This window comes from Protofrankia sp. Cas4 (genome assembly GCF_963555915.1).
Classification (GTDB): Bacteria; Actinomycetota; Actinomycetes; order Frankiales; family Frankiaceae; genus Protofrankia.
Window position 1 is genome coordinate 1,509 of sequence record NZ_CAUVXL010000006.1, and the last position, 42,787, is coordinate 44,295.

The 42,787-nt window shown below is 68.3% G+C and carries 34 protein-coding genes, 1 tRNA gene and 1 pseudogene; 22 read left to right on the forward strand and 14 right to left on the reverse strand.

What is annotated here, in order from left to right; translation table 11 throughout:
- The first annotated feature begins 148 nt into the window (after positions 1-148).
- Positions 149-625 carry an ATP-binding protein gene (locus U9979_RS00320; protein WP_322748923.1) on the forward strand — a complete coding sequence of 159 codons (477 nt, stop codon included), beginning with the start codon at positions 149-151 and terminating at the stop codon, positions 623-625.
- Between the two features lie 53 nt (positions 626-678).
- On the forward strand, positions 679-1,398 hold the full coding sequence (gene purQ, locus U9979_RS00325) for a phosphoribosylformylglycinamidine synthase subunit PurQ (protein ID WP_322748922.1): 720 nt from the start codon (positions 679-681) through the stop codon (positions 1,396-1,398).
- Between the two features lie 64 nt (positions 1,399-1,462).
- On the opposite strand, the gene U9979_RS00330 is transcribed toward purQ, so the two are convergent.
- Positions 1,463-2,758, reverse strand: a complete 1,296-nt coding sequence (locus U9979_RS00330; protein ID WP_322777769.1) for an ATP-binding cassette domain-containing protein — start codon at positions 2,756-2,758, stop codon at positions 1,463-1,465.
- A 133-nt stretch (positions 2,759-2,891) separates the two neighbouring features.
- Between U9979_RS00330 and U9979_RS00335 the strand changes: the two genes are divergently transcribed.
- The gene (locus U9979_RS00335; protein WP_322777770.1) at positions 2,892-3,578 is read left to right on the forward strand and encodes an ABC transporter permease; all 687 of its coding nucleotides are present in this window, start codon (positions 2,892-2,894) and stop codon (positions 3,576-3,578) included.
- Between the two features lie 230 nt (positions 3,579-3,808).
- Here U9979_RS00335 and U9979_RS00340 read toward each other — a convergent pair whose 3' ends face one another.
- From U9979_RS00340 to U9979_RS00355, 4 genes are all read right to left on the reverse strand, one after another.
- Positions 3,809-4,825, reverse strand: a complete 1,017-nt coding sequence (locus U9979_RS00340) for a hypothetical protein (protein WP_322777771.1) — start codon at positions 4,823-4,825, stop codon at positions 3,809-3,811.
- A gap of 364 nt (positions 4,826-5,189) precedes the next feature.
- Positions 5,190-7,046, reverse strand: coding sequence for a glycoside hydrolase family 15 protein (locus U9979_RS00345; RefSeq protein ID WP_322777772.1), 1,857 nt, complete (start codon positions 7,044-7,046; stop codon positions 5,190-5,192).
- Positions 7,047-7,234: 188 nt separating this feature from the next.
- Complete coding sequence (gene purL / locus U9979_RS00350) at positions 7,235-9,559, reverse strand: phosphoribosylformylglycinamidine synthase subunit PurL (protein ID WP_416219084.1); 2,325 nt, start codon at positions 9,557-9,559, stop codon at positions 7,235-7,237.
- A 103-nt stretch (positions 9,560-9,662) separates the two neighbouring features.
- Positions 9,663-10,739, reverse strand: a complete 1,077-nt coding sequence (locus U9979_RS00355; protein ID WP_322777774.1) for a DUF3027 domain-containing protein — start codon at positions 10,737-10,739, stop codon at positions 9,663-9,665.
- 93 nt (positions 10,740-10,832) lie between these two features.
- On the opposite strand from U9979_RS00355, the gene U9979_RS00360 reads away from it, so the two are divergent.
- The 4 genes from U9979_RS00360 to U9979_RS00375 all read left to right on the forward strand — a co-directional run bounded on the left by U9979_RS00360 (position 10,833) and on the right by U9979_RS00375 (position 14,769).
- Positions 10,833-12,368: an MFS transporter gene (locus U9979_RS00360; RefSeq protein WP_322777775.1), complete on the forward strand. Its 1,536-nt coding sequence runs from the start codon at positions 10,833-10,835 to the stop codon at positions 12,366-12,368.
- A 26-nt stretch (positions 12,369-12,394) separates the two neighbouring features.
- Positions 12,395-12,856 (forward strand): hypothetical protein, encoded by a 462-nt coding sequence (locus tag U9979_RS00365; RefSeq protein ID WP_322777776.1) that lies wholly within the window; start codon positions 12,395-12,397, stop codon positions 12,854-12,856.
- A 66-nt stretch (positions 12,857-12,922) separates the two neighbouring features.
- Positions 12,923-13,933, forward strand: a complete 1,011-nt coding sequence (gene mqnB, locus U9979_RS00370; RefSeq protein WP_322777777.1) for a futalosine hydrolase — start codon at positions 12,923-12,925, stop codon at positions 13,931-13,933.
- A gap of 14 nt (positions 13,934-13,947) precedes the next feature.
- Entirely contained in the window at positions 13,948-14,769 is an 822-nt protein-coding gene (locus U9979_RS00375; RefSeq protein ID WP_322754308.1) for a 1,4-dihydroxy-6-naphthoate synthase, read from the forward strand.
- Between the two features lie 62 nt (positions 14,770-14,831).
- On the opposite strand, the gene U9979_RS00380 is transcribed toward U9979_RS00375, so the two are convergent.
- Complete coding sequence (locus U9979_RS00380) at positions 14,832-15,239, reverse strand: cold-shock protein (protein ID WP_322751789.1); 408 nt, start codon at positions 15,237-15,239, stop codon at positions 14,832-14,834.
- 308 nt (positions 15,240-15,547) lie between these two features.
- Between U9979_RS00380 and U9979_RS00385 the strand changes: the two genes are divergently transcribed.
- The gene (locus U9979_RS00385; protein WP_322777778.1) at positions 15,548-15,967 is read left to right on the forward strand and encodes a hypothetical protein; all 420 of its coding nucleotides are present in this window, start codon (positions 15,548-15,550) and stop codon (positions 15,965-15,967) included.
- A 132-nt stretch (positions 15,968-16,099) separates the two neighbouring features.
- Here the strand turns inward: U9979_RS00385 and larE are convergent.
- Positions 16,100-16,918: pseudogene (gene larE / locus U9979_RS00390) on the reverse strand (ATP-dependent sacrificial sulfur transferase LarE); the annotation flags it as partial.
- Positions 16,919-17,119: 201 nt separating this feature from the next.
- On the opposite strand from larE, the gene purS reads away from it, so the two are divergent.
- From purS to U9979_RS00410, 4 genes are all read left to right on the forward strand, one after another.
- Positions 17,120-17,386, forward strand: coding sequence for a phosphoribosylformylglycinamidine synthase subunit PurS (gene purS / locus U9979_RS00395; protein WP_322751792.1), 267 nt, complete (start codon positions 17,120-17,122; stop codon positions 17,384-17,386).
- A 475-nt stretch (positions 17,387-17,861) separates the two neighbouring features.
- Positions 17,862-18,212: a rhodanese-like domain-containing protein gene (locus U9979_RS00400; protein WP_322751793.1), complete on the forward strand. Its 351-nt coding sequence runs from the start codon at positions 17,862-17,864 to the stop codon at positions 18,210-18,212.
- 121 nt (positions 18,213-18,333) lie between these two features.
- Positions 18,334-19,083, forward strand: a complete 750-nt coding sequence (locus tag U9979_RS00405; RefSeq protein ID WP_322777780.1) for an HNH endonuclease family protein — start codon at positions 18,334-18,336, stop codon at positions 19,081-19,083.
- A 192-nt stretch (positions 19,084-19,275) separates the two neighbouring features.
- The gene (locus tag U9979_RS00410) at positions 19,276-21,747 is read left to right on the forward strand and encodes an EAL and GGDEF domain-containing protein (RefSeq protein WP_322777781.1); all 2,472 of its coding nucleotides are present in this window, start codon (positions 19,276-19,278) and stop codon (positions 21,745-21,747) included.
- Between the two features lie 343 nt (positions 21,748-22,090).
- Here the strand turns inward: U9979_RS00410 and U9979_RS00415 are convergent.
- Positions 22,091-22,173, reverse strand: a tRNA-Leu gene (locus U9979_RS00415).
- A gap of 113 nt (positions 22,174-22,286) precedes the next feature.
- On the opposite strand from U9979_RS00415, the gene U9979_RS00420 reads away from it, so the two are divergent.
- From U9979_RS00420 to pknB, 7 genes are read left to right on the forward strand one after another with little or no spacing between them, the layout of a single operon-like run.
- Complete coding sequence (locus U9979_RS00420; protein ID WP_322777782.1) at positions 22,287-23,834, forward strand: FhaA domain-containing protein; 1,548 nt, start codon at positions 22,287-22,289, stop codon at positions 23,832-23,834.
- A 6-nt stretch (positions 23,835-23,840) separates the two neighbouring features.
- Complete coding sequence (locus U9979_RS00425; protein ID WP_322755489.1) at positions 23,841-24,365, forward strand: FHA domain-containing protein; 525 nt, start codon at positions 23,841-23,843, stop codon at positions 24,363-24,365.
- Positions 24,362-25,804, forward strand: a complete 1,443-nt coding sequence (locus U9979_RS00430) for a PP2C family serine/threonine-protein phosphatase (RefSeq protein ID WP_322777783.1) — start codon at positions 24,362-24,364, stop codon at positions 25,802-25,804. The genes U9979_RS00425 and U9979_RS00430 overlap by 4 nt, the downstream gene beginning before the upstream one ends.
- A 10-nt stretch (positions 25,805-25,814) precedes the next feature.
- Positions 25,815-27,296, forward strand: coding sequence for an FtsW/RodA/SpoVE family cell cycle protein (locus tag U9979_RS00435; protein ID WP_322777784.1), 1,482 nt, complete (start codon positions 25,815-25,817; stop codon positions 27,294-27,296).
- On the forward strand, positions 27,293-28,747 hold the full coding sequence (locus U9979_RS00440) for a penicillin-binding protein 2 (protein ID WP_322777785.1): 1,455 nt from the start codon (positions 27,293-27,295) through the stop codon (positions 28,745-28,747). Before U9979_RS00435 ends, U9979_RS00440 begins: the two co-directional genes overlap by 4 nt.
- On the forward strand, positions 28,744-30,426 hold the full coding sequence (locus U9979_RS00445; RefSeq protein ID WP_322777786.1) for a protein kinase domain-containing protein: 1,683 nt from the start codon (positions 28,744-28,746) through the stop codon (positions 30,424-30,426). Before U9979_RS00440 ends, U9979_RS00445 begins: the two co-directional genes overlap by 4 nt.
- Positions 30,423-32,408: a Stk1 family PASTA domain-containing Ser/Thr kinase gene (gene pknB, locus U9979_RS00450; RefSeq protein ID WP_322777787.1), complete on the forward strand. Its 1,986-nt coding sequence runs from the start codon at positions 30,423-30,425 to the stop codon at positions 32,406-32,408. Before U9979_RS00445 ends, pknB begins: the two co-directional genes overlap by 4 nt.
- Before the next feature lie 66 nt (positions 32,409-32,474).
- On the opposite strand, the gene U9979_RS00455 is transcribed toward pknB, so the two are convergent.
- Together U9979_RS00455 and U9979_RS00460 are read right to left on the reverse strand one after the other, a co-directional pair.
- Positions 32,475-33,122: an aminodeoxychorismate/anthranilate synthase component II gene (locus tag U9979_RS00455; protein WP_322749466.1), complete on the reverse strand. Its 648-nt coding sequence runs from the start codon at positions 33,120-33,122 to the stop codon at positions 32,475-32,477.
- Between the two features lie 96 nt (positions 33,123-33,218).
- Positions 33,219-34,976, reverse strand: a complete 1,758-nt coding sequence (locus U9979_RS00460; RefSeq protein WP_322767391.1) for an AMP-binding protein — start codon at positions 34,974-34,976, stop codon at positions 33,219-33,221.
- 443 nt (positions 34,977-35,419) lie between these two features.
- Here U9979_RS00460 and U9979_RS00465 point away from each other — a divergent pair, with 443 nt between their 5' ends.
- The gene (locus tag U9979_RS00465) at positions 35,420-35,680 is read left to right on the forward strand and encodes a cell division protein CrgA (protein ID WP_322777788.1); all 261 of its coding nucleotides are present in this window, start codon (positions 35,420-35,422) and stop codon (positions 35,678-35,680) included.
- A 156-nt stretch (positions 35,681-35,836) separates the two neighbouring features.
- On the opposite strand, the gene U9979_RS00470 is transcribed toward U9979_RS00465, so the two are convergent.
- Positions 35,837-37,804, reverse strand: a complete 1,968-nt coding sequence (locus U9979_RS00470; RefSeq protein WP_322777789.1) for a glycoside hydrolase family 15 protein — start codon at positions 37,802-37,804, stop codon at positions 35,837-35,839.
- Positions 37,805-37,998: 194 nt separating this feature from the next.
- Between U9979_RS00470 and U9979_RS00475 the strand changes: the two genes are divergently transcribed.
- Positions 37,999-38,529, forward strand: a complete 531-nt coding sequence (locus U9979_RS00475; RefSeq protein WP_322777790.1) for a PH domain-containing protein — start codon at positions 37,999-38,001, stop codon at positions 38,527-38,529.
- Positions 38,530-38,623: 94 nt separating this feature from the next.
- Here the strand turns inward: U9979_RS00475 and U9979_RS00480 are convergent, their stop codons facing one another.
- The 3 genes from U9979_RS00480 to U9979_RS00490 all read right to left on the reverse strand — a co-directional run bounded on the left by U9979_RS00480 (position 38,624) and on the right by U9979_RS00490 (position 42,214).
- The gene (locus tag U9979_RS00480; protein WP_322777791.1) at positions 38,624-39,664 is read right to left on the reverse strand and encodes a rhomboid family intramembrane serine protease; all 1,041 of its coding nucleotides are present in this window, start codon (positions 39,662-39,664) and stop codon (positions 38,624-38,626) included.
- 29 nt (positions 39,665-39,693) lie between these two features.
- A complete protein-coding gene (locus tag U9979_RS00485; RefSeq protein ID WP_322777792.1) occupies positions 39,694-40,218 on the reverse strand; it encodes a peptidylprolyl isomerase in 525 nt (174 codons plus the stop codon).
- 250 nt (positions 40,219-40,468) lie between these two features.
- Positions 40,469-42,214 (reverse strand): GMC family oxidoreductase, encoded by a 1,746-nt coding sequence (locus tag U9979_RS00490; RefSeq protein ID WP_322777793.1) that lies wholly within the window; start codon positions 42,212-42,214, stop codon positions 40,469-40,471.
- On the opposite strand from U9979_RS00490, the gene U9979_RS00495 reads away from it, so the two are divergent.
- Positions 42,204-42,464 (forward strand): hypothetical protein, encoded by a 261-nt coding sequence (locus tag U9979_RS00495; RefSeq protein ID WP_322777794.1) that lies wholly within the window; start codon positions 42,204-42,206, stop codon positions 42,462-42,464. The genes U9979_RS00490 and U9979_RS00495 overlap by 11 nt on opposite strands.
- Positions 42,465-42,787: the final 323 nt, after the last annotated feature.

Below are 42,787 nucleotides of genomic sequence, written 5' to 3' on the forward strand. Positions count from 1 at the left end.
GGGTGTGCGAAAAACCAAGATCGCACACCCTTTGGCCAGGCCACCCGCAAGGGGCCTCCGGGCGTGCGAAAAACCAAGATCGCACACCCTCTGGCCAGACGAGAAGCCGAAGCAGGTTAGCCGTCACTCGCCGGGGTAGGACTCGGACATGGAGATCAGATTTTCGCTGTCGCTTCCCCGGGACGAGATCTCCATTCCTATTGTCCGCCGGATGTGCACGCAGTCACTGAAGGTTCTCGGCGCGCATCAGGAGTGCGTCGACGACGTGGAACTCGCGCTTACCGAGGCATGTGCCAACGTGCTGAAGCACGCCCAGGCGTATGACTGGTACGAGGTCTCGGTCAACGTCGACAACCAGGTGGCCGCCATCGAGGTGCTGGACAACGGAGGTGGCTTCGACGTCTTCCAGATTGACGCCATGATTCTCGAGGCATCCGCCGATGACACGATCTGCGAAGACGGCCGTGGTATCTATGTCATGCACGAGCTCATGGACAGCGTCCAGTTCGATATTGTGGACGGGCCGCGTCCCGGCATCCGGGTTCATCTGGAAAAACTGCTGCAGTGGGATGAAAGCGCACCCGCCACCCGGCTCGAACGCGCCCCGGCTCACTGCGGGTCCTGACCGGCCGGGTCCTGATCGCGTGGCCGCCGCTTGATCGCCGGTAGGCTGACCACATGAGCGGTGGCCAGCACGAAACAGTCGGCGGGGCGTCATCGGTAGCACGCCGGATCGGCGTGGTGACATTTCCCGGCTCGCTGGATGACAGGGACGCCGCTCGCGCGGTCGGCCTCGGCGGCGGCGAGGCCGTTGCGCTCTGGCATGGTGACACCGAGCTGGCCGGGGTGGACGCGGTGGTGCTGCCCGGCGGGTTCTCCTACGGCGATTATCTGCGCGCCGGGGCGATAGCCCGTTTCTCCCCCATGGTCGGCGCGGTCGTGGACGCGGCCCGTGACGGGTTGCCCGTCCTCGGGATCTGCAACGGATTTCAGGTGCTGTGTGAGGCCGGACTGCTGCCCGGGGCACTCACCCGTAACGTCGGCCTCCATTTCGTCTGCCGAGACCAGCGGCTGCGGGTGGAAAACGCCTCGACCGCGTGGACCTCGGAGTACACGGCCGGCGCGGAGGTTGTTATTCCCGTGAAACATGGCGAAGGCCGCTATGTGGTGAATCCGGCGACACTGGCCCAACTCGAACATGACGACCTGGTGGTTGCCCGCTATCTCGGCGGGAACCCGAACGGATCGGTCGCCGACATAGCCGGCGTCTGCAATGCCGGACGCACGGTTGTCGGGTTGATGCCGCATCCCGAGCACGCCGTCGAGCCGCTGACCGGCCCGGGATCGGACGGCCTGGCCATGTTCCGGTCGGTGACATCCGGCGTTCTCGCCGTCTGATCGACTCCCGGCGCGACCGGCCGAAGGGTGCGCGATCATGCCTTTCGCGCGCACCCGGAGGCCCTCAAACGGCCAGTCCGGCCAGTCCGGCCACATCGGCCACATCGGCCACATCGGCCTCGACTGAGCGGCGCAGGGCCGCATGCAGGGACGCGGGCGTGAGTACGCCGACGTAGTCGTCCCGGTCGTAGACGGCGATGCGGGCGGCGTCGTCGCCCAGGAGCACGGCGAACGCGTCCTTCAGAGAGGCGCCCAGCTCCACCCAACCGGCGAGCGGACGCAGCGCTGCCGCGCTCGCGACCGGACCATGCCCGGCCAGCTCCCCGGCCTCGACCCACCCGCGCACCTCCCCGGACGCCGGGTCGACGACGACCGCCCAGCCGGCGCCGTCCGTGCTGACCCGCACCCGGCTACCCTCGCCGGACCCACCGGACCCACCGGACCCACCGGACCCACCGGACCCACCGGACCCACCGGAACGAGCGGAACGAGCGGACCCGCCCGGCACGTGCCGGGCGATCGCCTGCAGTGTCTCGGCCGCCGACGTATCCATCCGCACCACCGGTGGGTGTTCGGTGTCGGCCACCCCCAGCGGGGTGACCGCGAGCCGACGCAGCGACCGGTCGAAGCCGGTGAGATCCGCGACGAACGGCGTGGCCGGCGCTCCCAGGACGCGGGTGGCAGCGGCGTACTGCTCAAGTAGACCGCCAGGGCGGAACACCGCGATCCGGTCCGCGAGGTGCACGGCCTCGTCCAGGTCGGGCGTGACGAAGATGATCGTCTTACCGATATCCCGGTGCAGCAGAACGAGATCGGTACGCAGCCGCTCACACGCCATCGGGTCCAAGCCCGAGCACGGCTCGTCCATCAGCAGTACCAGCGGGTCGGCGGCGAGTGCGCGGGCAATACCGGCCCGTTGCCGTTGCTCGGCGGAGAGTTCATGCGGGTAACGGTCGCCGACGACCGCTGAATCAAGCCCAAGCAGTTCGAGCAGCTCCTGCCCGCGGTCGTGAACCTGCGGCCGCGCCCAGCGCAGCAGTCTGGGAACCGTTTCGACATTTGCCCGGACGGTCAGGTGCGGGAACAGGCCGACGCTCGCGGCGACATGACCGATGCGCCGGCGCAGCGTGACCGGATCCACGCGGGCAACATCCTCGCCGGCCACGAGGATCTGGCCGGACGTCGGCTCGATCATCCTGTTGATGAGATTAATGATTGTGGTCTTGCCGCACCCGGACGGCCCGAGCAGGCAGATGAAATCACCCTCGGCCACGTCGAGATCGAGATTCGTAACAGCGACCGTCCCGTCCAGGTGACGCTTCTGGACGCCTCGAAGCGAAATCATCGGCTCAGTCGCCATCGACTCCGACCAACCCCTCCCGCACCGATTGCGATCATTCCGACCGTGGAACCCACAGCGCCGTCGTTTGTGTTTCATAGCTTTTCTATCGGATTATCCGGTCAGTATCGACTTATCCCGGTAACGTCGCCGTGTGAGCACAATCTCGCAGACCGCCTCGTGGCTTGGCGACAGCACCAACTGGAACGGCGACAACGGCGTCACCCGACGCCTCATCGAACACCTGACGGTGACTGCCGCGTCCGTGGGGATTGCGTGCGCCCTCGCGCTACCGATCGGGGTGTGGCTCGGGCACGTCGGGCGAGGCCGCATACTCGCTGTCGGCGGCTCCGCGGTTGAACGGGCGGTGCCGGCATTCGCCGTGCTCGTGCTGTTGGCCGTCGGGCCGCTCGGCTTCGGCAACACCGCGGCCACGGTCGCGCTGACCCTCATCGCGGTACCACCGCTGCTGTCCACTGCCTACATCGGTGTGCGCGATGTTGACAGGGCGGTGACACAGGCCGCGGTCGGGATGGGCATGTCCGGTGGTCAGGTGGTGCGGCAGGTGGAGCTACCGCTGGCCGCACCACTGCTGCTGGTAGGCCTGCGGACGGCGGTGGCCCGGGTCATCGCCACCGCCACGATCGCCGCCCTCGTCGGCGGCGGCGGGCTTGGCCGACTCGTGCTGGACGGTCTAGCCCACCACGACGACGCGCAGGCCGTTGGCGGCACGGTGCTGGTCGTGGCGCTGGCCCTGATCGTCCAGGGCCTGCTGCTCTGCCTCGGCCGGCTGGTGACGCCCGCTGGCTGCGGGCCCAGCCGCCTGCATCCCCGCTGGTGATCAGCGGGACGCATAGTCGAGTGTGAACGAACGCTCGTCAAACGCGTGCGGCCGGCCGTCAGCGGGTACTCCTCGGCACGCAGGTGGGTACCCGGATCGAGGAGGGCTGGAACGTGGTGCAGAAGCTTCCGCAACCGCCGGACCATGAGGATTCCGCGGAAACATCGCCACCGCAATCGCCTACTTGCGGCCTTCGCCCCAGCCTGCCCTTTCCGACCGGGCACGCGCGCTCAGCGGCGGATCGCCAGTCGGTACTTCTCCCACTGCCGCTTGTCGTCGGAGAAAAAGTACTCCAGGAGATCGTGTAGGTAGCCCGGGTCGGGTGCATGCCTCGACGGCGGTATGTACTGCTTCACACGAAAAGCTCCGAACCCGACATTGTACATCGTATACAGACCCAACTTCAGTCTGTCTAGTTCCTCTAGAACACGGTCGGACACCGGATTGTCCTCGTCTTCTTCAGAGGCCGTCTCGACAACGAGGCTCGGGCAGTGCGCCCAACGCCCATGGGCTGCTGCCTCATACAGCGACTCCAGCCGATTGGCCTCGGCCGACCGTTTGATTTCAAAGGATGAAATCGTGAGGACGACGTCGGGCAGGAGATACGAGCTCCAGACTTCGACCGCCGCGACGTCCGGCCGGGACCACTGACCGCTGGCCCGTACCCGCCTGCGCGCGGAAGCGGTCTCACGGATGTGGCTGAAGGTGAGACCAGCCGTGTCGATCTCACTCTGGTACCAGTCGACGAAGGGCTGATACAGCTCGGACTCCCGGCGTACCAGCTGGCCAGGGCCGGCAGCGGCGAATCCCGCGTCGGCTATGTGCGTTTCCAACACCTCGTCGTCCGGCGTCTGGAGCACATCGTCTGCGCGAGCGATCGTGCCCCCACGGCCTCGCCCGAGCCGGACGAGACCGGCCGTCTTGAGCTCGTCCAAAGCCAGTCGATAACGGTCGTTCGTGATTCTCACAGCGCTGCGCAGCCGAAGGCCGCCGACGGGAGTGCCGTCCGGCGGAAGCTGGTCGAAGACCACAAGCGCATCGCGAGAAGCTTTCGGTGGAGTCCGGTCACTCGGGGCCCTGCGGATCCGCCGCCCTTCCGCAATCGCCATACCCGCGAGAACAAGCTCCGCCACCGCCTCGTCGAACTGCGCATCCTCCATACGGAGCCGCTTCCGCAATGCACCGCAGTTCGACGGTGCCGGCCCGATCTCGGTATAGAGTTCCGCCGCCGCTCTGGAAAGTGCCATCGTCCCCTCGCCGTCAGCCAGCCACCATGAGAGCGCTTTTTCTGCGCTATGACAGGCATATCCGATACGGGACGAGCACAGGAGTCATTTCTGACCTAATCACATCCGCCGCGGCGAGGTTTGAACCGCGCCCGAAGACGACGCGTTCCGCCGGATCGGTCTGGTGGTGCCGGCCGAGAGCACGGGCGGTAGGTCATTGCGGTCACGGGAACGGCAGTTTCCACCTACGGCCGACGGCCAAGAAACCGGGCGGTAGGTCATTGCGGTCACCGGAGCGGCAGTTTCCACCTACGGCCGACGGCCGTCATCCCCGGGGGATCCGGTACCCGGCTGGGATCCCCGGAACACCGCTGGTCCCGAACGGTTAGTCCCGAATCTGGGCGTCGGAGGTGTAGGAGGCGTCGAGTTGCCGGTTGAGGTTGACCGCGGCGTTGATCAGCGCGAGATGCGTGAAGGCCTGCGGGAAGTTACCGAGCTGCTCGCCGGTCAGGCCGATCTCCTCGGAATACAGGCCCAGCGGATTGGCATAGGTGTGCATCTTCTCGAAGATGAGCCCGGCCTCCTCCAGCCGGCCCGATCGGGCCAACGCGTCGACGTACCAGAACGTGCACAGAGAGAAGGTGCCCTCCGAACCGCGGAGCCCGTCCGGGGATGCTTCCGGGTTGTACCGGTAGACCAGGCTGTCAGAAACCAGTTCGGAGTCCATCGCGTTCAAGGTGGACAACCACATCGGGTCGTCGGGGACGACGAAACCGACCTGGACCATGCGCAGCAGGGAGGCGTCCAGCACGTCGGTGTCATAGTGCTGGACGAAGGCCTGCCGCTTGTCGTTCCAGCCCCGGTCCATGACCTGGCGGTAGACGCGGTCACGTTCGGTGGCCCACCGCTGGATCTTGCCCGGCCGGGCCCGCTCGGCCGCGAGCCGGATGGCGCGGTCGAAGGCGGCCCAGGAGTTGATCCGGCCGTAGGTAAAGTTCTGCCGGCCCCCGCGGGTTTCCCAGATGCCTTCCTCGGGGGAGTCCCAGTGGTCGCACAGCCAGTCCAGCATGTCGACCACGCGGTTCCACCGGGCGTGGCCGAGGGCGACACCATGACGGTCCGCGAAGTAGATCGAGTCCATCGCCTCGCCGTAGATGTCGAGCTGGAGCTGGTCGGACGCGCCGTTGCCGATCCGCACCGGCGCCGAGCCCATGTAACCCTCGAAGTGGTCGAGGGTCTCCTCACTCAGGTCGGACGACCCGTCCACCCGGTACATGATCTTCAAGGGTCCGGAAGCGTCACCGGCCTGCTCCTCGATCCGGTTGGCCAGCCACCCGACAAAGCTGCGTGCCTCCTCGACGTAGCCCAGTCCCAACAGCGCGTACACCGAGAACGACGCGTCGCGGATCCAGGTGAACCGGTAGTCCCAGTTGCGCTCCCCGCCGATCTGTTCGGGCAGCCCGGCGGTGGGCGCTGCCACCACCGCACCGCTGGGGGCGTAGGTCATGAGCTTCAGCGTCATCGCCGAGCGGCGGACCTGCTCGCGCCACCGGCCGGTGTAGGTCGACCGGGCCAGCCAGCGCCGCCAGTACCGCACCGTGTCGTCGAGCAGCGAGGTGATCTCGTCCCGGGCGAGCCGGTGCGGCGGGTCGCCGTCCCCGGTCTCCATCATCACGGCCCCGACCTGGCCGGCCTTCAGCGTCGCCGTGCCTCGGATGCCGTCACCGCGCGGATCGGTGATCCGTTCCGCGCCGTCCCAGCTGACGGTCCTGGCCGGGTGCAGGGTGATGCGCTGGTCCCCGGCGCGGAAGATCGCACCGTCGCCGGTCACCTCCACGGTGTGGCTGGCGCGGCCGTAGTCGAAACGTGGCGTGAACTCGACCGCGAAGCGCATCTCCCCCCGCACGACCCGCAGGACCCGGACCAACCGGTGCCGGTCGGTGGGCCGGGTCGTGTCCGCGATGGGCATGAAGTCCAGGAGCTCACCCACGCCGCCGGCCGTCAGGAAGCGGGTGATAAGAACCGCGGTGTCGGGCAGGTACAACTGCCGCGACACATAGCCCGGCTCCGTCGGCGCAATCGTGAATTGGCCGCCGCGTTCCCGGTCCAGCAGGGAGGCGAAGATACTCGGCGAATCGAACCGGGGCGCGCAGAACCAGTCGATCTCGCCGTCCTTCGTCACCAGCGCCGCGGTCTGGAGATCCCCGATCAACCCGTGGTCAGAAATCTGCGGATAGTCCATCTCTCCCCCTGTGGTCCTGCTCGGCAGCGGCTCCCTTGAGCTGCCAGCCCCGGCGACCGAGATATCCATCGTCAGAAACTGGGCTGCCCGACGGTCAGGGGTCCAAACCGTCCGAGCGTGACGGATCACCCACGGACGGGGGTGATTGGTATCGGTCCGGACTGAGATCGGCAGATCGAGACACGAACTCAGGTGGTTGCGGCGCCGAAGATACCGGGCAGGGTGGACGAGTGGGCGACCCGCAGTTCGTCGAGGCTGACGGCAAAGGCGTCCTGGACGTCGATGATGTCGCCGTCCACCACACCGATACGCCGGCACGGCAGTCCGCGGGCACCGCACATGTCGGTGAACCGCAGCTCCTCCGATCGGGAGACGGCCACCACCGCCCGACCCGCCGACTCGCTGAACAGCTCGGTGAACACGTCCGCATCGCGGGGGAAAACGATGCGGGCGCCACGCCCACCACGCAGGCAGGACTCGACCAGTGCCGATGCCAGGCCGCCGTCGGACAGGTCGTGCGCCGCGGTCAGCATGCCGTCGCGGGAACCCGAAACCAGGATCTGGGCGAGCAGCTTCTCCGCGGCGAGGTCGACCACGGGCGGCTGCCCGCCCAGGTGCCGATGCGCCACCCACGCCCACTCGGACCCGCCGAACTCCGGGCGGGTCTCGCCGAGCAACAACAGCGAGTCACCGTCATCGGTGAAGCCGATCGCGACGCGCCGCGCCACATCGTCGAAGAGGCCCAGGACACCGACCACCGGAGTCGGGTTGATCGGCATCGATCCGGTCTGGTTGTAGAAAGATACGTTACCGCCGGTCACGGGCAGGCCGAGCTGGCGGCAGGCGTCCGCGAGCCCCCGGGTCGTCTCGGCAAACTGCCACATGACCTCCGGATCCTCGGGCGAACCGAAGTTCAGGCAGTTCGTGACGGCGATCGGCACGGCCCCGGTCGCGGCCACATTGCGGCATGCTTCGGCGAGTGCGAGCTGCGCACCTGCGAACGGGTCGAGCCTGGCATACCGACCGTTACCATCTGTCGCCAGCGCGATGCCGAGGCCGGTCTCGTCGGAGAGCCTGACCACGCCGGCATCCTCGGGCTGTGCGAGCACGGTGTTGGCCTGCACATACCGGTCGTACTGATCGGTCACCCACGCCTTCGAACACAGATTCGGCGAGGCGATCATGGTCAGCAACGTTGCGCGCAGGTCATCTCCGCTGGTCGGGCGCGGCAACGCCGCGGGGTCGTCGGCCCGCAGCCCGTCCAGGTCCGCCGGCCTGCGCATCGGCCGGTCGTACACCGGCCCGTCGTCGGCGAGCGAGCCAGGCGGCACGTCGACGACGACCTCACCGTGCCACCGGATGACAAGACGACCGCTGTCGGTGACCGTTCCAATCCGGGTGGCCAGCACGCCCCAGCGTTCGGCGACCGCGAGCACCTGGGGCACTGCGTCCGGCGTGACGATTGCGAGCATCCGCTCCTGGGACTCGCTCGCGAGGATCTCGTGCGGCACCATCGAGGCCTCCCGCAGCGGGACGAGGTCGAGGTCGACCGTCATCCCACCGGGGCCACCGGTGGCCAGGCCTGCGGCGGTCGTCTCGGTCAGCGCACAGGTCAGCCCCGCGCCGCCGAGGTCCTGGATGGCGACGACAAGTCCGCGCTCGAACAGCTCCAGGCAGGATTCGATGAGAATCTTCTCGGTGAACGGGTCGCCGACCTGCACCGCTGGTCGGCGCGCCGGTCCGCCACCCTCGTCGAAGGTCGCCGACGCCAGCACCGACACCCCGCCGATGCCGTCCCGGCCGGTCTTCGCACCGAGCAGGACGACCGCGTTGCCGACTCCGGTCGCCGCCGAAGTCTGTACCCGTCCGACCGGCATCACCCCCACGCACAAGGCGTTAACCAGCGGGTTCCCCAGATACGACGGATCGAAGACGACTTCCCCGCCGATCGTCGGCAGGCCCAGGCAGTTGCCGTAGCCGCCGATGCCCGCGACCACCCCGGGCAGCATCCGCGCCGTGTCGGGTGCGTCGGCATCGCCGAACCGGAGCGGGTCCAGGACGGCGATCGGCCGGGCGCCCATGGTCAGGATGTCGCGGACAATCCCGCCGACGCCGGTCGCCGCACCCTGGTAGGGCTCGACGAAACTCGGGTGATTATGTGATTCGATCTTGAATGTGACGGCGAGGCCCTCACCGACAGCGACCACTCCGGCGTTCTCGCCCATCCCGACGAGCATGCGCCCACCGGCCGGTATGTCATGGAACCGCCGTAGGTGCACCTTGGACGACTTATACGAACAGTGTTCACTCCACATCACCGAGTACATGGCAAGCTCGGCATCGGACGGCAACCGACCGAGGGTGGAGATGATCCGGGCGTACTCGTCGTCGGTGAGACCGAGTTCCCTGTGGGGCTGGGCGGCGTCTGGCTGGGCGGCGTCTGGCTGGGCGGCATGGGGTCCGGCAGCGTCGGGCGCGGACGGGGCAGTGGGTACGGTCGGTGTGCCGGTCACGTCATCCATCTTCCCGGACGTTTCGGTCTCGACAACCCGGCCTCGACAACCCGGCCTCGACAACCCGACGACGGCGACCCCACCGTGGCGATCCAACCGGCCGTCAGGAGTGGCCGTAAGGCTCCGGGCCTGCCGCGTCACCGGCGAGTGCGTCGGCGCCGTCGTCTGGAACCGAGCCGGGCGGGTGCGCCGATACGCTGACGAATTCCAGGTCGGACGATTCCAGGTCGGACGGATCGTCGTCGTATACAACTGCCTCGGGATGCGCGGAGGGAGCGACCATCGCCTCCGAGTGGGCGCCACAACCATGATCGAAAGCAGTCACCCGAGCGTCGTCCGGGGCCATCTCGTTCGCACACACCCCGAACAGGCGGCCGAGGATCCCGGCCAGACGCACGTGAAAGCCACATGTCTGACAGGTCGCGGGAGCGACCCGGGCAATCGACGCCTCCGGACCGGACTCGCCCGCATACCAACGGGTCGCAGCTTCGTCACGTCCCTCCACGGACAGCAGCCGGGGACGACCGAACCCGAGCTCATGCCAGGCATCGGTGTCGACGAACTCCTCGACATCACCAAGACGCAGAGTGAGACGGGGATCGTCCACGGCGGTCGGCAGCAGGTCTCCGACTCCGACGTCGCCCGGGCGCAGCCGCTGGGACCACGGCACCCACTGTGGAGCGGTCATGGCGCCGTCGCCGGGCAACAGCACGACATCATCCACGGTGACCTTCCGCAACCGCGATGCGCGGCTCACGACCACCGTCCACACCCAACCGGGATAGGCGCGCGCCGTACACGCGAAGCGGTGCAGCACAAGGCGTTCGTCCTCGGCCTCGACGCCGAGGTGCTCGCCGACAAGGCCCGGATCATCGGCCTCGGTGGCCGCGGCCGCCCGGGCCTCCTCGACGGCTGCGGCACACGCGGTGTCCAGCGCGGGCGGCTTGGGCCCCTTGGCCGCACGCGGCGCCCGTGGTGGTCCCGGTGTTCGGGGTGTCCGGGGCGCCTTCGACGCGGGTGAGCGGGCGGTCCGGGTCGTCCGGGTCGTCCGGGTCGCAGACTCGGACGCCGGGGGACCGGGCGCAGTCCCGTCCGAGATGAACGTTTCCGAGCTCGACGTTTCCTGATTGGACGATCCAGAGTCGGACGATGTTGGCACCACCGCCGGGTCAAGCTGCACATCCTGAGCCTCCACGCACGTATTGTCGCCTACAGGTTCCGGAACTGTGCTACGTGGTCGTGGTGGCCCTCCTGGGGAGAGGGGACACTCAGGATGGTGAACGTGGGCAGTGGTGTCGCCAAAGGGATCCGCAGGCTGCGCGCGTCCGGCCGCAGAGGTGGTGCCGAGCAGTCGGGGCTCGCGGCCCTCACCGAGCTTTCCTTCGTCAACGCGGCGGGCGACGCGCTGGTGACCGTGACGCTGGCCGGATCGCTCTTCTTCGCGGTGCCGACGAGCGAGGCCCGGTCGAAGGTCGCCATGTACCTGTTGATCACCATGGTGCCGTTCACCCTGCTGGCACCGGTGATCGGCCCTGTCCTGGACCGGTTCGCCCATGGTCGCCGTACCGCGCTGGCCGCAATCTGCCTGGCCCGCGGCATGCTTGCCTGGCAGCTCGCCGGCTCCCTCAACCACAGTGTGGCCGTCTATCCCCTCGCGCTCGGCCTGCTCATGCTGTCGCGGGCGTTCGGAGTGGCCCGCAGCGCGGTCATCCCGCGCGTCACACCCCAGAATCTGTCCCTCGTAAAGATCAATTCCCGGATCTCGTTGGTGAACATCGCAGCGGGATCCGCGATCGCCCCGGTCGGCCTGGCCATCGCCAAGATTCCCTACGTCGGCTACCCGTGGGTGCTGCGGGCCTGCGCGATCGTCTACATGACAGGCGTCCTGCTGGCGTTCAACCTACCCAAACACGTCGACTCCGCCGCAGGTGAAAAACGCGCCTTCGTACTAGGGGCCATCGTCAACCACCGGGACATGGCCGGCCGTCTGCTGCGCGCCATGGGCGGGCTGCCGGTCGCGCTTCGCGCCTCCCTGGTGCTGCGCGGCCTGGTCGGATTCCTCACCTTCTATCTGGCGTTTCTGCTGCGGACGAGCGGCGGCACCAACCTCTGGCTCGGTGCGCTGGCGATCTGTGCGGGCGTGGGCAGCGGCCTGGGTGTCTTCATCGGCGGGCGGCTGGGCCGCCGGCGGCCTGAGGCGCTGCTGATGCTGTCGCTGCTGATGGCATCAGGGGGCTGCCTCGGCGCCGCCGTCGACTACACAAGGCTCACATCGCTACTGGCGGCCCTGCTGGTGACGATGGCCGGTGCGATGGGGAAGCTCGGTCTGGACGCGATCCTCCAACGGGACATCGCCGAGGACACCCGGAACTCCGCGTTCGCCCGCTCAGAAACCGCGATTCAGCTCGCATGGGTTGCCGGCGCCGGGATCGGCCTGATCGAGATGCCGGGGACGCTCGGCTTCGCCGTGGCGTCCGCGGCGGTGCTGTTCACGATGTTCGTGGAGACCAGGGCACTGCACCGGTCACGGGCAGCGGCCCGCGTCCGTCGAGGGCGACCGGAGGCCGCGGCCTGGGCCGAGCCGAGCGCCGGGGGAACCCTCGCGCTCAGGCACCCGGCGATCCGCCCGGACACGGCGGTGCTCCCGGACACCGAAGTGCTCCCGGACACCGAAGTGCTCCAGAAAACCGCGGTGCTCCCGGACACGGCAGTACTCCAGAAAACCGCGGTCCTCCCGGATCGTGGGACGCGGCCCGGCCTGCTGAGACCGAGAACCCACCCCCCGGATCGCGATCCGGGCGGCATCTGAGCGGCCCTGAACGATAACCTCCGACCGTGTCCGTATCTCGGCTACTCTCCCGCATCCGGTGGCAACGCCTGGCTGTGCTCCCTGTCCTCGGCGCGCTCGTCGGGGTACTCGCCAGCTGCGACCAACCGACGCCGCTGGTGACCATGCAGGCCGGTCGAAGCTTCGTGCAGGCGCAGGCCGCCAGCTACGACCGCGACGGCACGGTGGTCAAGGGCGCCAGCGACCAGATCCCGGCGCTGCACGCCGCCCCCGGAGAGATCATCAACATCGACGTTCCGAAGTCGGTTGCCGACCGCGGATACTTCTTGACATCCGTCGACGCCCAGTCCAACGAGGTCCAAATTTCCGACACCATAAAGGACCAGCACTACCACCTGACCACGCCGGGACGAGCCGGTGAGCTGCCCCTGACCATCTTCCAAGTGCCGCGCAGTGATTCCGGCCCGGCGTCTGGAAGCTGGAAGTTCCGTCTCGTCGTCCAGCCATAGGTTCATGGTCGACACTTTCATGGTCGAGATGCGCCCGGTCGCTCTTGTTCCCGCATCGAGGTCCACGTGAACCGGGTCCTGCTGGTCACGGCGGTCAACCCGGAGGCTGACGCCGTCTGCGCCGGAATGATGGGTATGTGGCAGCCGTGGACCGCGCCCGCCACCACGGGACCGTCGCGCGGCGGCCCGGTGCCGTCGTGGGACCGCCAGCTGCTGACCGCGGTCCGACTCGGCCCTTACCTGGGACGCCGGTCCGGGTCGGTGACCGTCCTGGCCGCGGGAGCGGCCGGTCCGGCGGCGGCGGCGGGTACCGCGACCGCTCTGGCGACCGCTCGCGCCGCGGGCGAGCCGTTCGACCTGGTCATCTCCCTCGGCATCGCGGGCGGTTTCACCGACCGTGCCGGCATCGGTGACCTGGTCGTCGCGGACGCACTGATCGCCGCGGATCTCGGTGCCGAGTCCGGCCTCGACGCCTCCTCGGGTAAACCCGCACCGGGGTCGTCGCCCGCCGGACCGGCCTCCGGTGCCGGATCCGGTGCCGGATCGACATCGGAGGCCGGCGGCGGAACCGGCGGGTTCCTGGGTTTGGACGAGCTCGGGCTCGGGCCGTCCACGCTGCTCCCACGTGCGAACGTGGTGCAGCTACTCGTCGACCTTCTCGCCGGCACCGGACGGACAATCAGGATCGGGCCCATCCTCAGCGTGTCCACAATCACCGGGACCGACCATCGGGCCGCAGCGATGGCGCTGCGGTTCGACCCGGCCGCCGAAGCCATGGAAGGCTACGCGGTCGGTGTCGCAGCCACCGCGTTCGACACGCCTTTCGCCGAGGTCCGCGCGGTCAGTAACGCGGTCGGTCGCCGTGAGCGGTCGAGCTGGGACGTGCCGGGAGCACTCGCCGGGCTGAGCGCGGCCGCCGCCGGGATCGCCGCCGGGATCGCCGCCGGGATCGACACGCTCACCACCGTGCTGCCCGCCTCGCCAGGCAGCACCACGCCCGGCCGCACCGGGACCGGCCGCACCGGGACCGGCCGCACCGAACCGGTCAAGCCTGCTCCCGGGGTCGGCACGCCGTGACATCGCGGTCAGCGATGCCGTCCCCGCTCTCGCTGGCGATCTCGCCGTGCCCGAACGACACGTTCGCCTTCCACGCGCTGGCCCACGGGCTCGTTGCGGACGCACCGCGGGTCACGGTGACCTTCGCGGACATCGATGTGCTGAACTCCCGCGCCGCCGCCGGCCTCGACGATCTGGTGAAGATCTCCTACGCCGCGCTGCCGTGGCTGCTGGACTCCTACCAACTGCTGTCCGCCGGCAGTGCCCTGGGACGTGGCTGCGGACCGCTCGTGCTCACCGCCGGCGGCGGCCGGGACGACCTGGCGGGCGCACGCATCGCGATACCGGGGATGCGCACAACCGCCTACCTGTTGTTCCGGCTGTGGGCGCTGGGACATGGGGTCGGCGACATCGACGTCCTGCCCTTCGAAAAAATCATGCCGGCGGTACGGGACGGGCGATACGACGCTGGCCTGGTCATCCACGAGTCGCGGTTCACCTACCCGTCCTACGGGCTCACACTGATGGCGGACCTGGGCGACTGGTGGGAGTCCGAGACCGGCCTACCCATTCCGCTGGGGGCGATCGTCGGCCGGCGTGGGCTCGACGGCGCCGCGCTCTGCGCCATGGTGCGGGCAAGCGTCGCGGCGGCTCTGGCCGACCCGCGGGCATCGCGCGCCTATGTGCTGGACCACGCCCAGGAGCTGGACGCCGACGTCGTGAACGCTCATATCGGGCTGTATGTGAACGATTACACGCTATCGCTCGGCGACGAAGGATACGAGGCTGTCGAGGTGCTGCTGGGACGGGCGGGCGCCGCCGGCCTCGTCCCGCCGATGCCCGCTCTCCGACCATGACCGCTCTCCGACCATGACCGCACGCCGACCCCGACCGCACGCCGACCGTGACCGCACGCCGATCAGCCAGGCCCTGATGCCTCCAGTTCGTCGGCGACCGCGTGGACGACCTTGGCCACCGTCTCTGCTGTCCGGCGATCTGGATAGCGCCCCCGACGCAGTGAGTTCTGTACCTCGTCCAAGAGTTTGATCATATCTTCGATCATGCTGTGCAGCTCGTCGGGGCTGCGCCGGGCCGCGTGCGCCGCGCTCTTGGCCACCGACGGCGGAGCCGCGAGCACCCGCACCGACAACGCCTGATCGCCCTTGCGACCCGCGGCAACACCGAACTCGACCCGATCGCCCGGCTTGAGCTTCTCCACCCCTGGCGGTAGCGCACCCTTGTGGACGAACACGTCGCCGCCGTCATCACGGCTGAGGAAGCCGAAGCCCTTGTCGACGTCGAACCACTTGACTCTGCCGGTGGGCACAGGAGACCTCGTTCTGCGTGGCGAAGGGAGACTGTCCAGTGAGATGCCGAGGTCTCCAAGGCTATCCGGGGACACGGCAGCGAGAGGTCATCCGTGCCTATTCGTGGCCGCTCACAGCCGATCGTGACTGATCACGGGCGCTGGAACCATCGTGGGCTCGCTCAAGGCCTCCGAGTGCGCGAAGAAACCACGATCGCACGCCCTTTGGCCATCCGCCGACCTCGGATCGCCCGGCGATCCGTAGGCTGGTGGCTGTGGCTGCCCAACAACCCCATCGGCCTGATCGGCTCACGGCGCCACAATCATCGGTGGCTGTACCGCGGGAGCTCCCCGGGAACACCCGAGGGCGACTGGTCGACGTGCTCGTCCGGCTGGGGGTCGGCGTCTTCGCGATCGGCCTCCTCGCCACCGTGATCATTATCGTCCCGTTCTTCTTCGGTGTCACCGAGCAGCCCACCTGGCTGAACGTGCTCGCGGCCGGTGGGTTGACGATCGGCTTCGGCATCGCGCTCATCGCAATCGTGGCCGCGGTGCTCTCCCCTGCTCCGGTCGACGAGACAGAACCGGACGACGACACCGGACCGGACAACGCAGAACCGGACGACGACACCGGACCGGACAACGCAGGACCGGACAACGACACCGGACCGGACGACACCGGACCGGACGACACAGAGCCGGCGCGCAGGACGGAGTCGACCGACCCGACCCCCAGCGGCACGTCGTGATGTCAGTGCTCCGGAGAGTGCGGCCTGCGGGCGCGCGATCTGACGATCGTCGCGCGCCCTTTGGCCCGCTAACTCCGGAGAGTGCGGCCTCCGGGCACGCGATCTGACGATCGTCGCGCGCCCTTTGGCCCGCTAGGAACGCGGTAGCAGCTCATTCATCGAGCCGGATCGGAAGCCGCGGGGGTCGACCTCCACCCGGTCGAAACCCTCGATCACCGCCAGCAGCTCCGGGCGCGCGGCCAGGGCCCGCACACGAGTGGCGTCCACCTCGACCATCGCCACCGTGCCAAGGTCACGTACCCGCAGGTTGCGCACGCCCAACCCGGCTGTGTGCACTGCCGCCCGCAACGCCGCCTCGGCCCGTTCGACGCGAGCAAGACGTGCCGGTGACACCGTGATCCCATAGGCGACGCGGCTTGCCAGACACGCCGCGGCCGGTTTGTCCCAGGTCGACAACCCCCACCACCGGGACGCTTCGCGGACCTGGGCCTTGGTCAGACCAGCGTCCAACAGCGGGGTCCGTGCCCCCCGGGCGGCCGCCGCGCCGATACCCGGTCGGAAGCCAGCCACCGCGTCATCCGCGTTCGTGCCGGTCACCACATGGGCGAGCCCGAGGGACTCCGCGAGTGGGCGGAGCGTCTCGGTGAGCTCCGCCTTGCAGAAGTAACACCGGTCCGGACCGTTGGCCCGGTAGCCGTCGCGTCCCATCTCGTTGGTGGCCGGCGTGAGGTGGCGGACCCCGAGCTCCGCCGCGAAGTCGCCGGCCGCCCGCTGCTCCGTCCCCGGCAGAGAGGGGGAGATCGCCGTAGCGGCCACAACCCGGTCGACACCGAGCGCCCGGACCGCGGCCGCGAGCAGGAACGCCGAATCCGCCCCACCGGAAAAGGCGACCAGTACGGATCCGAGCTCGGCGAGCCTCACGGCAAGATCGTCAAGGCGACCGGCCAGGACCCGGCCATCCACCCCCACCGGCTCCGGCACCCGTCCCGACGACAGTTCCGGCACCCGTTCCGACAACACGGATCTCCCTGCTACAGAAGCCAACACGAATCCGAGGGTAGTGACCCACCGGCGCCGGACGCATGCCCGGTGCCTGTTTCGATGCTGCCGGGATGACTCCTGAGACGGCGCCTGGGGATAGGGTCTTGCGCCATGGCCAGGGTCGTAGTGGACGTGATGCTGAAACCGGAGATCCTCGACCCGCAGGGGCAGGCGGTGCTCACCGCATTGCCGCGGTTGGGCGTGGCCGGCATCGTCGGGGTGCGCCAGGGCAAGCGGTTCGAGCTGGAGGTGGACGGCGAGGCGGATGCCGACGCCCTCGCCATGATCGAGCAGCTTGCCGCCGCACTACTGGCCAATCCGGTGATCGAGGACTACGTCGTCCGGGTTGAACCCGCACCCGCCGCCCAACCCCGGTAAGAGCGCCCGGCAATAGTGCCCGGCAATAGGGGCGTGGATCGGGGCACCGTCCCGGGAGGCGCTATCCGGGAGGCGCTATCCGGGAGGCGCTATCCGGGGGGAGCCATCGGGTCGGCCGGCGAGACGAACGCGACCCGGCGTCCACATGAGTCACAGACAGCGACCCAGGCATCAGGTTCGTCGTCGCAGGCCACCAGATGCGCCAATGGGACGATTCCGCCGCACCACGGGCAGATGATCCACGGCCCGTCCGCACCGGCGCCTGACGACTCAACATCGAGTGATTCCACCTTCCTGACGGTGCCACCAGACGTCCGCCCCCGAGAACTCCACAGGCCCTTCGGTGACCACAGCCGCCTGTTCCCGGGACGCGAGCCCCCAGCTACCCGGGCCCAACGCCGGACGCCGGCCGCCGGACGGACACCCGACACCGAGGCCCACGGCTCATCACGGGAGCCGGTGACAGGATGGGCGGGTGGGCACGGACGAAGTACCTTCAGTCGCCATTGATCAACTTCCGGTCAACCTGTCGCCGGATGCAGACATCCTGCTCCTCGACGTCCGCGAGGTCGAGGAGTGGGACGCCGGACATGTCACCGGTGCGGTCCACATCCCCATGGGCGAACTCCTCGAGCGCCTGGACGAGGTGCCGCGCGAACGGGACGTGGTGGTTGTCTGCCGGTCAGGCCAGCGTTCGGCCGCGGTCACGGCCTACCTGCACCGGGCCGGCTGGCGTGTCCGCAACCTCAACGGTGGGATGATCGCCTGGGATGCGGCGGGCCGCCCGATGGAGAACGCCACGCCGCAGCCGCCGGCTGTGATCTGACCAGCGCCTTTCGGTCAAGTCAGCGGTCGTTGTTGTGGACACGCCTTTGCATCCGCGGCGTACCGATCGTCAGCTGTGGATATCGGACGATGAGCGCGCTCCTGGCGCGACACTGGACATCATGAACCATGACAACCCCGCCATGTCGACCGCGCGGGCGCTGGCCGTGGGGCTCGCGCTGTGTCTCGGGCTCACCTTCGCCGCGGCCGCCTGCGGCTCGCTCAACGATGCGTCGGCCGCCAACGCCGGCGGGCTCGGGGGCGCCGGACAAAATGGGCAGGTCACCGCCGGGAGCGCCCTCGCGACGTTGGGGTCGATACCGGTCCACGCCGCGACGACCTCGCCGCAGTACCGGCGGGACGCGTTCGGCGATCCCTGGCAGGACGTCGACGGCAACGGCTGCGACACACGGAACGACGTCCTGCACCGGGACCTGACACTGGTGACCGTCAAGCAGGCAGACCCGTGCATTGTTCTGACCGGCGAGCTCAAAGATCCTTATACCAACCGGACGATCCGTTTCAACAGGACGCGGGCCGCTGCCGCCGTCCAGATCGACCACGTCGTCGCGCTGGCGAATTCCTGGCGCACCGGGGCCGCCTCATGGCCATCGGACAAACTGGTCAGTTTCGCGAATGACCCGGAGAATCTGCTGGCGGTCGACGGTCCGGCGAATCAGGATAAAAGCGATGATAATGCTGCACAGTGGCTACCGCCGAATCAGGGATACCGGTGCCAGTACGTGGCCCGCCAGATCGGCGTGAAAGCCCGCTACGGCCTGTGGCTGGAGCCCGCCGAACGCGACGCCATGGCCAAGGTGCTCAGTAAGTGCCGGGCGCAGCCGACGCTCGGCGGGAGGCCCGCCGGCTGACCCCGAACATCCACGTCAACCCCCAGGCGTCACATCGGGCAACTATTCAAGTACAATTAACGTGTTCGTTACCAAGATGGGGCTGGGCGCGAGTAATTCCCAGCCGACCCGCCTCCAGGCGACCCGCGCGGCCGGGTTGGCTGCACGTAGGTGGCTGCGGGTCGTTGGACGCAGGCAGGTGGCTGCACGTAGGTGGCTGCGGGTCGTTGGACGCAGGCAGGTGGTGAGGACAGCATGGGGCAGGCGGGAGAGCGTCTGGATCTGTTCGACCGCCTGGACATCGGGATGCTGGCCGTCGGTACGACCGATCGCCGAGTGCAGCGGGTGAACGCGGCGACATGCCGGATCCTGGGACGTAGTGCGAGCGAGCTGCTCACCATGAGCTGGGACATGTTGCTCCATCCGGCGGACCGGGCTGCCCAGCTGGTGACCACGCGACAGTCCGCGGCGGGTGGGCAGGCCGACGGGCAGACGGGGCATCAGGCCGACGGATGGCCGGGCGGGCAGCGCGTGGTCCGCTTCGCGCGTCCGGACGGCTCGACCGTGCACGTCCTGGCGACGGCGATACTTCTGCGCGACGGTCCGGACGGGGAGCCGTACTACCTCAGCCAGTTCCAGAACATCACCCAGGAGATGACCGCCCACCACCACCTGCGGCTGTTGTTGGACAACACCCCCGTGGCGTTGTTCCTGATGGATCCAAACGGTCGCATCGTGTTCACCGACGGCGAGATGAACGCCGCCCGGGTGGACCCCGATCGACGATCGACAATCGTCGAAACCTTCCAGGACCTGCCCGTCACGCCCATGGCCCGACGTGCGCTGACCGGCGAGCGCGTCTGTGGTGTCATCGAGGTGTACAGCCGCCATTTCGAAACGCACATGGTGCCGATATTCACCGCGGACGGGGCGGTGACATCAGTGGCGGTCGTCGCAACCGACGTCACCGAACGCGAAAAAGCTCTGACAGAACTACGAATCCGCGCCGCTGAACAGCAGATTGTCGCCGACCTCGGCCGCCGCGCACTGACCAGCCTCGAACCCGACCCCCTGTGGACGGCCTCCGCCACCGCAATCGCCGACCACCTCCACACCGACAGCGTCACCATCCACGAACAGCACCCCGGCCACACCGGACCACACCTGGCCGTCCACGTCGGAACACCCCCACCCGGCACCAACGCCCCCGGCGAACTCACCGTCGCGATCGGCCCGCCCGAGCACCCCACCGCCATTCTCACCGTCCACCGCAGCAGCCCGTTCGCCGCCCGCGAATGCGCATTCATCGACGCCGTCGCCACCATCCTCGCCGCCGCCGCCGCCCGCTTCCAGGTCGAACGCGAAGCCCGCTTCCACGCCTGGCACGACAGCCTCACCGGCCTGCCCAACCGAACCGCGCTCCTCGACCGACTCCATCACGCCCTCACCCGCACCGGCGTCGGCATCCTGTTCATCGACCTCGACGGCTTCAAAACCGTCAACGACTCCCTCGGCCACCACACCGGCGACCAGCTCCTGCGCACAATCGCGACCCGGCTCCAACACGCCGTCCGCCCTCACGACACCGTCGCCCGTCTCTCCGGCGACGAATTCGCCATCCTCTGCGGGAACATCACCAGCGCCCCCACCCTCCAGACCATCGCCGACCGCGTCGTCACGGCCCTCGCCCAACCCACCACGCTCGACGGCCGCACTGTCACCATCACGGCCAGCGTCGGTATTGCGATCTCCAGCCCCGAACTCGCCGACCCCGACGACATCCTGCGCGCCGCCGACATCGCCATGTACACCGCCAAACACTCAGGCCGCGGCCATCACCTCCTGTTCGACGAAGCCATGCGCGCCTGCCTCCTCGACCGCCTCACCACCGAAAACGACCTCCGCCACGCCCTGGCCACCCCCGGCGAACTCCGCCTCCATTACCAACCCATCCTCAACCCCACCGGCGACACCATCGGCGCCGAAGCCCTCATCCGCTGGCAACACCCGACCCGCGGCCTCCTGCTCCCCGACATCTTCATCCCCCTCGCCGAAGACACCGGGCTGATCACACCCCTCGGCCGTTGGGCCCTGCACACCGCGTGCCACACCGCCGCCACCTGGACGACCGGACCGCCCCCCATCCCCCCACCGCACATCACCATCAACGTCTCCGCCCGCCAGCTCACCGACCCCGACTTCCTGCCCGGCCTCACCCATCTCCTGCACACCACCAACCCCGACGACCGCTACCAACTCTGCCTCGAAATCACTGAAAGCACGCTCATCCACGACACCGCCGCCGTCACCGCCACCCTCCATGCCCTACGCGCCCTGGGCATCACCCTCTATATCGACGACTTCGGCTCCAGCCACTCCTCCCTCAGCCGTCTGCACCGCCTCCCCCTCGACGGCCTCAAAATCGACCGCCGATTCATCAGCACAATGACCGACGACCCAACCGACCACGCCATCGTCACCGCCGTCATCCACCTGGCCCACACCCTCGGCCTCACCGCCATCGCCGAAGGCATCGAAACCCCCGCCCAGCTCGCTGCCCTCAGCACCCTGCGCTGCGATCTCCTTCAGGGGTGCCACCTCGCCCGCCCGGGACCGCACCTCCCCGCCTTGCAACCCACCACCGGCCCAACCTGGCCCGCGTCCGAAGCCGATCAGCCCCGCTGAAAGTGCCCGGCAATGGTAGAGACGCGGGCAGACATCCCGCTCCCCGGAATGCCGGCAAAGAGCGACCGGCAACAGGGGACGCGGCGGCGCAGGGCCGGGGTGCGTGCATGGCGGAGGAGCGAGGCTGCGAGGTGCGTGCCCCGGCCCCGCACCGGGGGTCCGGGGGGTCGCCCCCCCGGGCAGACATCCCGCCCCCCGGAAAGCCGACCAAAGGTCGGCGACCAACACAAACCAGCGCGGGGCGCAGCCCCGCACCGGGGGGTCCGGGGGGTCGCCCCCCCGGGCAGACATCCCGCCCCCCGGAAAGCCGACCAAAGGTCGGCGACCAACATCAACCAACGCGTGGGCGAGGGGGGAGTTGAACCCCCACGTCCGTTAAGACACACGGACCTGAACCGTGCGCGTCTGCCATTCCGCCACTCGCCCGAGTGCGACTATCACGCTATCACGCGATCCACGCGGCCCGAGCCGTGGGCGGCATGAGGCTGGAAGCATACGATCTCAGGGTCGGGAGAAGGCCTGGAGGAGGGGAGGTCGAGATGGGCGTGCTACAGCGCTTCGAACGCCGCCTGGGGGGCCTCGTCGAGGGTGCATTCGCCAAGGTCTTCAAGGGCGGCGTCGAACCGGTCGAAATCGCCAGTGCGCTGGCCCGGGAGACCGACGACCGGCGTGCGGTCAGTTCCAACCGCGTGCTCGTCCCCAACGAGTTCGCAGTCGAGCTCGCCGTGGGTGATTTCACCCGACTCGCCCCTTACACTCAGGCGCTCTGCGACGAGCTGGCCGAGATGGTCCGCGAGCATGCCGCCGAGCAGCGCTACACGTTCGTCGGTCCCGTCAACGTGCGGCTCGCCGAGGCCGAAGACCTCGATGTCGGGGTGTTCCGTATTCGCAGCAGCGTTGCCGCAGCCGACCCCGGCGCTGTGGCCGCTCGACGCGGCCCCGCACGCCCACGATCGAACGCTCCGGGGGCGCCGCGCCTATTGATCTCCATCAAGCCCGGGCCGGAGAGCCGGGCCGCCGGGGAGGAGCGCGAATATCCGTTGGACAGCGAGACCACCGTCATCGGCCGCAGCGTCGAATGTGACATACGTCTCAATGATACGGGGGTTTCCCGCCGGCACGGTGAGGTCCGACGGATGCCGGATGGCCAGTTCGTCTACATCGACCACGGCTCGACCAACGGCAGTATCGTCAACGGCCGCGCGGCCAGCCAGGTGCGGCTCGTCGACGGCGACCAGATCGAACTGGGCGCAACAATCCTCGCCTTCCGCCGGGAGGACCCGCGAGACGTTGACGCGAACCGGGCCACTCGGCGTGTTCCAGCCAGCCCAGCGGGAGCACCAGGCCCGTACCCCCCCGCAGCCGTCCCGCCGGCCACCGCGGCGGCCGATCCGTACGACCGGCCGGCGGACCCCTACCGGGGTGACCCGCGGCACGGCGGTACCCCGGCCGGCTATCCGTCCCCGCCGGCGGACCCGTACCGGGGTGACCCGCGGCACGGCGGTACCCCGGCCGGCTATCCGCCTCCGCCAGCCGACCCGTACCGCGGGGGCGGGGGCGGGGGCGGCCCATACCATGACGATCCTGGACGAGGTGACCCTCGCAGGGACGGTCAGCGCGGCGGGTATCCACCACCGGCGGAGGCCTACCGGGGCGGCGGCCGACCCGAAACCGGCCAACCCGTAGGGGGGCAGCCGACTTCCCCATATGGCGATCCGTATGGTGGCGGTCCGCGCTACGACGACCCCTACGGTGGGAGGGAAGGCCAGCACCGCGGTGGGACAGACCGTCATGACCCGCGTGACCAGCGGGCTACCCGCATACCCGGCCCACCTCAGGTCGGGCCTGGCCCGACCGTGGCCGGCCCTGGGGTTCCCGTCGGCCATCGCCCGCCCTACGATCGTGCAATTTCAGACGGCCAGCGCGACCCGCGACGCGACGTCCGGCCGATTGATCCCGACGACAACATGCACGAGCAGGAGACGTACCGTCCAGATCAGCTTCCCCCCGCCCCGCGCCGGAGCCCACCCCAGCGCGAGCGACCGGCTGGAGCCGCCCCACCACCTCAGACCGATCGCGGCTGGTAGGCCGCTATGAACGGATCCGCACCCAGCAACCTGGTGCTACTTGTCGTTAAAATCAGTTTTTTGGTGCTACTGTGGGCATTTGTCCTCGCCGCTGTCCGGGCCGTCCGGCTGGACGTGTTCGGGCCGACAAAACGCCAACAACAGAACCTTCAGGCGGCAGCACGTCCGCTCCGCCCGACGCCCGCCCGCCAAGCGCCACCAGCTCGACCGCCGAGCAAGCCTCCCAGTCGGCGATCGCGAACACCGAGCAAACTTGTCGTTACTAAGGGTCAACTTGCGGGGACGATGCTTCCACTTGGACCGATGCCTGTCACCATCGGACGGGCACAGGATTCAACTCTGGTCCTGGAGGACGACTTCGCCTCGGCGAGGCATGCAAGACTCGTCCCCCACGACGGCCAGTGGTTCGTCGAAGATCTGGGCTCGACCAATGGCACATACCTCGACCGCACGAAGGTGACCAGTCCCATGCCGGTACCTCTCGGCGCGCCGGTCAGGATCGGGAAAACCGTCCTGGAGCTTCACCGGTGAGCCTTAGGCTTCACTACGCCGTTCGCTCGGACGTCGGCCACGTCCGAGAAGGCAACGAGGATTCCGCCTATGCGGGCTCGCGGCTGGTAGCCGTAGCCGACGGCATGGGCGGACACGCGGCCGGTGAGGTGGCCTCCTCCACCGTGATCTCCCAGCTAGCCGACCTGGACACGGACGTCGGTAGCGGCGAGGTCCTGCACGCGCTGGCGGATTCGGTGGACCAGGCCAACGCCGAGCTGCGCGCAATGGCCAGCGAGGACGGCTCGCTCGAAGGCATGGGCACGACAGTCACCGCGCTGCTGCTGTCGGGAATCAGTCTCGGCGTGCTGCACGTCGGCGATTCACGCGCCTACCTGCTGCGCGAAGGCGTCCTGCGCCAGGTGACCCATGACCACACGCTGGTCCAGGATCTGGTCGACCAGGGACGGATCACCCCCGCGCAGGCCGACACGCATCCACAGCGGTCATTACTGATGCGTGCCCTTGACGGGCGCGACGTCGAGCCGGACCTGTTCATCCAGGACGCGATCACCGGCGACCGGTACCTGCTGTGCACCGACGGTCTGTCCGGGGTCGTGACCGAGGTGACCATCCACGATGCGCTGCTGCTGCCCGGCCCGCAGGATGTCGTCGACAGGCTGGTCGAACTCGCGCTCAAGGGCGGCGGTCCCGACAACATCACGGTCGTCGTCGCCGACGTGGTGGAGGACGATGACGAGGGTGACAACCGCCCGCTGATCGCCGGTGCCGCCGCGGAGAAGCGGATCGTGCCGGGTGCCGCGGCCGCCCGTACCGGCCCGAACCCGCAGTTCCCCGACCACGAGTCACCGGCCGCCAAGGGTGCCAGGATCGGTCGGATCGGCACCCACCGTCGCGACCCGGACCCCGGTGACGCACCCGATGCGGCCTCGGCCCGACGCCATGTCCCCCGGCCGGTACTCGCCGGTCTGTGCGCCGTCGTGCTCCTCGGTGCCGCGGCCCTGGGGGCCTGGTTCTACCTCCACCGGCACTACTACGTGGGTGTGGACGACAACCAGCATGTAGCAATCTTCGAAGGGGTGCCCGGGACCTACGGCGGGATCCCCCCGCACTGGTTCAAGGAGTCCGTGAATCCCGTCATCGCGGTGAGTGATCTCCAAAAGTCCGTAAGCGACGATGTGACCAATGGTCACCCGGTGAGCAGCCTCGGCGAGGCGCGCGCCTTCGTCACGAACCACCTCAGGCAGAGCCTCAAGAGTGTGGCGGCGGACATCACGGGTTCGACCGCGTCGCCGACGCCGTCGGCAACGGCGACACCGACAGCCACTGCGGACGCCGGCCTGACCGGGGAGACGGCCACCGGAATCCCCCAGGCCGGTTCCGGAAACATCACCGCCTCGGTACCGTGCGGCACCACCTCATTGCCCACCTGCGCCCCGTCGCCCGCCGCACCAGGATGACGCCCGCAGGATGACAGGCCTCCCCCCGCTCCGCGGCAAGGCGGTCGACCTCACCGGAACCTTCGCCCGGTCCCCGGTCCCGGCCGGAGCGCAGCTGCCGCCCTATCGCCAGCGGGAGCTGTGGTTACTTCTGTTCGCGGGCCTGCTCGCGACGGCCGCGCTGGCAGCCGTGGTGCTGGCGGTCGACGGGACCATCACCCTGTCGGTCTTCACCTACGGCCTGGGCTTCGGGGCGCTGTGGGGGCTCGCGCACCTCGCGGTACGGCGGTTCGCGCCGGCCGCCGATCCCATCCTGCTGCCGCTTGTCGCGGCCCTCAACGGTCTCGGCCTGGTTATGATCTACCGGCTGGACCTGGCCAGGGCCGCTGCCGCGGTACGGGCCGGTAAACACGTTCCGGCTGGCGCGGCCCAGCTCCAGCTGGTGTGGACGCTGCTCGCTCTCATCGTTTTCGTGCTGGTTCTGGCCGTCGTCCGGGACCACCGGACGCTGTCGCGCTACGCCTACACCGCCGGTCTTGTCGGGTTGGTGTTCCTGCTGCTGCCAGCCATGCCGCTGATCGGAGCGACCATCAACGGCGCCCGACTGTGGCTGCGGATCGGCCCGTTCACCTTCCAACCGAGTGAGATTTCGAAGATCATTCTGATGATCTTCTTCGCCGGCTACCTGGTGAACAAGCGCGACGTCCTCTCGGTGGTCTCCCGATCCTTCCTCGGGATGCACTTCCCGCGCGCCCGCGACCTCGGACCGGTCCTCGTGGCATGGCTGGCGAGCCTCGGTGTCCTGGTCGTCGAGAAGGATCTCGGGTCGTCCCTGCTGTTCTTCGGCATGTTTCTGGTCATCCTCTACGTCGCGACCGAGCGGGCGTCCTGGGTCGTGATCGGGCTCGCTCTGTTCATGCTCGGCGCGGTGCTGTCCTACCAGCTGTTCGGGCACGTCCAGGTCCGGGTGGACGGCTGGCTGCACGCGTTCGACGGTGACAACCCCAGCAACAAATCGTTCCAGCTGGTACAGGGCCTGTTCGGGTTCGCGGCCGGCGGAATCACCGGTACCGGGCTCGGGCAGGGCAGCCCGCAGCGGGTTCCGTTCGCCAACACCGACTTCATCGTCGCGAGCATCGGCGAGGAACTCGGCCTTGCCGGGATCATGGCGATCCTCGTCATCTACGGGCTGGTCGTGACGCGTGGCCTGCGAGCCGCCGTCGGCGCCCGTGACCCGTTCGGCAAGATGCTGGCGACCGGCCTGTCCGCGTCGCTGGCCCTGCAGGTCTTCGTACAGGTCGGAGGCGTCATGCGGCTCATCCCGTTGACCGGTCTGACCCTGCCGTTCATCTCCTATGGAGGATCGTCGATCGTTTCCAACGCCGCCATCATCGCGTTGCTGCTGCGGATCAGTGACTCCTACCGGCGTCCGGCGTCGGCCACGCCAGCCGCGCCGCTGTTCGACCCGACCGCGGTGGCCGACAGCCCGACGCAGGTGGTGAAGACAACATGAACGCACCCATCCGCAAGGTCGCCATCGCGTGTCTGGTGTTGTTCGCCGCGCTGCTGGTCAACGCCAACTGGCTGCAGGCCGAGAACGCCGACACCCTGCGGCACAAGCCCGGCAACGCCCGCCAGATCACCGCACGGCTCGAGCGGGAGCGGGGTTCGATCGCCGTGGCCGGCGGTCAGGCGGTCGCAAGCTCCGTCCCGGTGGACGACGAGTACAAGTTCCAGCGGCAGTACCCGGCCGCGAAGCTCTACTCCAACATCGTCGGCTACTACGGGCTGTACACCTCCGCTGGCCTGGAGCGATCCCAGAACGACTTCCTGTCCGGTGAGGACCAGCGGCTGTTCGTGTCCAAGGTCTCCGACCTGGTAACAGGCCACGAACAGCGGGGTGGGAGCATTGTCACCACGTTGGTCCCGCAGATCCAGCAGGTGGCGACCACCGCGCTCGGCAACCGCAAGGGGGCGGTGGTGGCGCTCGACCCGAGAACAGGCGAAATCCTCGCCATGGTGACCAGCCCGAGCTATGACCCGACGCAGCTGGCCAGCCACAACGACACGACGGCCAGTAAGACCGCCCAGGCGCTCAACACCGACCCTGACAAGCCGCTGCTCAACCGCGCAGCCCAGGAGACGTACCCGCCCGGCTCGACGTTCAAGCTGATCACCGCGGCGGCAGCCCTGACCGCCGGCCACCAGCTCGAGGAGCGCATCGCCGCCCCCGACGCACTTCCGCTGCCGCAGAGCCGGACCGTCCTGCCGAACTTCGCCGGCGAACGCTGCGGCGACGGCGAGACCGACACGCTCATCCACGCCCTGACGATTTCCTGCAACACCGCGTTCGCCAAGCTCGGCATCGACCTCGGTGACGCCGCCCTGCGGGCGCAGGCCGAGGCGTTCGGCTTCAACTCGACCGTGCCCGACTTCCCCCTGGCACAGGTACCGAGCGTGTATCCAACCGCTAAACTCGACGGTGCGCAGACCGCGCAGTCGGCCATCGGGCAGTTCGACGACAAGGTCACGCCGCTGCAGATGGCCCAGGTGGCCGCGGCAATCGGCAACAACGGGGTCATGATGCGGCCCTACCTCGTGTCCGAGCTACTCGGCCCCGACCTGAAGGCAATCAGCCGGACCGAACCCGAGGTCTACAAACGACCGGTCAAACCCGACGTCGCCGCCAACCTGAACACCATGATGCAGAGCGTCGTCACCAGCGGCACCGGCACCAAGGCGCAGATTCCCGGGGTCGCCGTCGCCGGCAAGACCGGCACTGCCGAGCACGGCGACAACGAGCCCCCACACGCCTGGTTCGTCGGCTTCGCCCCGGCGATCAACCCGACCATCGCCGTCGCGGTGATCGTCGAGAGCGGCGGCGGCGAGCTCAGTACGGGCGGCGCGGTGGCCGCACCCGTCGCCCAGCAGGTCATGAAAGCTGCATTGGACGCCCGCCGGTGACACCTCCAGCCCCGCCGGGCTTCGGCGAACCGTACCCCGGTGCCGCGGCACCGGCCAGCCCGCCGCCAGCGCCTGTCGCGCCGGTAGTCGCGCCGGTAGTCGCGCACCCCTTCGGCGGCTCACCACTGGGCACCGTCCTGGACGGCCGGTACCTGCTGGAAGGACGGATCGCCACCGGCGGCATGGGTGAAGTGTGGCGGGGTCTCGACCAGACCCTCGGCCGTCCCGTCGCGGTGAAGCTGCTGCGTCCCGAATACGCCAGCGACGAGTCGTTCCTCGTCCGTTTCCGCGGCGAGGCCCGGCACGCCGCCCGGGTGTCGCACCCGGGCGTGGCGTCGGTCTACGACTACGGCGAAGTCATCGTCCAAGGTAATCATCCGACCGCGTACCTGGTGATGGAACTGGTCGAGGGCGAGCCGCTGTCCGCACTGCTGCACCGGGAGAAGCGCCTGTCCCCCGAGAAGACCCTCGACGTCCTCGGCCAGGCCGCGGACGCCCTGCAGGCGGCGCACGCCCTGGGTGTGGTCCACCGCGACGTCAAGCCCGGCAACCTGCTGTTGCGCACCGACGGCGCGGTCAAGGTCACCGACTTCGGCATCGCCCGCGCGGTCGACGCCGCACCGCTGACCGCCACCGGCATCATGATGGGCACGGCGTACTACGTCTCCCCGGAGCAGGCATCCGGGCGGCCGGTGACACCGGCAAGTGACGTGTACTCCCTGGGCGTGGTCGCCTATGAGTGCCTCGCCGGCCGGCGTCCCTTCGACGACCGCAACCCGATCGTCGTCGTGATGGCGCACCAGCAGGACGAACCTCCGCCGCTGCCGCCCGACGTGCCCGAAGCGGTCCGCGGGCTCGTGCAGGCCGCAATGGCGAAGGATCCGGCCCGCCGGCCGGCGTCCGCCGGCGGGTTCGCACACACCGCCGCCGCGATCCGCCGGAGCCTGTGGAGCGCCGACGCGACCCGCCGGGGCGTCGGCCCGGGGGCCGTGCCGCACCCGGGCTCGGATACCACCGCCAGGCGTCCCGGTCCGGCCGGTAGCCGTGGCGGGCCGGACTTCGCGCCGGGGCAGCCCGCCCGGGAGCGGCCGCCGTCGTGGACCCGCCAGCCGTCCTGGAACACCGGATCCCCCGAGGAGATCCGGTCCCGCTGGGACGCTCGGTCCAGCTGGAATGTGGAGCCCCACAACGGCCAGGCACGTGACCACGGCGCCGTTCGCGGGTCATTCCAGGAAGCGTCCGACGACGGTGCGGGCCCGGCCGGCGGCACCCCATCCGCGCCCTGGGATGCTCGAACCCACACCCCGTCGTCCGCCCCCACCGGCCGGCCGGACGTCGCGCAGTCGGACATCCATGCCTGGCAGCCGTCTCCCGCGAACCGCACCGCGCTCCGGCCGCCCGGTGGACGGGCGGCCCGGCGGCGAGCTGACGGCAGCCACGGCGGCTCGCCGGGCGAGGGCCGACGAAAGCTGTCGCTACCCGTCCTGATTCTCCTTCTGATCGCCACCGTGGCCGTCACCGCGCTGATCACTCGGACGATCGCCGGGAGTAGCGGGTCAGCCACAAGCGCACCGCCGCCGAGCTGGGCGGTGCACGTGCCTCGGGCCGGGGGTGGCATCGTCACCGATGACAGCGTGACCGGGAACGACCGGAAGGGCGAGCACGGGTGGCAGGCGTGACTGAGGTGTTCGGGACCGAGCCCCGCCTGGTGGGTGAGCGCTACGAGCTGGGCGAGATCCTCGGTTACGGCGGTATGGCCGAGGTCTACCGCGGTCGCGACGTGCGGCTCGGGCGCGAGGTCGCGGTCAAGACGCTGCGCGCTGATCTCGCACGCGACGAGACCTTCCTGGCCCGGTTCCGACGCGAGGCGCAGTCGTCCGCGGCGCTCAACCATCCCGCGATCGTGTCCGTCTACGACACCGGCGAAGACCTGATCAACGGCATGACCATTCCGTACATCGTGATGGAGTACGTGGAGGGACGCACCCTGCGCGACGCACTCCAGCGCGAGGGTCGGTTCACCGAACGCCGGGCCATGGAAATCACCTCCGACGTGTGCGCCGCGCTCGACTACAGCCATCGGATGGGCATCATCCACCGGGACATCAAGCCCGCGAACGTGATGCTCTGCCTGGACGGCTCGGTCAAGGTGATGGACTTCGGCATCGCCCGGGCGACCGCTGCCACCGCGTCCCACATGACGCAGACCGCCGCGGTGATCGGCACTGCCCAGTACCTGTCGCCCGAACAGGCGCGTGGGATCCGGGTGGACGCCCGCAGCGATGTCTACTCGACCGGAGTACTGCTCTACGAGCTGCTGACCGGACTGCCACCGTTCCGTGGCGACTCCCCGGTCGCCGTCGCCTACCAGCACGTGCGGGAGAACCCGGCGGCGCCGTCCACCCATGACCGCGACATCACCCCCGATGCCGACGCGATCGTGTTCAAGGCGATGGAAAAGGATCCCGACCGCCGCTACTCCACCGCCGGGGAGATGCGCGACGACCTCGAACGTGCTCTTACCGGCCGGCGCATCTACGCGCCACCGCTCATGGGCGACCAGCTCGCCACCCGGATGAACCCACCCGGGCCGCCAACGGGGACGCAGGTGATCTCCCGTGATCGTGACGCCTACTACGGGGACGACTACCCGGACTCCCGCGACGACCCCTACGGCAAGACGGCATACGGCCAGAACGCCTACGACCAAACCGGCGGCTACAACCGGGCGGGCGGCGGTGGCACCGGTCTGAGCGACGGCGGCCCGGTCGACGCCGGAGCGCCGCCCGAGCCCGAGCGACGGTCGGCCGCCTGGAAGTACATCCTGGCCGGGCTGTCGGTGGTGGCGGTCTTCGTCATCGTCACGTTGATGGCCACCAAATTCCTCGGTGGCAGCTCGACCGCCAACACCGCCAGCGGCACGACGAAGATCCCTGGAAACCTCGTCGGGCAATCGAAGACCGTCGCCGAGAACAACCTCAACAACGCCGGTTTCACCAACATCCGGTCGAATACCGTCCAGGACAATGCGCCAAAGGACCAGGTCACCGCGGTTGATCCGTCTTCGGGCACCACGGTGGCCAAGACCGCGCAGATCACCCTCAGCGTGTCGGCCGGCCCTGGAGCGTTCACCGTGCCGCCGGTGGTCGGTCTCAGCCAGAACGACGCGGTGACTCAGCTGAAGGCGGCCGGGCTCACGCCCAAGGTGACTTCCTTCACCGGTGCGAGCACTCTGAAGCCGGGCTACGTCCAGTCCGCCGACCCCGATGTCGGAACATCGGTGACCTCCGGCGAGACGGTCACCATCTCCGTGGTCAGCCAGCAGATCACCATCCCGGACGTGACGAGCCAACCGCTCGACGCGGCACAGGCCACCCTGGAGGGGTACGGCCTCAAGGTGATCCAGCAGTCCAGGGTGAGCAGTCAGCCGACCGGCACCGTGGTCGCCCAGAGCCCGCCGAGAAGCAGTTCGGTCAGCCGCACGTCGACCGTGACGCTGTATGTCTCACAGCAGCAGCAGACCGAGACCCAGACGCCGACCCAGACGCCGTCAGCGACGCCGTCCAGTAGTCCGTCGCCCTCCCCGAGCGCGACACCGTCGCCGTCGCCGACGGCCGCCTCCCCGACCTCGTCGAGTACCCGGCGCGGACCTTTTCAGTAGTGGGATCGATCGGGCCCAGGGTCAACGGGCCCAGGGTCAACGGGCCCAGGGTCAACGGGCCCAGGGTCAGACGAAGGCCGTCTGACGCAGGGCTTCGACCTCTGCTGACAGCGCCGGCGCCAGCGCGAGCGCCATGTCGTCCCCGCAGACCGACAGCCAACGGGCCAGCAACAGGTGGCCGCCCTGGGTCAGTACCGATTCCGGGTGGAACTGGACGCCTTCCAGCGGCAGGGTCCGATGGCGCATCGCCATGACCACACCGCTCTCGGTACGCGCGGTCACCTCGATCTCGTCCGGCAGCGTTGCGGCATCCACCGCGAGCGAGTGATAACGCGTCGCGACAAACGGTGACGGCAGGTCCGCCAGCACACCGGTGCCGGCGTGCTGGACCACCGACGTCTTGCCGTGCAGCAGCTCGGGCGCCCGGTCGACCGTGGCCCCGAACGCCACCCCGAGCGCCTGATGGCCCAGGCACACCCCGAGCATCGGGACGCCGGCCGCCGCGCACGCGCGCACCATCGGGACGCTCACCCCGGCCGCCTCCGGCGTTCCCGGCCCGGGTGAGACCAGCACCCCGGCGACACCGAGCGCGACAAGATCGTCAACGTCGACCTCGTCGTTGCGGCGGACGACGCTGTCCGCGCCGAGCTGGCCGAGATACTGCACCAGGTTGAACACGAACGAGTCGTAGTTGTCGACAACCAGGATCCGCATCTGCCTGTCCCCTCCGCCTATCCCTATCCGGAACCGGCCGGATGCTCCGGCGGATCGCGGCGACGCCGCTCGACCATAGTGACAACCAGCAGGGCTTCAGCCGCCGGCAGCGTCCGGATCCGGCTTGCCCGTCCCGACGTCGGCCTTCTCCGCATCCCGCAGCGCCCTGCGCAGGACCTTGCCAATTCCGATCTTCGGCAGTGGCTCGGTCCGAAATTCGAAGATCTTGGGAACCTTGTATGCGGACAGCTCCTTGGCTGCGTGTGCCCGCACCTCGTCGACGGTGAGCGACGCACCGGACCGCAGCACCAGAAAGGCCTTGACCGTCTCACCACGGTAGGCGTCCGGGACGCCGATCACGGCGACCTCGGCGACCTCGGGTATCGCCAACAGGACCTCCTCGATCTCGGTCGGGTAAATGTTGAATCCACCCGCAATAATGATCTCCTTCTTCCGGTCGACGATCTCGAACCAGCCATCGGCGTCCATCCGCGCGATGTCACCGGTGAGGATCCAGCCATCCTCGGTCAGCGTCGCTTTGGTGGCCTCCGGGTTCTCCCAGTAGCCGGCGAACACCTGCGGACCCCGCACCAGCAACTCACCGGGTTCGCCCACCGGCACTTCCCGGGTGGGGTCGTCCCTGTCGACGATTTTCGCTTCGGTGGACGGGACGGGCAGCCCGATCCATCCCGGGCGTGTCGTACCTCCCAACGGACCGGCGTGGGTCAACGGTGACGTCTCGGTCATGCCGTATCCCTCGACGACCGGCATACCGGTCGCGGCCTCCCAACGCCGCTGAAGATCGGCGGGGAGTTTCATCGCGCCGGACAGGCAGCCCCGCAGCGAGGTGAGGTCGACGCTCCGCGCCCGTGGGTTGTCCAACAGGGCCTGATAAATAGGCGGAACGCCCGGGAAAAGCGTCGGACGGTGCCTGACGATGGCGTCGAATACCATGGTCACGTCAAACTTCGGCAGCAGGACGACGTGCGCACCGAGCACCATTCCCTGAATCAGGCACAGCGTCATGCCGTAGGCGTGGAACATCGGCAGTACCGCAATAATCACCTCGTGGCCGAGGCGGGCGTCGACGATCCAGGCCCGACCCTGCTCGCCATTCGTGACGAGATTTCGGTGGGTCAGCATCGCGCCTTTGGCCGTTCCGGTCGTTCCCGTGGTGTACAGCAGGACTGCGACGTCGGACGGGGCTGCCTGGGCCGAGGTGCTCACCGGCTCGGCCCGGCCGGTCCTCAGCACGTCCAGGAATGCGTGTGCCCGGGCGTCCGCAGGCAGGTCCGTCACAATCTCGGCACGCCTGCGCCGCGCCTTGGCGATGGGTAGCCGCAGCAGCAGCTGGTCCTTTTTCGGCAGGAAGTCCGGAATCGAGGTGGAGATGACCTCGCGCACCCTGGTCCGGCCGGATCGGCGGGCCGCCTCAACCGCCGCGTAGGTCCGGTCGAGGCAGATCACGTACTCCGCTCCGCAGTCGGCGAGCTGGTGGGTGAGTTCGGCCTCGGTATAGAGGGGATTCGCCTCGGCCACAATTGCGCCGAGCCGTACCGCCGCCTGGAAAGCGATCACGTGCTGCGGACAGTTCGGCAGGATCAGCGCTACCCGGTCACCCACCCGGACGCCCAACTTTACAAGGCCGCCGGCAAATGCCCCGACCTGTTCGTCGAGGACGCTGTAGGTCGTGGTAGTACCAAAGAAGGAAATCGCCGGACTTGTCGGAAACCTGGCCACGACATTCTCGAACAACTGCCCCAACGTGATATCAGGGACCTCGACCTCCCTGGGGACACCCTCGACATACGACGACTGCCACGGCCTGTCAGCATAGGTGGTGGATTCGGTCATGACGGTCTCCCGCTCGGTTGTCGATCCACCTGGCATCGCGGGCACACTCCTAGTCAGTTTGCGGTTGAGCGTCATTCTGGCAAGGAAACGAACGGGAAACAGCTCGGAGCTCCCGGCGACAGGGACGCGGCAGGTAGGGCGGCAGCGGGAGTGCCCACCGTGGATGCCGGGGAGTCGCCGGCATCCTGGGCGCCGGCCGGACCGGCCCGCCTTCAGAGATCGTGCCGACCTGGCCGACCTGGCCGAACGTGTCCGACTTGGCCGAACGTGTCCGACTGTACGGACCTGGCCGGACACGTTCGCAATGGCCCGTTCGGCCAGGCGTGAGCCCGGGCCTGTCTACCCTGTGGGACAGGTGGTCCGCAGTATCCCGGCCGATGCCCTCGGCCGGGATGGCCCCGGCCAGCCCACGAAGGTCGTCACGGTCCTCAAGGAGCCTCGAAGTGCCCGTTTCCCGGCGTCGCAAGAAGAAGTCGACCACGTCACCACCGCAGGTCGCCCAGGTCCGCAAGCACAAGCCGCCGTCGCCGCCGTGGGTGGGCGTAATGATCTTGGCGCTCTTCGCGATCGGAGTCATCTGGCTGTTGGTCTACTACTTCTCCAACGGCAACGTCCCCGGACTGGACAGTCTAGGCGCCTGGAACATCCTGATTGGGTTCGGTTTTGTCGTGGTTGGCCTTGGAGTGGCTACCCAGTGGCGGTAGCGCATACCAGTGGTGTTCCCAAAGAGTTCCACGGCTGTCATTCATCCCCAACAGTTGTCCACAATGTGGATATCGCACTGTGGTGGCTCACAGCTTGCACCCGCGACCTGCCGATCATCGCGGTAAGCAACAAAAGCGTTACGCGGAGCACCGGACTCACGGGGTACCGGGCTCAAGGTCCGCTGGTGTGAGGCCGGTGGCCCCTGAGCCCTCCTCGGCCCGAATCACGTGCATGACCGCGTTGATGAGGGCTAGGTGGGTGAACGCCTGCGGAAAGTTCCCCAGATGCCGGCCGGTGCTCGGGTCGAGCTCTTCGGCGTAGAGATCCAGCGGGCTCGCGAAGCTCAGCAGCCGCTCGCAGTGCTGCCGGGCGGCGACCACCTCGCCGATCTCCACCAGGGCGGACACCAACCAGTAGGAGCACATCAGGAAGGCGCCCTCCTCCCCCACCAGTCCATCGTCGGTCTCCTCGACCCGATACCGCAGGACGAGACCGTCGACCGTGAGCTCCGCGGCGATCGCGAGGATGGTGGCCCGCACGCGCGGATCGTCCGGCGGCAGGAATCCCAGCAATGGCATGAGCAGCAGCGAGGCATCCAACGGCTTCGCGTTGTAGCACTGGGTGAACACCCCCCGCTCGTCGAGACCATTCGCGCACACGTCGGCATGGATCTCGTCGGCAACAGCGGCCCAACGGTCCGCGGTCTTCGAATCCCCGCGCATCGCCGCCAGCCGCCGGCCACGGTCGACGGCAACCCAGCACATCACTTTCGAGGACGTGAAGTGCCGCAGCTGCCCGCGCACCTCCCAGATGCCGCAATCAGGCTCCCGCCAGTGTTCGGCTGCGGTGTCGACCAGCTTGACCAGCACCGGCCACAGGCGCTCGGAGAGGTAGTCCCGTGACCGGGTATGGAGGTAGACCGAGTCGAGGATCGCACCCCAGAGATCATGCTGGCGCTGGGAGAACGCGGCATTGCCGACCCGGACCGGAAATGCCCCCTCATAACCGGACAAATGCCCAAGCACCCGCTCATTCAGCCGACTTTCGCCGCCGACGCCATACATGATCTGCAAGTCGTCACCGTTCTCGCAGACGTCCGCGATGAACGAGAAGAAGTCATTCGCCTCGGAATCGAGGCCCAGGGTGTAAAGACCCCACAGGGTGAACGTGGAGTCACGGATCCAGCTGTACCGGTAGTCCCAGTTGCGTTCGCCCTGCGGCGTCTCCGGCAGAGATGTGGTGGACGCCGCGAGCAGCGCACCGGTGGGGGCGTAGGTCAGGCCCTTGAGCGCCAGTGCGCTGCGCTGCAGATGCTGGCGCCACGGGTGGTCCGGGAAGACGCCACGCGAGAGCCACTGCCGCCAGAACGCGGTTGTCCGCGCCACCGCCGCCACCGCCTCCGTGTAGCTACCCGGCAGGAACGGGTCGCTCGCCCGCCAGGTCAGGGCGACGAATGCGGTTCCGCCTTCGGTCAGGGTGGTTCGGGCATGCGCCCGGCGTCCGTCGAAGCCCAGGCGCAGGTCGGTGCGCAGTCGCAGGGTCAGGTCGCCATGCTGCCCGGCATGAGGGTCGGTATGGCCCGAATCAGCCTCCTTCCCATTACTAACAGTTACAGCACTGCCGTAGTCCGCAGCCTCATATGCCCAGCCGGCCGGGCGGCAACCATAGTCGAAGTTCGGCTCGCACAGCAGCGTCAGGTCGACCGAGCCGTGCTCGCAGCGGGCGAGCCGGAGCAGGACATGTTCGGCGTCCCAGTCGGTCGGCGTGCGCCGGTGGGTGTTGGACCGCTGCGCTGTGCGGTGCCAACGTCCGACAATCAGACAGTCGGTGACGATGAGCCAGCCGTTTGGCGTCTGCCAGGTCGTCTCCAGGATGTTGGTACCCGGCAGGTAACGACGCCCAGCTGGGATCATCGTCCGGTCAGGTCCGAACCGAAAGCCGCCTGCGGACCGGTCGAGGATCGCGCCGAAAACCGACGGAGCGTCCGGCCGTGGCAGGCACATCCACTCGATGTTGCCGCTCGGCGCGACCAGAGCGGTGGTCTCACAGTCGGAGAGGAAGGCGTACTCGGCGATGGGTGGGAACGGGCTCGTACTGCCACGCCTCGTCGGTGATGATTGCACGTTCACTCTCCTCCTGCGTCCACGCACCCCACCGGACGGGACGCGCCGGACATCGAACAGGCCGTCATCTGACGTGACGGCAAGACAGCGGATAGTAACCGTCATGAAGATGAGGCCCGCGCAGGCCGCGCCCACGGACGGAGATCGGGATCCCGTGCCCGACCCGGCCGGCCAACCAGTGGTCGGGATGTGCTGTGCTGGGTGACATGCGGGACGACGAATTCGGTGCCGACGAAGGTGGTGCCGACGAAGGTGGTGCCGATCAAGCCGGTATCGATGGGATCATCGACTCTCACATCTGGTCACCGCCGTGGTGGCGAGTGATCGTCTATGCGGCGGCCGGCATGGTGGTGCTCGCGGTCGCGGCGATCGGCTCTCTCGCGTTCCGGCTTGGTTCACTGGACGGCCCAGGCCGCCTACTGGTGGCGATCGGCGGGGCCGGCCTGATCGTACTGGCCGTACGGGACGCCCTCGCCCGGCCCGCACTTCGGGTGGACGACGGTGGCATCGACCTGGTGGACGGGATCCACCGGCTGCATCTACCCTGGGCCGCTGTACTGCGGGTACGGGCCGACATCCTCACCCACAACCGTCGCGGCGTGCACATACGCGTTCTCACTGTCGAGACGCTTGACGGCCCCCTGCTACTGAGCCGTCGCCAGCTCGGCACCGAACCCGAGCGGGTCGCCGCAGCCGTGGAGGCGGTCCGCCGTCGCCACGGCTGACACATCTGACACATCTGACACATCCGCTACCGGACGAACACCGCCGGCGGCGGCGCGCAGCAGGTGCGCACATCGGGCATCCGTCATACGCGCGTCATACGCCCACGACCGCGGCTACGAGCAGTGCGGCGAGAACGCCGCCCACGGCAAGCGTCTGCAGCCAGACCCGACGCGGTGGGATGTAGGCGTACACCATGCCGACCACCAGACCGGTCACGAGGCCACCGATATGCCCCCACTTGTCGATCCCACTGATAGTGAAACTGATAATCAGATTGATGCCGACGACAACGAGGATCGCCGACGTGTCCGCCTGCAGCCGCCTGGCGATCACGTAGTAGGCCGCGAAGAACCCGAACACCGCGGTGGACGCCCCGACCGAGTAGGTGCTCCAACCATTGATCAAATAGCTGAGCGTGTTCCCACCGACGGCGCACACCACAAACAGCGCAAGGTAGCGCACCCGGCCGAGAATCTGCTCCAGCTGGTATCCGAGCAGGTAGAGCGCGTACATGTTGAGCAGGATGTGCAGGATGCTCGCGTGTAGGAACGCGGCGGTCAGTAACCGGTAGTACTCGCCGTTGACCTCCATGGCCAGCCCGTTGAGCGCAAAGTCCCGGGTGAAGGCGTTGTCCACACCGCCGCCGAGCCCCGGCAGTCCCTGGAGGATGTACGCGGCCACGCACATCCCGATGAGCACCAGGGTGACCAGCCCGGGACGTCCCTGCACCGCCCGTCCGCCGAGCCGGGTACCCGGTCGCCGGGAGGAACCACCGGCGCGGCGGCCGTGCGCGCCGGCATCTTCCGGGCAGTGGAACCCGACGTCCGCGGGACGCATGCAGTCGGGGCAGATCGCGCGTCCGCACCGCTGGCAGGACACGTACGTCTCGCGATCATGGTGTCGGTAGCAGCGCGGGACGATCGGATGTTCGCTACCGCGTCCCGGCGGGCCGCCCGCGGGCTGGGCGGTTGGCGTCCAGCCATCCGCCGGACCAGCCTGCCCGACCACGGGACGCCAGCCGCCGGGCTCCGATGGTTGTCCGGTCGGCTGACCGGGACCGACGGGCTTGCCGGCCGAGGCGGCAGATCCGCCGTTCGGCTCCGACTCCGACTCCGACCACGGTGAGTTCGTCACGCCGGCCCCGACCTGTGCCCCGCGCCGACTCAGACCGTACGACGTTCGACGACGACCTGGCGTACCACGACGTCGGTGGCGGGGCGGTCCTGTGCACCCGTCGACGCCTTGCTGATCGCGTCCACGATCTCAGTGCCACGCATTACCTCACCGAAGATCGTGTGCTTGCGGTCCAGCCACGTCGTCGGCGCCACGGTGATGAAGAACTGGGAGCCGTTGGTACCCGGACCCGAATTCGCCATCGCGAGCAGATACGGGCGGGAGAAACGCAGATCCGGGTGGAACTCGTCGGCAAACTTGTAGCCTGGGCCACCGCGGCCGCTTCCCAACGGGTCACCGCCTTGGATCATGAAATCCGGGATCACCCGGTGAAAGATCGTTCCGTCGTACAGGGGGGTCGTCTGCTTCTCGCCCGTCCGCGGGTCGGTCCACTCCCGCGTGCCGGTGGCGAGACCAACGAAGTTCGCGACCGTCTTCGGCGCGTGGTTCTCGAACAGCAAGATCTCAACGTCACCCTGAGTCGTCTTCAGGGTGGCGTACAGCTCCTCGGCCATGAGCCTTCTCTTCCGTCGTGTCGGTAGTGGCTGATCGCTGGTGGCTGCGGGTGTCGCACCGCGGGTCCAACGACCGCCGTGGTCTCGATACTCCGCCGATCGTATGCGTCTGGGGCCCGACCGAAGGCGGCGCGATCGTCATTCCCGCGCCGCCGCAGGCCCCAGTAGACACAGCCGAAGGCGGCGCGATCGTCATTCCCGCGCCGGCCGGGGCGGCCCACGACATGCCGGCATCTGTTGCCAGGCGCGCTTACCCGCCCGGCAGATGACGGTTGGTGACCGCATGTTCCGGAAGGTCATGTTCCGGACAGCCACGTTCGGGAAGGCCCACGGTGTAGGCGGCCGGGGCGTGTTCCGGCACGGCCGGGCGCACCGGGCGCACCGGGCGCACCCGCTCGTAGGGTGCCCCGATCGCTGGGCGCCGGTCGGGTTCGCCCTTGTTCGGCCACAGCGAGATCGCGCGTTCGGCCTGCGCCACGATCGTCAGTGACGGATTGACCCCCAGATTGGCCGCGACCGCCGCACCGTCCACCACATGCAGGCCGTTATATCCGAAGATTCGCTGGTAGGGATCAATGACCCCGCTGGCCGGGGAATCTCCGATCGGGGCACCACCGAGGATGTGTGCGGTCAGCGGAATGTCGAAGACCTCCGTCAGCGTGCCACCGGGAAACCCGCCGATACGCCTGGCGATGCGCCTGGTCGCGTCGTTGCCGGCCGGAATCCAGCTTGGGTTCGGCTCACCGTGACCCTGCCTGCTGGTGAGTCTGGCGCGGCCGAACCGACCCCGCCGTCGGGTGACTGTGAGCGAATTGTCCCGCGATTGCATGACCAGTGAAATCATGGCACGTTCCGACCATCGCCACGGCATCGGCGCCGAAAGCAGCGACAACGGATGCCGCAGCGCTGCTCGTACAAACATGACCCATCGCGGCATCCGATGATCGCCGTCGGTCATGAGAGTGGCCAGCAAGGCCATCGCGTTACTACCCCGGCCGTAACGGACCGGCTCGATATGGGTGTCCGGGGCCGGGTAGAACGAGGACGTGATCGCGACCCCGCGGGTGATCCGGCTGTCCGGCCGGAATCTGGTGGCTCCGATGATTGATTCTGAATTCGTGCGGGTAAGCTCGCCGACCCGGGGCGACAGCGCCGGCAGCACGCCGGTATCCCGCATGGTGAGCAGGAGCCGAACTGTGCCGAGGACTCCACCCGCGAACACCACCTGGCCCGCATGCCACGTCTGCCGGCCCCGACGGACCCAGGATCCCGTGCGGACCGTACTGACCTCGTACCCGCCTGCCGGCAACGGACGGACAGCTTCGACCTGAGTGTCGGGAACAACCTGGACGCCGAGCTTCTCAGCCAGGTAGAGATAATTGTAGTCAAGGGTGTTCTTGGCGTTCCAGCGACAGCCGGTCATGCATTCACCACATTCACGACAGCCGGTACGGGTGGGCCCGACACCACCGAAGTAGGGATCCGCGACCTCGACCCCGGGCTCCTTGCCGCCGGCCCGGCCGAAAAAAACGCCCACATCCGCCAGGCGGAACGTATGGCCGACGCCCATTTCCTCGGCAACCGCCCGATATACCTCGTCGGTATGGGTGACCGTCGGGTTTGACACCACCCCGAGCATTCGTTCAGCCTGGTCGTAGTAGGGCGCCAGCTCGTGGCGCCAATCGGTTATATGACCCCATTGGCGGTCGGTGTAGAAGGCTGCGAGCGGGCGGTACAGCGTGTTCGCGTATACCACTGATCCACCCCCGACGGCTGCTCCTGAAAGAACCAGGACGCGGCCGAGCATGGTAATTTTCTGAAATCCGTGACAACCTAGTCGAGGTGCCCACAGATAGCGGCGGATGTTCCAGTTGGTGCGCGGGAGAGAATCCGGATTGAATCGCCGGCCAGCCTCCAGAACAATGACGCGGTAGCCCTTTTCCGCGAGCCGGAGAGCCGCGACGCTCCCACCGAAGCCGGAGCCGATGACAATCACGTCGGAGGCCTGCTCCTCGATCCCACGGCACGCCGGGGTGGTCCGTGCGGCCCGATCCTCGGTCGCGCTCTCCGGTTCCGTGCGCTGCGCGCCCCTGCCCCCAGCTGTGGCCTGGCGTGTCTGGGCCTGGCGTGTCTGGGCCTGGCGTGTCTGGGCCTGGCGTGTCCTGGTCGCCCGTGCCGCGTTGCCCCTGAACATGGCCGCTCCCGCCGCGCTTCCCGAAGGTCCAGGTCCCGAACGCCCCCGGTAGCCCATCATCGTCATCTCGAGGCCGGAGGCAATGCGCCGCGGCGGGTGCGCCCTGATCCGGTTAAGAACGACCGGCCATAGGGACGCGGCGTCACGGGGCTAGCTGCACACCTTTCCGTATCATTCCCCGTCCATCGCCGCACGATGCACGGGTACCCCGGCTCGTCGAGCGCCACCCACAACCAGGGCGACTCCCTGCTCGCACCTCGCGATCTACGTACTCCGGCCCCAATTCTTGATCCACACCCCTACTGCCGAGCGCTCTCAGACGCTGGCACCCAAGGGAATTCTGATCGCCTGGCGGGGTGGAAATGTCGGACCAGA

What these genes read in the sequence shown, in the direction of transcription:
- U9979_RS00320 (WP_322748923.1), top strand. Translation starts at nt 149, where the DNA reads ATGGAGATCAGATTTTCGCTGTCGCTTCCCCGGGACGAGATCTCCATT.
- U9979_RS00455 (WP_322749466.1), bottom strand. Translation starts at nt 33,122, where the DNA reads ATGCGGATCCTGGTTGTCGACAACTACGACTCGTTCGTGTTCAACCTG.
- U9979_RS00345 (WP_322777772.1), bottom strand. Translation starts at nt 7,046, where the DNA reads ATGGACTATCCGCAGATTTCTGACCACGGGTTGATCGGGGATCTCCAG.
- U9979_RS00420 (WP_322777782.1), top strand. Translation starts at nt 22,287, where the DNA reads ATGGGCGTGCTACAGCGCTTCGAACGCCGCCTGGGGGGCCTCGTCGAG.
- U9979_RS00440 (WP_322777785.1), top strand. Translation starts at nt 27,293, where the DNA reads ATGAACGCACCCATCCGCAAGGTCGCCATCGCGTGTCTGGTGTTGTTC.
- purS (WP_322751792.1), top strand. Translation starts at nt 17,120, where the DNA reads ATGGCCAGGGTCGTAGTGGACGTGATGCTGAAACCGGAGATCCTCGAC.
- U9979_RS00375 (WP_322754308.1), top strand. Translation starts at nt 13,948, where the DNA reads ATGCCGTCCCCGCTCTCGCTGGCGATCTCGCCGTGCCCGAACGACACG.
- purQ (WP_322748922.1), top strand. Translation starts at nt 679, where the DNA reads ATGAGCGGTGGCCAGCACGAAACAGTCGGCGGGGCGTCATCGGTAGCA.
- U9979_RS00495 (WP_322777794.1), top strand. Translation starts at nt 42,204, where the DNA reads ATGACAATCACGTCGGAGGCCTGCTCCTCGATCCCACGGCACGCCGGG.
- U9979_RS00330 (WP_322777769.1), bottom strand. Translation starts at nt 2,758, where the DNA reads ATGGCGACTGAGCCGATGATTTCGCTTCGAGGCGTCCAGAAGCGTCAC.
- U9979_RS00405 (WP_322777780.1), top strand. Translation starts at nt 18,334, where the DNA reads ATGAACCATGACAACCCCGCCATGTCGACCGCGCGGGCGCTGGCCGTG.
- U9979_RS00460 (WP_322767391.1), bottom strand. Translation starts at nt 34,976, where the DNA reads ATGACCGAATCCACCACCTATGCTGACAGGCCGTGGCAGTCGTCGTAT.
- U9979_RS00340 (WP_322777771.1), bottom strand. Translation starts at nt 4,825, where the DNA reads ATGGCACTTTCCAGAGCGGCGGCGGAACTCTATACCGAGATCGGGCCG.
- U9979_RS00360 (WP_322777775.1), top strand. Translation starts at nt 10,833, where the DNA reads ATGGTGAACGTGGGCAGTGGTGTCGCCAAAGGGATCCGCAGGCTGCGC.
- U9979_RS00425 (WP_322755489.1), top strand. Translation starts at nt 23,841, where the DNA reads ATGAACGGATCCGCACCCAGCAACCTGGTGCTACTTGTCGTTAAAATC.
- U9979_RS00435 (WP_322777784.1), top strand. Translation starts at nt 25,815, where the DNA reads ATGACAGGCCTCCCCCCGCTCCGCGGCAAGGCGGTCGACCTCACCGGA.
- U9979_RS00485 (WP_322777792.1), bottom strand. Translation starts at nt 40,218, where the DNA reads ATGGCCGAGGAGCTGTACGCCACCCTGAAGACGACTCAGGGTGACGTT.